Below are 57,671 nucleotides of genomic sequence, written 5' to 3'. Positions count from 1 at the left end.
GCGAGCTGGGGAATGTCCTCCCGTCTTTGTGATAGTGGCGGCAAGTGCACGCGGATCACGTTGAGGCGATGGAACAAGTCCTCTCTAAAGCCACCTTTTTGTACTAATAATTCAAGATCTTGGTGGGTCGCCGCTATGATACGCACATCGACTTGTACCGCATTATGACCTCCGACGCGGTAGAATTGGCCATCGGCGAGCACTCTGAGTAACCGTGTTTGTACGTCTAACGGCATATCGCCGATTTCATCTAAAAAGAGCGTGCCACCGTTTGCTTGTTCGAAGCGACCTTGGCGCACATTGGCTGCGCCAGTGAAGGCACCTTTTTCGTGGCCGAATAGCTCAGATTCGATTAAATCCTTAGGGATCGCTGCCATGTTCAGCGCGATAAACGGCTTATCTTTACGTGGGCTGTGCTTGTGTAACGCGCCAGCCACTAACTCTTTTCCCGTACCCGATTGACCATTGATCAGCACGCTGATCGATGAGCGTGAAAGTCTGCCTATGGCGCGAAACACTTCCTGCATCGCTGGCGCTTCACCTATGATTTCGGGCGTTTTGACTTGGGCTTCCTGCGCGGGTGCAGGGCTCTGTTCAGTGGCATGGGTAAGTGCGCGCTCAACCAGAGAGATAGCCTCATCGATGTCGAAGGGTTTAGGCAGATACTCAAATGCGCCCGCTTGATAGGCACTCACTGCACTGTCTAAGTCTGAGTGCGCTGTCATAATGATCACGGGAATATGGGGATAATGCACCTGCAATCGTTCGAGCAGGCTTAAACCATCCGTGCCGGGCATACGGATGTCCGACACTATCACGTGCGGTTGCGATATTTCTAATGCCTGCCACAGGGATTCGGCGGCGGCAAAGCTGGCGGTGCTGAGCTTAGCACCTTGCAGTGCCTTTTCGAGTACCCAGCGTATCGAGCTGTCATCGTCGAGGATCCACACTTGTTCACTAATTCGCATCTTGCTTCCTCATACGGTAGGGGTAGGTACTCTCGAAATTATTTAGCGCATAAAATCGGTAATGAAATGATAAATTCTGTGTGCCCAGCGCTGGAGAGGCAATCGATCCTTCCCGAGTGTAAACGGGCAATATTATGGGCAATCGAGAGGCCTAAACCTGAACCTTGCTCACGGCTTGTCACCATGGGATAAAATAATGTGTCCATTAGCTCAGGCGGTATACCGGGGCCGTTGTCGATAATCGATAGGGTTAACACTAGCTTGTGGCGCTGTGAACCTATGGTGACTTGGTGTTGAGTGCGAGTGCGGATCAAAATCTCGCCCCCCGTATGCTCAAGTGCTTGCACCGCATTTTGTAAAATGTTCAGCACAGCTTGCTGCATTTGGTCCGGATCCATCTCGATATCGGGAATGGATGGATCGTAATCCCGTTTGAGCTGGATGTTAGCGGGCAGCGCCATTTCAACTAACTTATAGACCTTTTGCACCACTTGATGGATGTTGTGCAGACTGTGCTGTGTCGGCCTTTGCGGGCCGAGCAGACGGTCCACTAAATTACGCAGCCGATCGGCCTGCTCTATGATGAGCGTAGTGAATTCCTTCAGCGCCGGATCATCCAGCTCCCGCGATAATAGCTGCGCCGCACCGCGAAGGCCGCCTAAAGGATTCTTGATTTCATGGGCTAAGTTGCGCACCAAAAACTGCGCCGCTTGTTGCTGTGCATCTTGACTCAGTTGCTGATGAATGCGTCTTTGTTGGTCGACTTGGCGCAGTTCGAGCAGGCTGAGCTCTGCCTCATCATCGAGGGGAATAAGGGTTAAATCAACGGTATGATGTTGGCCATCGAGCGTGACTAGTGCTGCCGTATTGACCGTTAAGCCTTGGCCGGCTGTTACTGCATCCATTAATAGCTTGGCGTCGACACCGAGGATTTGATAATGCTCAGGCAAAGTTTGTTCTACGAGTCTATGGCTACCAACACCTAATAATTGCTCTGCTGCTGCGTTGGCATAACAAGGCTTGAGATCCTTATCTATGACAAGTACAGCGGTAACTAAATGATTGAGCAGTGTCTCTTTATCCATCGACCATTCCTAGAAATAGGGTTGCACCACTATGGTGCACCAATCTGGTGCAAGCTGCAACTTGTCTTCATCAAACGGTTTAGTCAGGAGGAGTTAATCTAACTTCATGTATTTAAAGTTTTTATACTAACTTTTACTATACAAATAGTGACATTAACGCTTAGCTGCTTGATGAAGAAATATCTTTCTTGGTGAACTTGATGCAAAGACTTTGCCGTTTTGAGTCAAAGCGTCAACGACTAAGGTATGTTCACCTCTGTCGATGTTTTTGAGTTTAAAGGTACCGCCAATTTGCGGTTGACCGACGGGGTTGCCATCGAGCTTGAGGGCCATCAAATACTGACTTTTTAGCTCTGGGGTGATAGTCGCAACGACGTCGAAATCGCCATTGTTATCTCTGACGGTTTCCTCTTCGGTCGGAGAGGTAATATTGACTTGATATTGAATAGATTCAATTGCTTGAACTGAGCTGTTTAAGTCTGTTTTGGGCAGAGGAAGGGCAATTTGATTTAAGGTCTTATCTTTTAGCTCAACGACTTGGGCATTTGGCTGCGGCTCATCGGAGTAATGGACTTTGCCATCCTTATCGACCCATTTATAAACAGTCGCTTGCGCTAACATGCTAAATAGCACTAAGCCGATGAGTGTGAGTGAACGCATGCTAAAGTCCCTGTAGCCTTGAGATAGAGTTAATCAAGATTAGTCTCTTTTACATCAAAAATCATGGTGTTTGTTGCACTAAGTGGTTAAGGATGTCATCACAGAGAAGGTATAAAGTCGACAGAAAATGGGGCGGCAGAAACAGGGGTTAGTTAAAGTTGGTTAAGCTCGGGCACTAACATGTGCCCGAATTCTATCCATCAATTACAGGCTTGCATCGAGTTGTTTCTCGATCTCACTCGCTTTGACCCAAGCGGCATGTTGGGATAATTGAGTGGCATAGCGTTCAATGTGTTCAAATTTCGCGAGATCGCCACTGTTCGCCAGTAGTTCTACAACAAAGGACATCATGATATCCGCACCCGTGAGCTTGTCTGCAACAAGATAGGTTTTATCGGCCAACATATCATTGAAGTAATGGCTTATCTTACTGACTTCTATCGCCGCATAACCTTCAAGGAAATTGGTTTTACAACCGTCCTTTTGCACGAACATACGCAGTAACAAAGGCAGCATGGCTGAGCTTTCGGCAAAGTGTAGCCATTGCAGATAACTGACATAGTCTGCGCTGTCTCTGGCGGGGGCTAAGGTATCCGCCGCATATTTTTCAATAAGATATTCGGTGATCGCACCCGATTCTGCTATCACTTGACCGTCCATTTCGATAACGGGTGATTTACCTAACGGATGAATTTGCTTAAGTTCGGGTGGCGCGAGAAAAGTCTGGCTATCACGTTGATAACTCTTAATTTCATAGGGTTGACCTAGCTCCTCTAGCAACCAGATGATACGTTTAGAGCGTGATTTATTGAGATGGTGCAAGGTGATCATGGGCTTTCCTTTGGACAGTGAGAGTACATTTTGGCTGTCGCACTATTATGGTGCGACAGCTCTTTTTAACGTATTTAGCACACTTGTGCGCCTGTCTTTGTTCATTTCAAGCTGAGCGTCGCGTATTTATCGCTTAGCCTCTCGCGTTCAATTGCGCAACTATGGTTTCGGCTACGGCTTCGGATGATCCCGGATTTTGGCCTGTGATCAAATGGCCATCTGCGACGACAAAGCTTGTCCAGTCATCGCCTTTGACATAATTGCCACCATTTTTCTGCAGCATGTCTTCAACCAAAAATGGCACGACATGAGTGAGTTGCACGGCTTCTTCTTCAGAGTTGCTGAAACCGGTAACCCGCTTGCCGCTGACCAATGGCTTGCCATCACTGGTTTTAGGGTGCAGCAATGCAGCAGGCGCATGACATACGAGCCCTAGGGGTTTATTGGCTTGATAAAACTGTTCAATCAAGACGATAGAATGTTTATCTTCGGCAAGATCCCACAGTGGACCGTGGCCGCCCGGATAAAAAACCGCATCATAATCGGCTGCGTTGATTTCACTTAAGCGAGTGGTATTCGCTAGCAGTGCTTGAGCCTCAGGATCTTTGCTAAAGCGTGCAGTAGCTTCGGTCTGAAAGTCTGGCTCATCACTTTTTGGATCGAGTGGTGGTTGACCGCCCAGTGGTGAGGCTAAGGTAATGTCAAAACCTTTATCTTTAAAAACATAAAAAGGTGAGGCGAATTCTTCTAGCCAAAAGCCGGTTTTTAAACCGGTATCACCGAGTTTATCATGCGACGTGAGTACCATTAATATATTCATACCTTTACCTAAGTTGCTCACATCAATATGTGTGAGCTTTGGGTTTAGTTCATTTGACGTTATAGGGCTAAGGTCAAAATGTCACGGCTCATGGCTGGGTCAATATTGCCATGTTCGCCAAGTGCCACCATGCCGTGCAGTTCAAGCTGTTTCACTACAGTATCAACGTGGCTGGCATCGAGATCATAGGCAGATAAATGTGTCGGTATGCCCATGGCTTCGAAGAAAGCCTTGGTTTTTGCGATAGCGGCGTCGATACGCTCGTCATCTGTACCTGTGTTGATGTGCCACACACGGTCGGCGTACTGGAGTAGCTTTTCGCGTTTAGCCTCTTTTGTACATTGCAACAGGGCAGGCAGTACGATTGCCAATGTACGCGCATGGTCGATATCGTAAAGTGCAGTTAGTTCATGGCCAATCATATGGGTTGCCCAGTCGTGGGGAACACCGACGCCAATCGTGCCGTTGAGTGCCATAGTGGCAACCCACATTAAGTTCGCGCGAATGTCGTAATCTTCGGGTTGAACTAGCACTTGTGGACCAAGCTCAATCAAGGTTTGTAAAAGACCTTCGGCAAATCTGTCCTGCACGGCGGCGTTAACTGGGTAAGTGAGGTATTGCTCTGTGATATGTACAAAAGCATCGACAACACCGTTGGCCACTTGGCGCTCTGGCAGGGTGAAGGTTTTGGTCGGATCGAGTATTGAGAATTGTGGATAAACCAAATCATTACGGAATGGCAGTTTAGCCTGTAGTGATTTACGGGTCACTACGCTGGCGTTGTTCATTTCGGAACCGGTCGCAGGTAAGGTTAACACTGAGCCAAAAGGCATAGCTTGAGTCACATTGGCGCCCCAGCTAGTGAGAATGTCCCAAGGTTCACCTTCGAATACCGCTGCAGCGGCAACAAATTTAGTGCCATCGATAACCGAACCACCGCCAACCGCGAGGAGGAAGTCGATATTCTGCTCACGTACTTGGGCGACGGCTTTCATTAAGGTTTCATAGGTTGGGTTTGGCTCAATGCCATCGAACTCGACAACGAAACGATTACCCAATGATTGTTTAACTTCGTCTAACGTGCCTGTTTTTCTAGCACTGCTGCCGCCAAAGAGGATCATCACTTTAGCATCGCTCGGTACTAGAGAATCAATTTCGGTGATAGTGTCTTTACCAAAACGGATTCGGGTCGGGTTGTAATAGTTAAAATTTAGCATGGATGATGTTATTCCTATTATTACTTTAAATGAGCAGCGTTAATTGAGCTGCATTAATTAATCGCCCGTTAAATTAGTAGACCAGTCGTCTAATTTTGGGGCGTGAAAATGTATTCTTTAAAAATCTGGGCTGATCGATATCAGCAAATATTAGTTTTGAGTCGGTATTAGGTTAAAGGGCCGTTTTAGGCGTTAAAATGGATTCAGTCGTTACGAGTGCACGTTCGAGTGCCGCAGGGCTGTGGCCCAACTTGTTCATTAAGCTGGCGCCTAACCACATGTGATACAACATTTCAGCGGTTGATTGCGGATCTTGCTGGGCGATTGATCTATCGGTTATGCCCACTTGAACACAAGTCGTTAACCTCTCTATGATGCCGGCGGAGCCTTTAAGTAAGGCAACACGCATGGCTTCTGATAAATCGGCCACTTCGGCGCTGAGCTTAACGACTAGACACTTTTGATCTACGCAGCCATCGGCTTGTACGTGCAACCATTGTTGCCAGTATTGCATCAAGCGTTGATGGCCTGTCAGTGTTGAGTCATTGAATAATGCGTCTAAATCTAATTGATATTTTTCAAAATAATCAGTAATAAGCGCTTCACCAAATTGTTCTTTGGATTTGAAGTAGTGATAAAACGAGCCTTTTGGCACTTCGGCCGCCTGCAGCAGTAGGGATAAGCCGACGCTGGAGAAGCCTTTGCGTACGATCAGCTTGTAGCCGATGTCGAGAATATGCTGGCGAGTGGATTGAGTTTCAATTTTCATGGGGTTTAGGATAAATCAAATTAGACCGGTCGTCTAGTGTTGTTTTTTTCGGCGATATCAACGCATTCGATTTAGTATGCTTTGCATTGTGACTTTTGCGCTGCCTTGAGCCAAGTTAATAAAATTGCCAAATTGATAAATGTTAGACGGATAAGGCATTCTGATGGTGAAATGGTGAAATGGTTCGGTAGGACAACATACTCACAGTGCTGAGATAAACCGTCACTGTGAGCGTTCGATTAACGATTGATATGAAATATTAATCGCACTGTCACTTAATCGAGATGACTAGAGATAGCTACAGCAATATTCGGCAATGGCTGTGTTACGAATTTTAAAGCTAACATTTGCAGCCAGCTCAAATTGAGTGCCCTCTCTAAACTCCTGCCATACAGAGCTCTCCGGTAACAACACCTCAAAACGGCCACTGGTGACTTCCATTATTTCGCCTTGGGAGGTTGAGAACTCATATTCCCCTGGTAATACAACACCTAAGGTCTGCTTGCTGCCATCGGCAAAAAATACGCTACGGCTAGCCACTTTGCCATCAAAGTAGATGTTGGCTTTTTTAGATACTGACACTTGCTCGAGTAAACTCATTATTAATCCTCTATAAATTGGCTTGAGATGAATTTATATGCATATTTAATAAATTTCAATGCATCATTTGTCGCATGGATGTGCGCATTCAATATAAGTTGATGCTAACGTTCGGTTTATTGCTTATTTCCCACTATATCATTTTGTTTGAAATGGTCGGTATGGCTTGGCTGTCATTTAAAGTTATTAATCATTTTTCTACTTAAAAATAATGAGTTGTCGGAATTTTAGTGAACTTTTGATGAAAATAGTCGGCACCGCTTTGTTTAGCTGAGATTCTTCTCCTATAGTTTTAAGGCAGGTTTGATTCTGCAAAGATTGAAGGAATGGAATTCGACGCGCGACAAGGAGTCTCACCATGGGTTTTACTCGTAAAATTCAGCTTATCAGTTTATTGATTGTCCTATTACCCCTCATATTTGCCACCGCAATAGTGACTTACATTGCTCGGGATGAATTGTTTGCCGAGGCTCAGTCTCGTTTAGTGGCAGTGCGTGAGATCAAGCAACGGCAGATTGTTGGCATGTTTCAGGACTTTTCCGATAACCTGCAGGCCGTCAGCGCCGTAATTGCCAGCCAAAAAAGCCTCGATACTCTTACTGACATAGATCAAACCTTGCAGTCATTAAATAAATCCCTCGGTTTTTATGACCTATTTATTATTAGTGACGATGGCACCGTTTTATATACAGTGGCGAAGGAGTCTGATTTCGGCACCAATTTGCGTACTGGACCCTTCCATGATTCGGGATTAGCACAGTTATTCAATAAGGCATTGGGATCGGCGGGCACAGTATTACTACAAGATTTTTCCGCATACGCGCCTTCAAATGGTCAACCTGCGGCATTTATTGGCCAGTCGATTCAGTTCAATCAGCAAAGATTGGTGGTGGCGGCTCAAGTATCAATCGATCGCATCAACAGAGTTATGCAAATTCGTGAGGGTATGGGGCAAAGTGGTGAAACTTATCTTATTGGCCCAAATAATCGTATGCGTTCCGATTCTTTTCTCGATCCCATTAATCGCACTGTTACGGCTTCGTTTGCGGGAACGGTAGCTCAGAATGGTGTTGATACGCTGGCGGTAAAGGAGGCGCTGGCTGGTAAATCGGGTGTGATGCAAGTGAATGACTATAACAATAATCCCGTTTTATCCGCTTATTCTCCTGTCGTTGAGCTCGGTTTACGTTGGGGTTTGATGGCTGAAATTGATGTGAGTGAAATAGCAGCTCCCGCCTACCGTATGATGTTTATCGGCTTATCTGTTTGTGCAGCAGCCTTAGTGTTGGCGTTCGCTGCCGCTAAGTTAGTTACAGGGTTTGTATTAAAGCCGCTCGGCGGTGAGCCTGAGGACATGTGTAACTTGACCAGTATGATCGCCTCTGGCGATTTAACTCATAATTTACCGCATGTTCAAACGGATAATCACCTGATGAGTTGGTTGGCGCGGATGCAAACTAAGCTCAAAGAAATCATCAGTCAGCTGGTGGGCGTTGGGCATGAACTTGAATCTGCCGCCGAACAAAACTCTGCCGCTATGACACAAGCCGATTGCAGTATTCAGATGCAGGCTAAAGAAACTGATATGTTGGCCACTGCAGTTGAAGAAATGAGTTATGCCGCAGCTGAAATCAGCACGAATACGATGAGATCCTCCGATGAAGTGTCCGCCTGTACCCATTCGAGTGAAATTCTTTCGCAAAACTTGGCTAGTACTCGTAAAAGCTTAAAAGTGACCTTGAGCAGTTTTGCAACTATTCATCAACAGGTGGGCAGTCTTGAGGCGGATAGTCAGAAAATCGGCTCAGTATTAGCTGTGATAAATGCGATTGCGGAACAAACTAATCTCTTGTCTCTTAATGCGGCGATTGAAGCAGCGAGAGCTGGCGAGCATGGTCGTGGATTTGCTGTGGTTGCCGATGAGGTGCGTCAGTTAGCGGTGAAGGTTCAATTAGCAACTCAGGATATTGGGCAAGTGTTAAAAGGTATTCAGCAACAGTCAGGTGTGCTGGCGTTGCATAGTGTGACTTGTTCCACTGAAGCCTCTAAAACCGCAGAAGATGCGGATGGAATGCAGACCGCGGTGGATGATATTGCTTTGCGCTTAGAAACCTTAAAGGCATTAATGATTCAAACCGCAACCGCTGCGGAAGAACAAACAACGGTTTCGGCGACGATTGCGCAGGGGATTGCTGGCTTAAGCGTGGCGGCGGAGGAAAATAGTGCGGCTATCAGCCAAGTAGCAGCGAGTACGCGGAGTCTGTTGGGGTTAGCAAATCAGCTTGGTTTAACAACGGCACAGTTTAAGGTGTAGATATTTTTCGCTGCATTTACAGTGTTCTCACCTTAGTTGGTGCTGTAAATGTGACTGAGCTGGATGTTACACATCCGCCAGAAATGGATTTCTGGCGGATATTTTTATCAGGACTTCAGTTGGTTATCCCATGAGTGAGCATTAACGTTTACGCCAAATTGTCATTTCTGAGATGGAATGTTGGAATTTACGTTTAGTCTCGCGGATCACGAAGGGAATTTCCTTCACTGCGACCAGCTCAAATTGGCCGATCAAGGTTTCGGTCAAACCATCTAAGGTGGTGAAGTTCTCTCCTTTGACTTTAACGCCACCTAACCATTTATCCTTGGGCGTATAATCTTCAAGCCAAGTGTATGGCGAGGCAATCACAAGGTATCCACCTTGATTAATCCGCTGGGCAATACTGGTTAAAAAGTGTTTAGGCTCGTTCAACCTGTCGATAAGATTTGAGGCATAAACCAAATCATAACCTGTGTAGATGGGCTTTAAATTACAGGCATCACCTTGCATAAAGTTGACCTTTTTCGCCTCAAGCTCATATCCCAGTTTTACGAGACTCGCACTCTTAAATTCCTGTAAGTCGCCTTCGGTGCGTATGGTGTAACGTTTTTCACCTTGTTCTGTCAGTGCATAGGCCTGTTGAATAAAGCGCGCCGAGAAGTCGATACCATCAACATGACCAAACACTTTTGCCAGCTCGAAACTCGCTCGACCAACGGAGCAACCGATATCGAGGGCTTTAGCTGTATGAGTCAATTGAATTTCACTCAGCGCTTGCTGCACACCATTGACGCAGAAGTTAGCCACCCCGAAATATTCGGCGCCATAGTGGAATTCAAGGTATTGGGAAATCAGTTCATCCGTTTCGTACACATTGACCTCGGCCATTTGAGCTGGATTTTGGGTGGATTCCACATAGCGAAAGCCCGCGTGTTGATAAAAATGTCGACGAAACGCATAGCGTGATGAAGCAATTGCCTCATTACCTGTAGAGATCCACGAGCCGCCTTTGATGAGATTATGTTTGCCATCGAAGGTTGGGGTGGAGAAATCATCGTAAAGTGGGTGTACGGCGAAGCCGTCAAAACCGTCGATTGCGGTTTCTGTCCATTGCCAAACATTACCGACAATATCGAAAAAGCCATTATGTTCGAAGCGATTCACTGGGCAAGAAGAGGCGTAATAAGCCAAAGCAATATTGCCCGGCATTTCGTGCCAATCGGGCGCATCGGCGGGCACATTCTCGCGTAAGATGTACCACTCAGCTTCAGTTAATAGACGTATATTGCTTTGCTTTTGTTCGGCTTTCCAATTGCAGAAAGCCTTAGCTTCGAGCTGATTCACTTCAACAGGCCAGTTTAATGGCAGCGGGATTTCTTCCGCTAAGTTACGTTGCCACCATTTATCTTGTCTTAAGCGCCAAAAACGCGGCATTTGTGCTTGGGTATAGGCAAGCCAAGCTTGGCCTTCTTCATTCCAAAATTGGGGTGAGCGATAGCCGCCAGCTTCGACGAATGCGAGATACTCTTGATTCGAGACTAAGAATTTAGCCGCCTTAAAGTCGTTAACGTTAAATATTTTATGGCCGTATTCATTGTCCCAACCGTAGGTTTGGTCTTGTTCAGTTTTGCCTAAGGTCACTTTTTGCCCTTTTACAGCCAATAAACTGTTGGTCTCGGCAGGGGCTGTGTCATGGCATGCAGGCCAGAGGTGGTTGGGCGCGACATATTCCAGCGGCAGTTGGCGGATGATCACCGATGAGGTTTCTAAATGAATACGCTCATGTTCAATGCCCATCAAAATGATCCAAGCTGGACTATTTTGAGTGATTGGTAACGCTAGAGGCATTTCATCGATAACACGATTGATGACAGCATTAACTTGTTGGCGATAGCTTCGCACCTCTGCTACATCCGGCCACGGATAATGTTGTTCGTTCAAATCATCCCAAGACATCTCATCGACACCAATGGCGAACATGGATTCGAAGTTGTCGTTTACTCGTTCATCGAGAAATTTACCGAGTTTGAGTTTGTTGATATAGAAAGTGGCCGTATGGCCAAAGTAAAAGATTAACGGATGGCGCAGCGGCTCGGCTTTGAGGTAATAGGCGCTATCTTCTTGGATCAAATCATACAGAGACTCGTATAAAGCCCATGTCTGATTAAAGTATTGCTTAAGCTCTTGACGCTTTCCGGCCTCAGTTTCACCAATGAGCTTAAGGGTTTGAGGGGGTTGCGTTATGGGCTTATCCATAGACAAGTAAACTCCGTATTTATCGGCCTGCGGTGCAAGCATGGGAAGATTAATCTATCGTGTGTGACTCTATACGCGATTACTGAGCTCAGGATCACTTTGTCAGCTTAATGTGTCGGTTTGAGGCAAAGTGTTTTACAAACTAACAGAAAGACCAATTGAGTCCAACATCAGTGCTGGAGCTTAAAGCATCTCAGGTATGACCCTCTGGTTTGGGATTATCTTACAAAGAAAGTGATGCGCTCAATTTAGTGATGCTACTCCTTACAGGGATTAAAATTATTTTATCCCTGAAGAGTATTTTCTCTGTCGGGGTTAAGGCAGAATGATCCCGTCCGTAAAATTATTATGCAGGATATAACGGGATGACAATTAACGCATTATGGATACCCGCCTGGTATGAGCTTGATCCGTCGATCGTAGTGGGTGTGACTGAGGAGTTTGTTTTTCACAAGACTGCCGCAAACGAGGCGTTAAAGTTTTACAGCGGTGCAAAGGAAAACGATGCCGTTAAGGCAATCGGAACTATTTCGGCCATTAAGCACAATGTCTTGGGGGACATTGAAAGTGTCGATGCGCAGGGGCTCGATTATACGCTTGTGTTGCAAGATGGACGGCGTTTGTTAGTCAACGCAGAGGAAAATCCTGGCTTGGTTTATGAGTGGGTTGATGACAGTTGGCAGCCTTCAGATATGGTCATTACAGATTGGACATTAACAGTACAATTTGCGTCTTTATCACCATTGACGCCAATAAAGTAATTGAAGGTTTATCGTGAGTAACTAGATGGCAAAGTGCAGTTAGCGCTCGGGATCCGAGGTTGACTGCACTTTTACTTGTTCAGCCAGTTGTTGGTATTCTTGTTTGATTTCTGCAATATAAACATCGTGAAAATTCAATTCATTAAATTCTTCTATACAGAGCTGATAACGGCGTAGCTGCTCAGATTTTTCTTCGGCGGTATCCCATATTTCCATTAGCATAGCGTTTGATTCCATTCATAAATTTAATATATGTATCCAGCATGCATTTTAACTATGTCTACTGATAATTAATCGAGTCGGCTTCAAAATGGTTACGCTTCATTTTGTCCTGAGACGTTATCTTTTCTATAAATCGATTTTAAACAAAGTGTTAGAGTTAATGGTTATGTTATACCGTATGAGTGTACAACTGTTTTCCTCATCTTCTTCGGGACAAATGCTTACATCAAGGCGCTGCCATATCCTTATAGTGTTTCTATCTTGATGATTGGATTGTGCCTGTGAGCATTTTGCTCTAGATTGATATTTCTTTGTTTTTATCTTCTGGCCTTGATGCTTTTTTGCCCTTTGGAGCCGTGTAATGGCTAATATTCTGTTAGTTGCCAATCTCAACTGTGATCGGATCTTACTGCTTGATAAACCTTTAAAAACGGGTGGACGTTTCCATTATCAAGATGGCGGCCAAAGGCTCGGCGGTGGTGGGGCAAATACCGGATTAGGTTTAGTCTGGGCAGGGCATAGTGTCGCGCTGGTGAGTCAAGTGGGCCGTGATGACATGGGGGATTGGCTCATTGCAGAAGCCAGTACGCAAGGTCTCGATTGTCGTTTAGTGCAGCGCCGCGCCGGCAATACATGCGAAATGCTGCTTGTAATGACGCCAGATGGCGAGCGCACCATTATTCGGCCACAAAGACCCATATTTGAATTATCTGTACCGCCGAAATGGCAGCCATGGGACGCGCTGTATTTTAATACTTCCGCAGAAGGCTCTGTCAGCTGGGCAAAAACAGCTCTAGAACATTGTCTTGTGGTCGCGCAATTAGCCAAGGACGACAGACAGAGACCTTGTCATATTTTATTGGCCTCCATGAGTGATATTCAGGGGCGTTGTGATGGCGCATCTTGGGAATATGGCAAAAGCATTGGCGGCGATTGTCTGCGTTACTTTATTGTCACCGATGGTATCAATGGGGCTAAGGTTTACACGCACGATCAAGTGCAGCATGTTGCTGCTATCCCTGCCACAGTTGTTGATACCACTGGCGCGGGTGATGCCTATGCGGCAGGGTTGATCCACAGTCTCTGCATCGGCCAGTCGATTACTGAGGCCATGGCAGAAGGGGCGATTTGGGCGGCATTTGCGGTGGCAACTGATAGTTCTATTCCGGGTGAGGCACTAAAACAGTATTTAGAGGCGAAGCAAATCGCATGAAAATCTGCGGGCGAGCAGTTTGAGTCATCTTTTTGTCATACGTCCTTGCTAGAGTATGTCTTGTGGCGCATAGCTTGTCCCTTAACGTTTTCTTGTACTTTTCTCCCATTTATTGGTTAGTATGTTTTTTGCCTCGTTTCCCCAACGAGGCATTTTTTTGCTCAAAATAAAGTTATTCCATCGTAGAACGCCAATACGACAGAAATCTTGTGCGGCCATGGCGCAATTGCGTTAACATTTATTCAACTAAAATAGTTATCGTTAAATTAAAATAATAAGCCACTCAAGGTGTTCTGTAGTCTTTGGAGTTGAGAATGGGCAATAACGCTTGGAATGATAAAAATAAATTTATTTGGCTTCTGTCTGTTTTGCTTTTGGTCGCCTTTTTAGTGACCAGCGGTATCAGTTACAAAGTGGCTCATGATTCACTGAGCCAGCAAATAGAGAGCAATACCTTACCGCTCACAAGTGACAATATTTATTCAGAAATTCAACAGGATTTGTTACGACCCATCTTTATTTCATCCTTGATGGCGCAGGATACCTTTGTTCGGGATTGGACCTTAAGTCATGAGCAAGAGCCCGAAAAACTCATTCGTTACCTTAAGGAAATCCAAGAGAAATACGGTACAGTCACTAGCTTTTTTGTGTCTGAGAAAAGTCGAAATTATTACCATTCCACGGGCATTTTAAAACAAATTCAAGATGTAGAGCCTGACGATGCTTGGTATTTTCGAGTGCGCTCTTTACCCGAATCTGAACATTATGAGGTCAATATTGATGCCGATACGGCTGACCGCAGTAAGACAACCGTATTTGTTAACTATAAAGTTTTTGATTTTGAAGGAAAATTCATTGGTGTTACCGGTGTGGGGTTGGCGGTTGAAAAGGTTAAAGCCTTAATTGAGTTATATCAAAAGCGTTATAACCGCCGAGTGTTCTTTACCGATCGGCAAGGTAATGTCACTTTGCATGGCGATCAATATGACGGTACGGATTCGCTGCAAACGAACGTAGGGCTTGATAATTTGGCTACGCGTATTTTAACCAGCCCAAGTGCCGCCTTCAGCTATCAGAAAAACGGGAAAACGGTTTATCTCAATAGTCGCTTAGTTCCTGAGTTTAAGTGGTATTTGATTGTTGAGCAGGAGGATGCGCCACAAGAGCGGGAACTGTTAAATACGTTTTGGGGTAATTTGGCGTTAAGCCTAATGGTGACCCTAGGTATTTTATTCATCTCCAACATGACCTTAGGTCGTTATCAGCGCAAACTAGAAATTATGGCGTCTACCGATAAGCTCACTGGCGCCGCTAACCGTCAGGTATTTGATGAGTACTTTAGGCAGGCGTTAGATAAAGCTAAGCTGACACAATCGCCGATTTCAATACTCTTGCTGGATATCGATCACTTTAAAAAAGTGAACGACAGTTATGGGCATGGGATTGGTGACTTAGTATTAAAAACCATGACTAATATGCTGCGTGGTTTACTACAACAACAGGATATTTTATGTCGCTGGGGCGGTGAGGAGTTTTTAATTTTACTCCCTGAAATGGATTTATCTCGAGCGGCAGAACTGGCAGAACAGATCCGTGACCTCATTTCCCAGCGGGAAATTAAAGTGAATGGATTACACATTTCTATTACTGCCAGTATTGGTGTTGCTGAGCATCAAGTGCAAGAGCCCGCAGAGGACCTTATCAAACGTGCCGATCTGGCCTTGTATCAGGCAAAAGAAGCGGGCCGAAATCAAGTGGTGTTAAATCATTCATAGACTCTACTCGGTTCTTCTTGGCAGCAATGTTTAGTCTACCTTTGTGGGTTATGGCGCGGGTTGATTGTGTTATTGGCGTATCGCGGTTTACACTCTGACAGTAATGCGCGATAGGTCATTGATTTGGAGTTGCTGATGTCAAAGTTGTTGATTAATAAATTGTCTGGATTGTACTTAGGAACCCATCTTCAAGAAATGTCCGGAGTTGCTACGGGGATTGATGGTAAGCAAGCGGCTCAACAACTGTTAGTGCATATCGACCATGTTGAAGGGGACGCGCAGGCCGATCCAAAACACCATGGCGGCCTTGATCGCGTCCTACATCATTTCCCCCGCGAGCACTACGGCCAATATCGTCGTTGGGACTTAATTACCCAACTCGAAGATGCGCCCAGCATGGGAGAGAACATTAGCACAGTTGGACTGAACGAAACTCAAGTCAATATTGGCGATATCTTGCAAATTGGCGCAGTAAAAGTGCAAGTGACTCAGCCGCGTTCACCTTGTTTTAAATTGAATCTGCAATTTGGCCACAGAGAATTCGCCCTCGCTATGCAGCAAAGCCAATTATGTGGTTGGTTTTATAGAATCTTAACCCCAGGGATTATTCAGTTAAACGATAGGATTGAATTAGTTGAGCGTCGTACTGATATCAGTGTTGCCGAGGCCATGTCACTCTATTTCTCGCCAACGTTTAATGCCAGTGCCTATGATCGTTTAGCTTCCTGCGAGGGATTAGCGCTGAGTTGGGTTAATAGCCTACAACGCCGCTTAGCATTACAGACAGTAGAAGATTGGCAAATGCGCTTATATGGACCGAGTGGTAAATAAGGCTTTATATTCAAATGATAAAACAGGGATGACCTATGATTGAACCCGTTACAAAAAGTGATAAAGATTTTGGCTTACTGGTATACGCCTCAAGTTTTATTGGATACTTAGTGCCGTTGGGCTCTATTCTTGGTCCTTTGATCATTTGGCTGATGAAGCGTGAAGAGTCCGCATTTGTTGATCAATGTGGCCGTAGTTGCTTGAACTTTAAATTGAGCCTGTTGATTTATGTGATCATCAGTGGCGTATTAGCTTTGGTCGGAATAGGTTTCATCTTTTTAGCCATACTCGGCATATTCGATTTGGTGTGCACTGTGCTGGCGATTATTAAGGCCAGCGAGGGTAAGGTATATAAATACCCATTAACGATTAAATTTATTGCTATGGATTAATTGCCTCTGTGAGTTAAAGAAAAACGCCTTAGATGGAAACATCTAAGGCGTTTTTTATGGCGTAAGTTTTAAGGTTTTACACCTTAAACTTGGCCACTAAGGTATCTAAGCGGTGTGACAGTTGATTCAAGGCTAAACTTGCCTGTGCCGCCGCTTGTGCAGTATTGGCAGTACGTTGAGTAATGTCATTGATTTCAGTGACGTTACGGTTGATGTCCTCCACCACTGTGGATTGTTCTTCCGTTGCCGCAGCAACTTGGATGTTCATGTCGCTGATAAGACCAATGCGATCGCTAATGCCAATTAACGATTTGCTGGCTTCATCGACGGCCACAACGCCTTCGTGGGAGCGGGTACGACTCTGGGCCATTGCATTAACCGCGCGGCTGGCTTCCGATTGCAGCTTGTCGATCATGCCTTGCACTTCATTGGTCGATGCTGCTGTGCGTGAGGCTAAGTTACGCACTTCATCGGCTACGACAGCAAATCCGCGTCCAGCTTCGCCGGCACGTGCTGCTTCAATGGCCGCGTTAAGTGCTAACAAGTTAGTCTGCTCAGAGATAGCGCGGATCACATCTAAAATACCACCGATGGATTTAGTGTGGGTCGCGAGGGACTCAATCACTTCACCCACTTGGCCAACGTCTTTTGACAATTGGTTAATGGTATCGCGGGCACGGGTTACCACAACTTGCCCGCTGCTGGCTTCAGTATCTGCATCTCTGGCGGCAACCGCAGCTTGGGCGGCATTACTGGCAATTTCGTTAACCGTCGCGCCCATTTCATTAATGGCCGTTACCACCATCATAGTGCGATCTTTCTGCTCGTGGCTGTCTTCTAAGGTTTGCTGTGCCTGATTCGACACATCCTTAGCCGAGAAACCGAGCTGTTCGCTGGTTTGTGCCACTTCGATGACCGAATCTTGGATCTTGCTGATAAAGCTGTTAAATCCCTTGGCGAGTTGCGCAATTTCATCTTCACCATTGACAGGTAAGCGTTGGCGTAAGTCACCTTCACCTTCGCCTATGTCGTGGAACATGGCGGCAACTTGGGCGATTGGACGACTCACTGAACCTGCCACTACGATGGCGAGTACAATAAAGCCCGCTGCAATTATTAGCGTCCAGATTAAGATCTGATAAGCCGCTTCGGTTAATAGTGCGAATACTTCGGCCTCTGGCACCTGTGCGACTAAGTACCAATCCATAGATGCGATATAACTACTGGCAACCAGCATGTTTTCGCCATTGATTTTGGTATTGATCAGATTGAAATCACTGCGGTTTAATAATGAGCTTGAACTCGCATCCTTGTATAAGTTGCTTAGGCTGCTCTTACCAATTTGGCTCGTATCTGGGTGGAGTTTTACCTCACCTTTAGCATCCACTAAGTAGACTAAACCAGTTTCTTCAATCTTAAACGAGCTCAGCAAACGCACCATGTCATCGAGTGATTTAGCGAGCCCGACTAAGCCGCGGCCATTGGGTTGTTGGTAGTTAATGAAGAGTTTGACTTCGCCGTTGGCCTCAGTAAATACGTTCAACATACGTTCTTGGCCACTGTCTCGGTAACCAAAAAACCAGCCATCCTGCGCAGGAGTGAGCACTCGCAGAAAACCATCCTGAGTGTAGTAGGCGGCAGTTTGTCTATCAGCGTAGGAAGCTTGCGCTAGCTTATACTGACGAGTGATGTCTTTGAGTTGGGCTACGACTTGGGGTTCTTGGGCCTGTGGTCTACCGTCTTCGAGCCATTGCAGTAACATGCGGGTACTGGCCAATTGTTCTGCAGCATTCATCAAAGTGGAAATGTCGAGATCGATCTTATTGCGAATTTGCATCATTAAGCTCGGTAATTCCGAACCTAACATCCTTTGTTGTACGACATTTTTCGCGCTACGTTGGCTTAATACGCCGACGAGTATGGTCGACAACAGTACTGCAAATGTCACTGTTAACAGAATTTTCTGCTTAATGGTGAGGTTATTAAATATCATAAATATCAATATGCCTGTGTTGGACTATTTTGAGTTATCGGTCAACGCACTCTTGTACGGTAAAAGATTATCGGACAGAAATGTTAAAAGTTAACCTTAGTCTAGGCCGGTTGCCGAATAAAACAGCGTATAGAACACTTATTTGGCCTAACCTGTTGGTCTTGCTGTAGATCTAATTATGTAGAGTATAGATGGAAATGAGATGGTGATTGAAAACGAACTCTTTTTTGTGTGGCAATTGTGGCCAATGTCGCGAGTAAGGGCAAGCAAAAAAAGTGAACTATTCGTGTAAAAGGTGAAAAAAAGGCGCTCCATTGAGCGCCATTATTTACATTTATCATCCAAATGTTACATGTTGGGGTAGTTTGGACCACCACCGCCTTCCGGTGTAACCCAAGTGATGTTTTGGCTCGGATCTTTAATGTCGCAGGTTTTGCAATGAATGCAGTTTTGCGCATTGATTACAAACTTGGGTTGACCCGCCTCTTCGACGATTTCATACACGCCTGCTGGGCAGTAACGCTGTGCTGGCTCATTAAACTGAGTCAAGTTAATGCCCAGTGGAATGCTGCTGTCCTTGAGACGTAAATGGCAGGGCTGATCTTCCTCATGATAAGTGCTCGACAGATACACTGAGGACAGTTTATCAAAGCTAAGCTTGCCATCGGGTTTTGGATAATCAATCTTGCTGTAAGCGCTCACAGGTGCCATTTGCGCATAGTCTGGGTGCTCATCACGCAGTGTGATAGGGAACTTTCCGCCAAACCAGTTTTGATCTATATAGTTGAATGCGCCGCCTAAATAGGTACCAAATTTGTGCATTGCTGGACCAAAGTTGCGGGATTTATGCAATTCTTCGTATAGCCAGCTTTCTTCAAGGTGGGTTTGGTAACAGTCGAGATCTTTACCGCCTTCAACCCCTGCCATCATGGCTTTACCTAAGGTTTCTGCTGCAACAATCCCGCTCTTCATCGCAGTGTGAGTGCCTTTGATTTTAGCAAAGTTCAACGTACCCGCGTTGCAGCCTATGATAAGACCGCCAGGAAAACTCATCTTAGGTAGCGAGTTTAAGCCGCCTTTAGTAATCGCGCGGGCGCCATAACTAAGGCGTTCGCCACCCGTTAAATACTTAGCAATCACAGGGTGGGTTTTATAGCGCTGGAATTCGTCAAATGGGCTCAGATGCGGATTTTTGTAGTTCAAATCAATAATAAGGCCGACCGCAATTTGGTTATCTTCCATGTGATAAAGGAAGCCGCCACCCGATGCGCCCTCGGTTAATGGCCAGCCACCTGTGTGAACGACTTTGCCTTGTTCGTGTTGCTCGGCGGGGACTTTCCAAATTTCTTTGAAGCCTAAACCATAATGCTGTGGTGTTTTACCATTATCTAAATGGTATTTTTCGATAAGTTGCTTGCCTAAGTGGCCGCGGCAACCCTCGGAAAAAACGGTATATTTAGCATGCAACTCCATGCCTGGCATAAAGCTGTCTTTGGGTTCGCCATCGGCACCCACTCCCATATCGCCAATTAAAATACCTTTAACGCTGTTATCGGCGTTAAATAGCAGTTCGCTGGCGGCAAAGCCGGGGAATATTTCGACACCGAGTTCTTCTGCGCGATTGGCAAGCCAGCGGGACAGATTACCGACGCTGATAATAAAATTGCCGTCGTTGTGCATGGTTTTTGGCACAAAAGCATTAGGCATGACTCGGCCGTCGGTGGCTGAGCTGAGTAGGTAGATTTCGTCGTGGGTGACAGCGGTTTTTATTGGGGCATCTTTTTCACGCCAGTCGCTGAATAGCTCGTCTAGCACTTTTGTCTCGAACACTGCGCCTGACAGAATATGCGCGCCCACTTCTGAGCCTTTTTCTACCACACAGACGGTAATTTCTTTACCTGAATCCTGTGATATTTGCATTAATCGACATGCCGTGGCCAAGCCAGCTGGACCAGCACCGACGATAACAACATCGAATTCCATTGATTCGCGTTCCATCAGTTCACCTCTTCCTTCACGTTTCCCCGATTTTTATCGAGTGTTGTAGTTTGTAAACGGGCGTTTTATTGCTTGTACCACCTTACCTGAAAATAAGATAAGGTCACAGTGGATTACGCTGCTGTTTAGTCTAATTCAATACAAATCTTTAGGTGAGGACTGTCACAGATTATTCACGCTAGCGTGATCTAGGTTAATAAATACCTGTTTAGGGGTATAGCTAGTGAGTACTTTCGGCCTATAATCACCGACGACGGTTCTCCGAGCTTGCCTACCTAAGTCGAAAGATATGGAGGTGTAGCCGTGGTAATAATGCCACCGGGGTGGGATAAGAAATGCTCTCACCTCCCACACTTGGAAAGGTGATCATGTCTCAATTACAAGACAGCTTTGGTCGAAAATTTCACTATTTACGGATGTCAGTCACTGACGTTTGTAACTTCAAATGCAGTTACTGCCTCCCTGATGGTTATCATCCAGAAGGTAAACCAAAATTTTTATCTCTCAATGAGATAGAAAACTTAGTCTCTGCATTTAGCCAAGTCGGCACCCAAAAAATCCGCATTACAGGCGGTGAACCTACCCTGCGTAAAGACTTTACCGACATCATACGTGTCGTTGCCGATAACCCGCGCATTCAAACCATAGCAACGACCACTAATGGCTATCGACTCGAAAAGCATGCTAAAGAATGGTTCGATGCTGGCTTACGTCGTATCAATGTGTCCGTGGATAGTTTAGAACCCAAAATGTTTTACCAGATCACCGGCGAAAATAAGTTTGATGAAGTGATGCGGGGGATTGATGCCGCCTTGTCGGCAGGTTTCGAGCGAGTAAAAATCAACGCCGTACTGCTTAAAGGTTTAAACGATAAAGATTTGCCACGTTTTTTACACTGGATTAAACACACGCCAATCGACCTGCGTTTTATCGAGCTGATGGAAACGGGTCTTGGTCGTGAGTATTTTGAAGCCCATCACCTAGCGGGCGCCGACATCAAAGCACAGTTACTGGCAGATGGCTGGCAATTAGATACGCCAAGCGCCTCCGATGGTCCAGCCCAAAATTTCAGCCGCAGCGATTATCAGGGCCGTATCGGCTTGATCATGCCCTATGCCAATAATTTTTGTGCTACCTGTAACCGTTTACGGGTATCTGCTAAGGGTAAATTGCACTTGTGCCTCTTTACGGAATCCGGTGTCGATTTACGTGATCTGCTACAGCATTCTAACCAGCAAGCGGAATTAATTGAGCGTCTGCACGGTCAATTAGCCCAGAAGAAAGAAACCCATTACTTGCATCAAGGCATCACAGGTGTCACTCAGCATCTTGCCTCTATTGGCGGCTAGACCTGGTTTTAGGTCTGTTGCCATAGCCAATTTAGCGCGAGTATAAGCTCAATTTCCCTTGTACCCTGTTTTGACCTCAATTAAAGGATCGCTCCGATGAGCAATGTATTTACTCATATTAATGCCGATGGCAATGCCCATATGGTCGATGTAACTGAAAAGGCCGTGACCGAGCGCGAAGCCCGTGCTGAAGCTTTTATCGAGATGGCGAGCACGACACTCGAGATGATCATGAGTGGCAGCCACCACAAGGGAGATGTGTTTGCGACCGCGCGTATTGCGGGCATTCAAGCTGCGAAAAAAACCTCAGATCTTATCCCTCTCTGCCATCCGCTGATGCTAACGAAAGTTGAAGTTGATTTAGAGGCACAACCTGAACATAACCGCGTGCGTATTACTAGCCTGTGCAAGTTATCCGGCAAAACGGGCGTAGAAATGGAAGCGTTAACTGCGGCTTCAGTGGCGGCGTTAACTATCTATGACATGTGCAAGGCTGTGCAAAAAGATATGGTGATCTCCCAAGTCCGTCTGTTGGAAAAGCGTGGCGGCAAGTCGGGACATTTTAAGGTTTAGCGTATCAAAAACGAGAGAAGACTATGATTAACGTGTTGTTTTTTGCTCAAGTTCGAGAATTGTTGGGCACAGCTAAATTAAGTTTAGAGGCGAGCGAGCAGACTCAAACTGCCGAAGCATTACGGGCAACGCTGGCGGCCACCGACGACAAATGGGCCAAAGTATTAACCTCTGACAAATTGCTGGTGGCGGTAAATCAGACCATTAGTCAATGGGATACGCCTGTAAACGATGGTGATGAAGTCGCCTTTTTCCCACCGGTTACAGGAGGTTAATATGCGTTTATTACCCGCAGTTCGAGTGCAAGAGGTCGATTTTAGTGTTTCTGACGAATATCGCCAGCTAGCTCAAGATGATAGCGATGGTGCCGTAGTCACTTTTGTCGGCAAAGTGCGTGATTTTAACGATGGCGCCGCGGTGACAGATTTAACCTTAGAGCACTATCCGGGCATGACCGAAGCCGTGTTAGAACAAATCGTTGCCGAGGCGCGTAGCCGTTGGCCGCTTAATAAAGTGACGGTTATTCACCGTGTCGGTACTATGGCTCTGGGTGAGCAGATTGTGTTTATCGGCGTAACCAGCGCCCATCGCAAGGCCGCTTTTGCTGCCTGTGAATTCTTAATCGACTTTTTAAAAACCAAAGCGCCATTCTGGAAATTAGAAGCGGGCGAGCAAGGTAAAAGTTGGGTTGAAGCGAAAGATGCCGATGAACAGGCGGCTAAGCTATGGCAACACAAAGACTAGTCGCGTGACAGAGATACTCGTAGTCGCAACGCAGCTTGCCAGTTTAAGACCCGCGCGAATATTGCACTAAGGTGACCCAATGCAGAGTTTGACCCGTTTCTTTCATACCTGTGTTTTTGCATTACTCTGGTGCTTGGCGGTCGTGCCATCGACGAGTCGCGCGGCGGATAATACAGCGATTCCCGCAATTGCCGCTGCCTCTGATTTACGTTTTGCCCTCGATGATATTAGCCAAAAATTTACCAATGAAACTGGGCTAAAAGTAAAAATATCCTATGGGTCATCGGGCAATTTTGCTACTCAAATCCAAAATGGTGCGCCCTATGAATTATTTTTATCTGCGGATGAAAAATATATTCAGCAATTGCATAGTGCTGGCGTTGCCCGCGATGCTGGCGTTCTTTATGCCCAAGGGCAACTCGCTATTGTTGTACCTAAAACAGGTCGTTTGTCCGTTGATCCTGAACTTAAGGGGTTAGCCGACGCACTCGCTGCAGGAAAAATTACCCGTTTTGCTATTGCTAATCCTGATCACGCTCCCTATGGCGAAAAGGCCAAAGAAGCATTGCAGTTTGTGCAGTTGTGGGATGCGATTCAAGCTAAATTGATCCTTGGGGAAAATGTGTCCCAAGCAGGGCAGTTTGCGATTAGTGGTTCAACCCAGGGCGGGATTATTGCGCTCTCTTTAGCTATGTCTCCTACTTTTGCCAAACATAGTGATTACGCCATAGTGCCAGCAAAAATGCATAGCCCACTGTTTCAGCGTATGGCATTAATGGCCAAGGCGGGTGAAACAGCTCAGCATTTTTACGATTATTTAAGAGCCGATAGTGCTCGTCGTGTTTTGGCCGATTATGGTTTTTCATTGCCAGAGCAACCATGATGGATTGGCAGGCACTTTGGTTATCGGTCAAGCTGAGTGGCATCACAGTTTTAGTGTTGATTCCTTTAGCTATTTTGGCTGGACGAGCATTAGCCTATCGTCAATTTGTCGGCAAATCTTGGGTCGAGGCGCTGATCATGGTGCCCTTAGTATTACCACCGACTGTGATTGGTTATTACTTGCTGGTGGGGCTTGGCAGTCAAAGTTGGCTCGGACAATGGATTGAGCAAGTCATGGGTCAGCAACTCGTGTTTCACTTTTCAGGTCTGGTTATCGCCTCTGTTTTAGTTAATATTCCCTTCGCTGTGCAGCCGATACAACGCGCCTTTGAAACTGTACCTAATGATGTTCGCGACGCAGCGGCTTGTTGCGGCATGAGTCGACTTAAAATTCTACTTAAAATTGAATTGCCTATGGTGTGGCCGGGTGTGCTAACGGCATTAGTTCTGTGCTTCTCCCATGTGCTTGGGGAGTTTGGCGTTGTGCTGATGATGGGCGGCAATATTGCTGGAGAGACTAAGACGATTTCGATTGCAATTTATGACAGTGTGCAATCATTCGATTTTAATGCCGCTGGCACTATGTCATTAGTCTTATTGCTGTTTGCCGTGACGGCGTTAGCACTAACAACCAGCCTATCGCGGCGTTTAGGAGGTCAGCGTGGCGCAAATCATCGCTGATCTGCAGTGTCAGATCCAAAATCATAAACACATTAAACTCAACGCCGATTTTCGCTGTAAAGCGGGTGAAGTACTTGCTGTGGTCGGGCCGTCTGGCGGTGGAAAAACCACACTGCTACGGATGATCGCTGGGTTGAATCATCCCGATACGGGACAAATCCACTTTGGCGATCGGCTTTGGTTTGATGATAAAGCGCGTATCGCCTTAAGCCCGCAGCAACGCCATATCGGTTATATGCCGCAGCATTTTGGGCTATTTCCGAATCTCACTGCCTTAGAAAATGTAGTCGCTGGGCTTGATCATATTCCCAAGGCGGAACGCATACCGCGCGCGAAAGATTGGCTCGAACGGGTCAATCTACAGGGATTACCCGATCGATTACCGGCGCATTTATCGGGCGGCCAGCGCCAGCGCGTTGCGCTTGCCAGAGCGCTTGCTCGCGAACCGTCGGTTTTGTTGCTGGATGAGCCTTTTTCTGCGGTGGACAGGGAAACTCGCGAGCGATTATACCTTGAGCTTGCGCGCCTCAAAGAGCAGTTACTCTGCCCAGTGATTATGGTCACCCATGACTTAAATGAAGCCTTACTGCTGGCTGATTCGATGATTTTGATCAGCCAAGGCAAGATGCTGCAGCAAGGTGCACCTTTCGAGGTGTTATCGCGGCCACGAAATGAAGCTGTGGCTAGGCAGATGGGGCTAAGAAATATTTTTGATGGTGAAGTGGTATTTCAAGACAGCATTAAAAATCTCACTTGGCTTAAATTTGGTGAGCAGCTAATTGCCTGCGACTATGGCAAAGAGCGCCCTGTGGGAAGTCGAGTCCGTTGGGTTATCCCCAATCAAGGTATTCGTTTTAATTCGATTTCCAAAGGGCGTTTATGCCGCAGTTTTAATAAATTAGATGTCACGATCGACGCTATGCTGGTGATGGGCGAATCCGTTCGGCTTATCTGCTACGTCACTGGCACCCCATTACAACTTAACACCGAAGTCTCGCTGCATTTTGCCCAAAAGCTTGCTCTTACTAAGGGGATGCAAACTACGGTGGCACTCAAATCCGAACAAATTCATATTTTGGAATAGCTTAGTCCACCATGATAACTCTGAGTAAACCAGCCACCATTTAGGTGCGATTTCGCATTATCGCGTCTAGCTCAGTTATCAATTGGGCTATTGTCGTTTGAAATTGAGCCAATTCCGCTTCAGCATTATTATTTCCCTGTTGCCTCATTTTTTCTTCGAGTATCCAAGCGTGCTCTGCTATTGATGTGAGCCCTAACATACTGATAGTTCCTGCACATCTATGGATCTTATCCGCAAGTTGAGGTGTTTTAAGTTGAATATCCTGAAGTGAGGTTTCGAGCTCAGTTTTAAACATTAATAGCATTTTGCTTAATGTCTCTTCCCGACCAAAGGCATCCTCTAATATTTTTATATCGATAAGTGCTGGTTTTGCAGACGGTAGCCATTTCAAAAGCATTTTATACAGCTCATCTAAGTGCAGTGGTTTTGCCAGTAAGTCATCCATCCCAACTGCCATGCACCTTTGCTTCTGCTCATTTAGCACGTTGGCCGTGAGTGCGATGATGGGAATATGTTGCCCCTCGATTTCCTGCGATCTCACTTGTTGGCAAAAAGTGTAGCCATCCATCACTGGCATGCGGCAATCGCATAACACTAAGTCATATTGAGTCTTTTGCATGAGGGCGAGCGCTTGGGCACCGTTATCTGCAATATCACATGTTAGGCGTAACTGTTTCAGCTGTCGCTGCACCAATATCTGATTAAGTTGATGATCTTCAACTAATAATATTTTGCATTCTGGCCAGTTAAACTTAAATTGAATATCCCTTTGCGGGGTTGAGACTATAGTATCAATCCACCCCATGTTGATGTAACACACATCCTTCACAGCTTGCGATGTTAAGGGATTTGCATTCAATAAACATTGCTCATTTTGGTATCTATAACCCAGTGCTTCATTAAAGTGAGTGCAGAGTATGTGTTGCCGATCATCCGAAGCATTATCAGTAAACAACAGGTCTGCATTGGTTTTATTCTCTGTTAATACAATGCCTAATGAAGCTAAATGCCAAGATAAAGTGTGACGTAGTTTTATATCGCCGATGGCGATATATGCTTTTAATCCCTGCAATTGTTCATCAAATTCATTCTGAGCCACCACAGGTAACCGAATGCGTAAACCAATAAATGTGCCTAAATGAGGGGCGCTATTCAGGATGATGTCGCCGCCCATCATTTCGGCGAGTGTATGGCTAATGGCAAGGCCCAAACCTGCACCACCATAGCTACGTGTTGTCGAGACATCAGCTTGCTCAAAAATATTGAATATTCGCGCTTGAGTCTCAGTGTTCATGCCGATACCCGTATCTTGTACGCCAATGAGCAGTAATTGTTGACCTTCTTGTTCGGCTTCAAGCTTGACTGAGACCTCAATAAACCCGCGTTCAGTGAATTTAATGGCGTTATTTACCCAATTGAATAGGATTTGCTTTATACGAAGACTGTCTCCTGTTACCCGTGCAGCTACGCCTTGGTCAACGTGTAAGTAGAGGCTTAAGCCTTTGGTGCGTAAATCATTCATGACCATATTAAGCGTACTATCGAGAACTTCACGCAATAGAATAGGGGTTGATTCTAAGCGCATTTTCCCCATGTCTATTTTAGAGAAATCGAGAATATTATTAATGATTTGGAGGATTTCTTCCGCGCCATTACTAATGATTTGTACCATTTGTTTTTGTTCTATACCAAGAGGGGTAAAGCTGAGTTGCTCTGCCATACCCACGAGTCCATTCATGGGCGTGCGGATCTCATGGCTCATGGCTGCGAGAAATTCAGCTTTTCTTTTAGTGGCTTGCTCGGCGTTTTCTTTTGCGATGGCCAGAGCATTTTCGACGATGCGCCGTTTATTGATTTCTTGCCTGAGTTTTAAATAGGCTATGGTTAAGCCGCCAATGAAAAGCAGTAAACCTATCGCAATCGGCAGTAGTGTTTTGAGTAAGGTGTGCCAAGAGATGCCTTCGCTGTAATTTACGGCTAGCCAAGTATTGCGGATCTGCTGTTTTTCTTTCTCACTCATACTGGAGAAAACACGGTTAATTAATGGGATAAGTGGCCAATAAGGTTCACGAACGGCAACAGCGAGTTCATCTTTATAAGGCGTTGGTGCCGCTACTCGTAATTCATCGTCAAATTTGTCGTCGATGAGCATAGTCACAACGGCCAAATTACCTATGTAAGCCGCTGCTTTGCCCTTTGCGACTAAGGTCAGACCTTCGTCGGGATTGGCTGAAACTACAACATCGATATTCGGATAGGCTTTTTTAATGCTTGGCAGCAGTAGATTATCTGTGATGACCACGCGTTGAAAGTTCAGTTCTGACAGCCCCGCGATTCGCGGACTGTTGCGGGCAGTGGCTATAACAATAGGGAAAGACGTAAACACTTCGCTCATGTGCCAGTCTGGATATTGTGCTTTCAATCGTGTTGGAATAATGGCGAGATCAATCTCATGATTAACGAGTGCGGTTTGGATTTCATCCCACGTTCTGGTTTTTTGTGCCGCATAATCAAGCCCTAGTTTTTCTCTGAATTGTTCAAGATAATCAGCAAGTAAACCAACCAAGATGCCTTTATTGTTAACCGAAGAGAATGGCATCCAATGACTTACAAATCCGACTCTGAGTGAAGGTAAACCTGCCAGCCATTCGCGTTCATTGGGTCTAAGTAGAAAATTACTGTGGCCTAAAAAATGAAGATCACCCATACCCAGCCAAGTTACTTCGAGAGCATTGCGCTCTTCTACACTCAGAGCCATTAAGGCGTTATCGAGTTGTGTTACAAGCAGGCTATTGTTCTTCGTGATCCCTAAATGTAAGTTTTCCATCATCAGGGGGGCTTGGGCAACGATAAGAAGTTCAGGGTGTGCACTAATGTATTGGTTAGCAACATGAAGATTACCGATATAGGCATCGGTCGTTTTATCAATGACGGAGGAAAGTGCTTGTTCTGTATTAGAAAATGTTACTTCTGTTACGGTTGGATAATGCAGTTTGACTAATTTCTCCGTCGAGAATCCTTTTTCAACGGCAATCCGAGCTTGGCCAAATTCACTCACATCGCGAAAAAATCGGCTGTCGTAACGAATAACGACAACAGTAGGGGAGGTGTAGTATGAGCGGCTAAACATAAGGCATTGAGTACGTTCAACAGTACGAAAAGCGTCAAGCAAGACATCGACTTCCCCATTGCAGCCAGCAGAATAAAGGCTCATCCAATTGGGATAAACCTTCCAGTCTATTTGGTAATTAAGATTTTTGGCGAGCAGTTGTATGAGTTCGACACTAAATCCCGTTGTTATCTGGTCATTAATTTGTTGAAAAGGTCCCCAGCCATTGGCGAGTACGCCTACTCTAATTGTTGTGGTTTTGGGCTGTTCGGCATGAGTGATAAAAGTCATGCATAGCAGGGATAAGCAACTGAAGATGCAAAGAAGTTGGTAACGCAATTTTTGAGTCGCACGCATCTCTATGACCAAAGTGTATTAAGTCTCGAAAAAAACACCGATGCCAAGTAGTATAGATAAGGCATCCATAAGTTCACATTATCACGAGGAGTTATATATGGCTTTTAAGATCATCCTTGCCGACGATCACCCTATTATACTCACTGGCGTGCGTAGTTTGATGGCTGAAATGCAGCCAAGTTGTGACATTGTTGCTGAAGCAAATAATGTTTCCGAATTATGGCGTACATTAGAACAACATGAATGTGACTTATTGATCACAGACTTTAGTATGCCTAATGATGACAATGTCGATGGTATGGCCATGATTAAACAGCTAAGACGAAAATATCCAAATTTACCCATAATAGTATTGACCCAAGTACATAATTTAGGTGTATTACAAGCGCTGTTACAGATTGGAATACAAGGCTTATTATTAAAAAAATCAGTCATTGCCGAATTAGAGAAAACAGTTAAAAAAGTATTATTAGGTTCTGTTTACATTGGCGAAACTGTCCGTGAATTATTAAATGAACAAGGTATTAATCAATATACCATCCCAGTTGAACTTTCACTGAAAGAAATAGAAGTGGTACGTTTACTGGCAAACGGCATGTCAGTGACTCAAGTTGCCAGCTATTTACACCGCAGTGTAAAAACCATAAGTACCCAAAAAACCAATGCGATGCAAAAACTCGGTTTAAAAAGTGACAGTGAATTGTTTCATTATGCACAGCAACAGGGATTATTTTAATGTTAAAATGGAGGGATTTCAGCCTCGAACATAATAGTTACATCCCCTTGGTAAGTGCTTCCTGGATATTTCATCATTTCAGTTAAGTTGGTTTTGTTAATTTCAAACAATAGCTTTCTTGCAACATTGATATATTCCCCATCTGTATTTGTAAAATGGTACTTTGATGTCGATAGCGGCACTGATTTTCCTATACCATTTATATAACTGATTTCTATATTTGTTTTGTGACTGTTTTTAATGTTTTTAAGTTGGCACTGGCCATTGTTTTGATATTGGCAATAACTCAATGAAACATCAAATGGTGCGCTAAACCAAAACTTAAACGGCAATTCAGCCTTTAAGTTGGGCGGTGTTTTTCCGCTGTTCATCCATGGTGCCCAGCCCTTAGGCGGTTGCAAGATTACTTTATTGCTGCCAGCAGGGAATTCTAACTTAAGTTGATGCGTGACCCTTAAGGTAAATTCTATGGTTACGTTTGAGTCTGAATAGGTTGCATCACCAAAGTCGAGATCTTTATTGCGTCCAAGGCTCAGGGTTATATTGCCTTTATAAGTACCATTTTCCATTTTTAAAGGATCGGGAGGTTGCAGTTTATAACCAATATAAATCCTTTGAAGGGTGACATTCTTTGATGATGTGAATTTCGGGTTAAATTTATTGTTGTAACAAATGCCTCCAGACTGTTGGTTAGCGTTTTTTATGTCATAAAAATAATCTAAAATGCTACTGCTTGCCCAGGTATTTAATCTGAAGTTGCAATCTCCTTGAACATAATATAACCAAAAATTATCGGTTTCTCCTGCTTCTTTTATTAAGTTCGGGGTTTGAGATGCTCCAATTTTCGTTAGTTTAAATTTCATTTTGTGTGTTTTACTACTCCCTTTTTTTGTCAGCTCTACAGTTTTTTCGCCAGTAAACTTTTGATAAGTAATAGCATGTTCTAGTTTTCCATCATTACTAATTAGTTTTGATGATATTGTCGTCTCTATTTTTATTGCTTGCTCATTTTCTAAAGATGCGGTGCCTTTACACCAGAAATCACCAGTCATATTTTCAGGAACTGAACATGGTGTAGTGTTAATAAACTTACTACCATTAATATCATAGGGCGCAGGTTTATATTCAGCAGTAACCTGAATGGTAGCTGCCTCTGTTAATGGGCTGAGTAGCAAATATCCCAACAATGCATATAAAGCGTAACGATAATTCACTTGGCTAGGTTCTCTGTTAATGTTTGTTGTGCCCATGTTTGGGCATTACAAGTGATATTGCCTAATAGCAATAGGTTCTGTTCACGTTTCACTCGGTGTAAATCGAGTTCAAGGTTGCACTCTTGTATACCTTGATACTCCACTTGCAAGCTCGGATGGTGTTCACTCATTTCGACGGCAAAAAAGCCATCGGCCTCACTCAAGCTGCGCCCCGCATGGTTGGCGATAAGCGCGCCTTTAAGCGGCAATCCCTGTTGATTCACTAAGCGGCCAATCACAGTGACAGTCTTCATGACTCTGATTTGTTGGTAACTGACGCCTCCCTTATTGAGGTGGTAGTGCAATACGCTCGGTTGGATGACTGAAGGTGCGTCATCGTAGTCCTGTATGGCGAGTTGTACGCTACCACTGCGATAGGCGGTCACTGGCACTAAGTTTCGCCCAGGCTTTAAGGTGACACTGCCACCGTGCTCATCTTCTGCTTGTAAAAGGATGTCTGGGGTATCAGCCATGACATCGATTATCATGCCCGCATCGTGGTTTTGGCTTTGGCCTGAGATACTGAGTTCACCTTGTTGCCCTAGTGCAAGCATACTATAGAGGTTGATACCGCCTGTGATGCCGCTGTTATAGGACGATGACTGTGCATAGGCATCCCCGCTAACAATATCGTTGCTAAAGCGGCTATTGGCGGTTGCACCAACACCATAGCTATCCGTGTTTAGCCCTATCCCTATGGTTTCAATGCCACGCCAGTCTAGTTGCTGTTGGAAATCAACATAGGCATGCTGTTCTTGCCCGCCAGAACGTGAAGTTCTGCTGCCTAAGCCACCACCCATTCGACGCGTTTGATCGCCTAAGTTCATACTGAAATAAAGTGCTCCGCCTTGGTTGCGCTGGCCTGAAGTGTTAATGCTGCTAGGACGATCGAACGCATTTAAACTCCAGCTCATTTGGCGTCCCCAGAGTTTGCCGCTGTACTGCCAACCTAAGTCAATGCCTTGACCTTGCTCGGATTGATGTGACAAATAGGCCGAAACAGAGTGACCATTTCCTAAGTTATGTTGCAGAGATGCACTCGTCTTTTTGGGATTAGAGTTCGTGATATCACTACTTTGCGATTGATTGAGCTGTTGCTGATGGCTGAGTACAAAGCTGCCGTGTCTATAGCTATAAACTGCTTGTAAATCAAAATCGCTGCCCTGTTGCTCATTTATCACCCAGTTACCAAAAAAGCGCAGTTGTTGGTTCCAGTCCCAATCAGCCGAAATGCTGTAGTGCCAACCTTTATCCATAAATTGAGCCGCGGCGCCAAGGATGATCGCCGGTGTTAATAAGTAGTTTGCGAGTACCCCCGTGCTGAGTCCGCGTCTGCTTTCATCATCCCAATTCGTTATATCTTGTAACTTTTCTCCAGCAAACAAGTTCACCCGAAAGGATTCTTCAGTGTTTTGCCATTGAGTGGGTTTGTTAATGATTTCTCGACGACGTTCAGTGACTTGGCCATCTTCTAGAATCCGAATTTCAACTTCATATATGCCAGATGGTAATACTTTAGTATCAATGGCTTGTAAGCCTGCGTTAATTTGTTGCGAGTTGATCAATTGTCCATTTTGGTAGATTTCTACCACACCTGCACGATTCGGAGTGACATAAATGGGTGTGGCACTGGCATAGGCTTGATCGACCAATAACTGATTAGAGTCACCCAACATCACCCCCATCACGGCTTGTGAGCTGCCGCTATAAATGATGGGCTGACGAACTAAACCTTGGGCATAAGGGGAGAAATACCCGAGTCGATAGAAGTGTCCTTCGTTTTGACGTTCTGTATACAACTGTTGAATAGTCGAGTTGAGTGTCTCTTCATTATTTTGAGTGACTTCACCTTCAAGTAGTGTGGTCCACTGGCCTAAACTTGCTTGTGCTTGCAAATTATAACGGCCTGCGTAATCGCTCTCATTGGATTGACTCCAATTGAGTTGTTGTCGAAATAGTGCGCCGTAGCTTCCCTGTTCAGGCAAGGCATAGTAGTGCGAGCTTGATGGCTGCTTTTCGATATTGGCCGTTAAAATAGATAATTGAGAGTTCTCCAAATTATATTCAATCGCTAATATGCCGCCCTGACAGCCTTTTGAGCACAAACCCAACTTATGTTTTTGGTTTAATTGCGCTATCCATAATTGTTGCTGACGTTCGTCAAGATCGCTTTCGCTCACGTCAACGAGTTTTAATAGTTGCACACTGGTATCGAGTCCTAACACTATTTCACCTTCGCCAAGCAATTTATTATCGATGGTGATTCTTACTGTTAATGGGGCATTAAAAAAATGCTCAGAAAATCCATCAGGCAAGTCTTGATATTGCTTTAGCAGCTTGAGTGAGTCTGATGGTGTGCTATTCGCTAAAGAGCAAGAGCTAAAGATTAGCGTTGCGATCAGAATAGTCAGGATCAAAGATGACAAGTGTGTTGCCTCATATCGAAAAAATGAAAAGCATGAGTCGTTAACTTGAAAATTAATAAAGCTCCCTTTGCGGGAGCTTTTTTGAAATTTAACTTAATAAATCTCTATGGTTTTTTAGGTGGTGTTTCAGATTCGAAAATCATATTGACCATGCCTTGGTAGTTACCTGCGACATAGCCGCTTGCTGGGACAGTTGGAATGATCTCTAGTCCAAGGGTTTTACCCGTTTTAGCATTGTCGACATCGACTAATTCTGTCGCAGATGTCTTCAGTTCAATACCGCCCACTTTAACTGTTAGTGCAATATTATCATTGCCACTGGCGATAATGGCTGGGTTTGATAAGTAACCCGTAATAGCACCAATGGTACTTTTCACTTCTAGTTGCTTATTTAATTGATCTAGCTTTTTTGTATGGACGTTATATGCTAACTTTTGCTGGCTGTTGATCCAGTTATCATTGCCTGTTGGTTGCACAAAAAAGTTCTCTGACGGAATTTGTGCAATCACAGTGACTTGATGTTCAATCTTTTCAGCCGCAAATGAGTTCATGGCCACTAATAAGGTTATTGGGGCCGCCTTCCATATTTTCATTACAGTCTCCTTTTAGGGATGCATTAGTTACCAATAACTATGCTTTTGGTTTTATCACCTTCAATCAATTGAAAGTGATAGCTTTCGTTACTATTTTTTACCAGTTGTTTTTTTGAACCGGGTAAGATATGCAATTTGGTCGCTGTGGAACACTCTTTGGTTTTTTTGTTACATGATTCAAAAAAATCTAAAATAATAGTCGTATTCCCGTTATTTTTTATTTCTGCGCTATTTGTGTCTTCCGTTATTTCAGTCGAGTATTTAGGTTCTTCTGGGGTGATAAATAAAAATGCCCCATAACCTGTTAGTATCTGTATTCCGGCAGTGAGTTCTTCACGCGTTTGTTCAGTTATTTTCTCATCAAATCCATCATTGTTTTTTGGCTGCACTGGTACAAAGCGAACTCTAAAGTAACGTTCTGTGTCTTTTTTATCTAAGAATAACAATCTCGTTGCTTGTACTCCCTTGGCTGGAATAATTAAGCGAGACGGGCTAGCTATCAAGGCGCGGTTTTCTGCGTCTTGTTCAGGTACTTCGTATGGCAGACCATTTTCATCATATTTTATTTCGTTAACCGATATTTTAATAAATGCGGTTGAATCGCCCATGTTCATTATTTTTTTCAAATAAGTGGTTTTATTGCTAGGCATGTAGTCAAATAAGGTGCCTATGCTTATTTCTGCCGCCGCATAAACTTGAGAGCTATAAAAAATAATACCAAACAGCGCTAAATATAATCGCATTATTATTGAGTTACCTTGTATTGAGTTGCCTTTATTTCATTTTTGGTTGATGTTGCTGTGGGTTAATGTTTGATTGGATCAATATTTTAGCTGTATTTTATATGGGTGATTTTTATGCGTTAATAGGAATAGTCCTATAATAAAGTGCAGTGATTTTTTGTTTTTAGGATTTATCTGATAGAAACGAGTGCCAATTTAGTTAAAAATAAGTCAGATATATTAATATTCTGTAGGTATCTATGCTGTCAGTTAAGCGTAAAAAAGTGAGTGAAGATATTGCAAGCTACATTATGTCTGATGTGGTTATGCCTTTTTATCAGCCTATTATCGGGGTTGATAAAACCGTTATAGGATATGAAGCACTTGCACGCCGTTGGGATGCCAAGCGTCATGCATATACAGGTATTGATTTTTTATTGTTAGATAAAAATGCTGCTTTGCATATTGATATATGGATGTTGAGGTCGATTATCAAAGACTTACCTCGATTAGCCGATCAAGGCGTTGGCATACTGTCCATTAATTTAAATCCCATGCCATACAGTGTGACTTACCAAAATTTATTACAAATGCTGTTGCTTCAAGCAAAAGTGCTGTGCATCAAAATTTGGTTTGAAGTGTTAGAACACACTTTATTAGATGATAAACAGCATGAATTGATTGAAATGTTACGGGCACGAGGAGCCAGCATCGTACTGGATGATTTTGGCACCCAAGAATGTAATTTCTTGCGTATGATGGTATTGCCCTATGATGTCATCAAGTTAGACCGTTCCCTTTTATTGCAAGCTTGTCGCTCTTCACATTCAATGCGTATGTTGACGAGCTTAGTTGAGTATTTACAGCGATTAGGAATGCAGGTTGTTTGTGAAGGTGTGGAGACTTTGACGCACATTGATGTGGCAACCTTATTGGGATGCGATTATCAACAGGGGTATGCCCATGCTATGCCTGCGCCGATTTCACACTGGGATAGTTAGGACGAATCACGCACTAGATGCAAATTAACTGAGGCTGTTTATTTTGTTTTTCGCTTACCGAGTAATCCAATCCAAAATGTCCCTTCCAATAGCATGCCTAAGATGATGAACACCAATGCACTGGTGGCGCTGCCATAGGCATAAGCGCTTAATGCTGCTATTAGTAACAAGCTTAAGCTTATCCATCGTATGACTGGTTTCATTTTCGCTCCGATTTAAAAATACCGTTACCTGACGCTAAGTTATCTGACTTTAGTCGAGGGAGATTTATTTGCCAATCCCACTTTTTAATGACACAGATAGACTAAAATACCCGCTAAAATTCAATCCTCTTGATTCTAAATGGCGAAATTGAGGGTTCTCACTGAAAATGTCATGTTTAAAAATCCTCAGATGATCAAAGCTTAATCTTGTTTCCATCGGTGTTTAAGCTGGTATTAGGTAGACTTTACACATTAGCCACAAAATGATTTAGTGTTTGGCTTATCAGCGATTTAGGTTCTGTTGACGTTGGATTTCAGATCAATTGATGGCCGAACCAGAATTAATGCTGACACAGTGTGATTCTATATCCAGTGGTAAATTGTGAGGGATTAGCTTGGAATTGCATACAGGCGCAATAGGTCCATCGACTTCTAACTGATTGTCTCATAAGATACAAACTTAGCTGATTTATATGGAGGGGCCATGAGACTATGGTTGCTAGGATTCATGTTGGTATCTGGTGTCGCAACGGCGGCTCAGAGCATGTATTCGATGTTTGCGGGTGGAGACTATGTACCGCCGTTGAGCGTTATGCAGCAGATTGAAAAAGGGTTCTCCGGTGTGATTGCCGAATTTCATATGGAAGAGCAAGAGGGTGAATTAGTCTATCAATTTGAGTTAATTAATCCTTTAGCAAACTCTATAACGCGGTTTGAATATCGTGCCCGTGATGGTAAGTTACTGAAACAAAAGGCGAGTAAAGTAAGTGCCGATGATCTGGGTGAGGTTGAGGCAACGCGTATGATCGCGGCAAAAGATCAAACCTTTTCAGGTCTAATCGTTAAGGCCACTAAAGATCATAAAGCCTTCTTAACCGAAGCAAAGTTAGACCACGACTTAGGTATCAGTTACTTAGAACTTAAGCTGCTAGACGATACGGGTAAGTTTAAGTTGGCCTTCGATGTCGAAAATTTACGACCGTTACCTTTACTCAAGTGGGATTGAAATATCTAAGTCAATCGAGTGCTTACACGAGTGCTTAAGATTGAGGAGCGCAACATACAGATGAAAATACTTTTAGTTGAAGATGATGCGACGACGATTGATTACATCGTCAAAGGATTTCTTGAGCAGGGCCACAATATCGAAACGGCGAGCGATGGCCACCAAGGTCTGTCACTCGCGACGAGTAGTCAGTACGATCTCGTGATCCTTGACCGCATGTTACCTCAGCTCGATGGCTTAAAATTGCTGGCCGCCTTAAGGGCAACGGGTAATCAAACACCAGTGCTGATTTTATCCGCTTTAGCGCACGTTGATGAGCGAGTAAAAGGCTTGCGGGCAGGTGGTGACGACTATATGACTAAGCCGTTTGCTTTCTCCGAGTTATTAGTCCGCGCTGAAAAACTGATGCACCGTGGGCAATCTGTGCCTGTGACAACTGATCTCGTTGTTGGTGGTTTGAAGATGGAGTTACTGACCCGTAATGTCACTTTAGACGGGCAGGAGTTGATGCTACAGCCGAAAGAGTTCCAGTTACTTAAGTATCTGATGGAACATGCTAATCAAGTTATTAGCCGCACCTTATTGTTCGAAGCAGTGTGGGATTATCACTTCGACCCGCGCACGAACGTCATCGATGTGCATATCGCAAAATTACGCCGTAAATTTGAAGAGTTAGGCCATGGCGAGCTTATCGAAACCGTGAGGGGAGCGGGTTATCGCTTACGACAAAGGCATTAAGCCTTACCAAAGCAGCGCCTGGCGCATCACAATCGTTTTTTCGACCTTAGTGATAGTGATCATCGGGGCGTTGCTATTTGCCCTTTATCGACAGTTGATTATTGAGCAGCAGTATCAAGTAACTCAATATTTAGAATCAGAGACCCAACGTTATCAGCAACTTGCCCTAACGGTTGATCGCCGTAGTTTTGCCGCTCAAATCCGCGCCGCCGATCCACAAACTGCCCTGATCGCTTGGCGTAATAGCTACGATATGGTCGGTGCTTTGAGCTTTATGCCCGAAGGCATGCCCATGCTGCCGCAAACGCGGGATTTTCCTATCTTAACCGGTGGCCCGGATAAGCTGCATATTCTTACCGGCGGTCTGGTGATGACCCGCTACGGCCCAGTATTGATTGCGACCCGTACCGATAACTTAGCGACGTTAATTGATAAGTTTATCAGTGCCGCCGCGACGGCCGTCATGCTTACCGTAGTGTTGACTTTAGCGCTCGGCTATCTATTTTCTAAGGCGATTTTACGTCGATTAGTGCAATACAACCGCTTGAGTGAACAGATTGAACGCGGTCATTATGACACCCGCTTACCCTTGAGTTGGCGTCAGGATGAGTTCGATATGTTGGCGCTGCAGTTTAATAATGTGCTAGATATTCTCGAAAATAACCTGATGGCAGTGCGTGGTGCGACCGATAATATCGCCCATGATTTACGTACTCCACTGTCACATATCCGTATTGGTATTGAAGAGTTGGCGAGTAAGCCGAGCAATGAGATTAGCGAAGGTTGCGCCATTTTGACCGAGGAGCTCGATCATTGTTTAGCGACGTTTGATGCCATGTTATCGCTCACGCGTATCGAAGAAGGTCAGCAGACACTCGATTTGCAGGAGTTAAGCCTAGCGCAACTGTGTACCGACTTATTGGATATGGCCGATGCTGTGGCTGAATCTAACGAGCAAACCTTGAGTTTATCGCTACTGATAGATCATAAGGTTTTTGGTGATAAATACTTATTATTCCAAGCCTTATATAATCTTGTCGATAATGCGATGAAGTATTCTGGCCAAGGTGCGCGGATTGAGATTATTCAGTCAGGCCCACAAATTCAGATCCGCGATAATGGCCCTGGTATTCCAGACGAGAGTAAAGAAAGAGTGTTCGAACGTTTAGTGCGCCTCGACCCTAGCCGGCATTTACAGGGTACTGGTTTAGGATTATCTATGGTCAAAGCGATTCTCTCACGGCACAATGCCAAAATTAATCTCACGGATAATCATCCTGGCTTAGTCGTCACTATTCAGTTTTAAGTCGATGATCCGCATTACAACGCCGAGTACTCCATGTATCGAATCATAGCCGATGAGGCTGATTTTATTGTTATTTCCAAATCAGCCAAAGTGCATTTCCACAGTCAGGATGGGACTGCAGGCGTGGTGGCGCAGGCTGAGCAAGATTTAGGGATTAAGCTTTTTGCTGTTCATCGACTCGATACGCCCACGTCCGGTCTGTTGATTCTGGCTAAGAGCGCGGTCGCCGCCAAGCAATTTACTGAGCTGTTTACTGCCCATAAAGTGCAGAAATATTACCTCGCCCTCGCGAAAGGCAAGCCGAAGAAGAAGCAAGGCTGGGTGATTGGTGACATGGCAAAGTCGCGTCGTAGCATGTTTAAGTTACTGCGGACTAAAGAGAATCCAGCGATTACGCAGTTTTTCTCTTTGAGTGTTTGCGAGGGATTGCGTTTATATTTGCTTAAACCCCACTCAGGTAAAACCCATCAATTAAGAGTCGCCTTGGCGAGCTTAGGTGTACCCATTTTAGGGGATGATTTATACGGCGGTGGGGCAGCGGATCGGTGTTATCTGCATGCATATTGTCTGCATTTTCGCTATGGTGATGACGTGACAGGTTGGCGTGATTACGCTTATCGGGATTTGCCGACTCAAGGTGAGCATTTTGACGCTGAAGGTGTCACTGAGGCGCTAGTTTCATGGCGTGAGCCCGAGACTTTGGCTTGGCCTGCGAAAGGAGATTAATCTTTGCAGCGTTATGTTGCGAAAGCCTAGCAAGCTTGGCAAATACGGTCTCGGCCCTCAGATTTTGCGCGGTACATAGCTTGGTCTGCTTGAATGAGTAGTTTGTCAGGTTGGCATCCTTGATAAATCGTGGCGTAACCTAAACTGGCATGGATTTTTATCGTAACACCTTGCCATATAAATGAATTATCCTTAAGTACTTGATGCAATTTCTCGGCGACGACTCTGGCCGCGGGAGCATCAGTTGCGGGTAAAATCACTAGAAACTCCTCTCCACCGTGACGACATAGGGCGTCATTTTCTCGCAATACCGATCCAAATAGTCTCGCCGCCGTCAGCAGGGCGAGATCGCCCGCATCGTGCCCGTATTGATCGTTTATGTCTTTAAAATGATCAAGATCCAATAAAATCATACTGTAAGGTACTTTATCCCGCAGCCAGCGTTGATGGATATTGTTTAAAAACTTATGCATAGCACGGCGATTCCACAGGCCTGTGAGTTGGTCCCGCTCCGCTAACATGCGGATTTTACTGACAAGCCGCGTCATGGCATTACCTATCATCACGATATTGATCAATAGGGCCAGAAAGACATAGAACCAAAGCACAGGTATGGCTTCTTGTGTGTGCATGGCGATAAACATCGGACTTTCTTCGGGAGAGAGTAAGGCGATAAAGATACGAATGATAAAAATACCGACCATGGCGACTAAAGGCATAACCATAGCGATGGCGACTCGATTACCCGTATCGCGTTTGATGGCCTGATAGTTATCCCGAGTTAACATGGCGAAAATGAGCGCGGCGCAGGCTGAGAATACGATGGCCAAAATGCGTTCGGAGCTGAAATTAGGTGGAACCAAGAGCATCACACCAGCGGTGAGTGCTAAAAGAATAAGATCCGATTTTACGCTGGGCTTGAGTCTGAAAAGCGCCTTTGTTCCCCAACGCGCTAGAATGAAGCCAAATAAAATCGCCATATCCGAGCAGAACCAAAAAAAGTAACTGGAGGCTTCGGTGCGTTGGCTGTTGAGTATGATGCCAAGGAGGACGAACAAGTTCGCCAGAGAAAAGCGCATACTGGCTTGAGTGGCAATTTTTAAAGGTTGTGCAATGAGTCCCCATGCGACGGCAGCCGTGCTAGTAAGCAGGCAAATAAACTTGATGAGTAATAGGGCTTGGGGATCAAATATCATTCTTTTACTTCATATTTTTCTTTAACTATAGATGCTTTTAGGGATTTTCGGTTGGAGTTTACTGGATATCTTAGTCTACTCTGGACGGATAATGGGTTTAATATCCTTTTTCATTTTAGGGAATGGTAAGGGCCTTCATTTAGGCTGCGGCTGGGATTATTTACGCCTTGCAAACTAAAAGGTTTGCAAATTCTGAGTCTTCCTGCGAAGTTAGATCTTGTTGATTTGCCTACAATCTCCGTTTTGAGGATGTTCTGTTATGGATACAAATAAACTACTTTTAGTCATTATTGCGATTTTATTGCCCCCAGTTGCTGTATTTTTGAAGGCGGGAGCGGGTAAAGATCTGCTAATAAACATTGTGTTATGTTTACTGTTCTGGTTCCCTGGTTTATTACACGCACTCTGGGTCGTGACCAAGGCATAATTTGCTTTCTTCCACACAATAAAAAAGCGCAATTTAATTGCGCTTTTTTATGTTTCAAAATGGGCCTTTCACTTAGAAAGCCAAGGTGTAGCCTATTGTTGCAGTACGTCCCATCCCTTTGAAATAACGATCATTTGTACCCATGGTTTGTGAGTAATAATTGAAATAATCCTTATTAAATAGATTTTGCAAACCTAGGCTCAGAGTGCCAGTGTAAAGCGGCATTGAGAAGGAAGCATCGACTGTCGTGTAGCCATCAAACTCTGCATACTTGTTGCCCGCCGCGTTTTTAAAATCGCGGTCCATGTAGTAATTGGCTTGAACGCGGGTCGACATTTCATTATCGAAGCTATGGGTCCAGAACAGGTTGATACGGTTTGGTGAAATATTTGCACCATCGAGATCGGTATCGACTTGGCTATCACCATTTGAATCGTATTCGCCCTGCTGGAAGGCGATATTCATGCCGAGATCATCATTGCTGGTAATGTAGGCGGTGACATTGGCTTCAATACCATCGATCACACTCTTTTCGCGCTTCACGTCGTAGAAACCATCACTATTTAAGGCCAAACGTGAACCAAAATCAGTGGCGGAACGATAGTAAGCTAGCTTAGCGCTTAAGTATTTACCTTGGTAATCGGCGCCGACTTCAACGTTATCTGTGACGATCGGTGTGAGCGCCAGTGAGCCATCTATGCTGGGATTGTCGCCGGGGAAGCTTTTACCATCACGCAGAATTCGGCCGATATCCGGCATGCCAAAACCTTGGTTATAGCTGGTATAAACGCGAATGTCAGGAGTGATTTTATAAGAGATACCGACGTTAAATAAGGTTTCATCGAAGGTGGCTGAACCGCCCGCAATTTGCTTATTGCCTGCACCCCATAGGGTTTTGTAGTCATCGACACTTAACTCGGCATGTTCGTAACGAACACCAGTCGATAAGGTTAAATTTTCAATTAAGTCATAATCTAACTGTAAGTAAGGTGCAACGTTGTCATAGGTACTTTCGGGAACCCATGAAAAGCCAGTTTTTACTAAGTCTTGCTCTGTGGTGTCGCGGAAAAGGTCGACACCGTAGGCCGCATCAATTCCTGATCCGGCAATATCCTTAGCGATCAAGGCGCTTTTTAAACCCCATTTAACCGAAGAGTTACGCGATTGCTCGTAGTACAAGTTTTCACCTTTACTGCCGACACCGCATTGGATGACTTGGTCGCTGCCTTCGAAGGATGGATCGTAGAAACTGTCGAAACAGCCGCCACCATAAACCGCTTTAAAATCTTGATTAAAGAGTTGTAGGCTAAGTTGCTGGCCACCAATGTTGGCGTGAGTGTAAGTCAAACTTGTGGTGGTCACTTGGTTGTTGGCGGCTTCCCATGGCTGAGTTTCTTTAACTGCACCTGTGGGTACACCATTGGGCTTGTCACCTGCAACGGGCATCCAATCGCCATTGTTGTCTGCATTATAATGGTTAACCATTAATTCAAGGCGAGACTCATCGAAGTTATGGCCAAGCTTAATGAAGAAGTCTTTACTCTGACTATCCATCGACTCGCCTTGAGTCGTGTCGACACCCACTACGTTATGATTGGCATCGTAATAGACGCCATTATTGCGGTAGCTAACCGAACCTATCATGTCGATAAATTCTGACTCGCCAGAAAACGCATAGCTAGCACCAAAGCTTAAGCCATTGGATTTCATTGAATCAGGCACTGTGACATCGAAACTAGCAACCTGTTCGCTGTCGCCTGTTGGCTTTTTAGTGATGTAGTTGATGATGCCGCCTTGGGCACCGAGACCGTGCATGGCATTGGCGCCGTGAATGATTTCGATGCGCTCAATCATGGCAGGATCTATAGTTTGTCCCTCTCTACCACCACTGCGAAGTGGGTTCGATTGAGGCACGCCGTCGATCATAATCAATGGCGGACGACCACGCAGGGTTTCACCTGTGTTACTCATCTTCTGGCGACTCGGTGAAAAGCTAGGCGCTAAGTTACCGATAATAGTCGATAAATCTTTAGTGGTGCGGAACTGTTCTTCTAATTGGGCGCGGTCGATGATAGTGACAGTATTGGGGATCGAGCTGGGAGATTTATCCATTCGACTTGCGGTGACAGTGATTTTTTCTATGTCTTTATTTTTGTTGTTTGGACTGTTGTCGGTGGCATCTTGGGCCGCAGCGGATTGGGTTAACGCTGCCAATACGGCTAAAGCAACAAACGAGGTTTTGAATGTCATATAACTTCCTGCTAAGGGCGAATGAGTTTGTTACACCGGCTCCCTTGGCATAGGTTAATATTCCATTAAATTGTATTGCAAATGATAACGATTTTTATTATTCGCGATTTTAGGGGAGGAATTACAGCTTGTCTAGTCACGCCATACAGGAAATTGCATGATTTGACGACAGTATGAATAAATTGCGACACAGCACTCGGTATCGAGAGGTTTTACCGTAAAGGACATACATATAGTGCGAGTTTATGTCGGTAAGGCATTACCTTGTTTGGCATTTGTCTTTGATTTAGGAGACCTATGCTTTAGTCGCAGGTTTGATTATTTGATTGGATCACGCGTTTGCTTTAGTGCTTTCGATTGTCTGGCGCGTTGATGGAAGGCTATAATCGCGCCCCTTTATACCGTATCTCGCATTGGTACTCTGATGAACCGTAAAAAGAAGATTAATCAAACCTTGAAGAGCAAGGCAAAAAAGGCCAATGCCAAACTGCAATCTAGCAATAAACCTAAATATATTGCGAAGGCAGAGAGAGAAGCATTAGCTGCGGCAGTTGAGCATGAAATCCCATCAAAAACCGCAGAACCTCAGCTTGATATTGGACTGCCAATAAGCTGATTAAAGTAAGTAGTTAAGCCTATAGTGCAGTTAAATACTCGATAGGATTTTGATAAAAGGCCTTTTTATAACCTTGGGTTGAAGTATCCATCAGCCAAGGTTTAGGCAATAAGCTCAAAATGGAATAGTGCAGATGGGGCGGTTTACCTTGTGCATTGCCCGTATCGCCGACAGTGCCCAAAGTGTCACCTTGGTAGGCAATCAATCCTGTGGCTGATTCAATTTGTGCTAAATGGGCAAAGTAGTGAATTTGCCATTTCGGACCTAAACCAACCACCACATTTCCTCCTTTGAAGAAGTCACCTCGATACAAGATCAGCATAGGCGTTGGCGCAATCACTGCGGTGTTTTTGGCGGCGAAAATATCTATCCCCTTGTGAACGCCCGATGGACCCCAAGGTTCATACCAAAAGGTTTGGCTGTTCCAATCTTTACTGCTGGCACCCTTTACTGGGATCGCGGGTGACTCAGGGATCAGATAACCACCAAGTAGCAGTAACGTCAGTGCTAATCCAACATATTTCAATTTCATTTTTTATCCTGCATTAAGTGTTTGCGTACCTTAAGTTTTAATGAAAATCGCTAAATTCCCGCCAACTTTCAGGATATTGCAAGCGCTCGGCTTCTGAAAGCGATAGCCAATAGGGGCGCCAAAAATAGCTGCACCAAAAGTCGATATTACCTTGAAGACTGCCGAGGGTATCGGGATCGATATTAGGAAAGCTTTCCCATGGATTGGGCGGGGTGGATTTGAATCTGATTAATGCTTCTAGCAAGGGTTTGTCATTGGTCACTAAGGTTATGCACACACCCGCAAAATCGTCATATTGGTTCAGTAATACGCAGGTCGCTTGGGTTGGATGTTCGATAAAACCGTTAAAGTTGACCGTTTGCTCGGGCAATGTGTTAAAGCCTGCCTGGCTAAGTAAAGTGTTTAAGGCCTCTTTCCCTTGGTAAGTCAGCAAGCAATGCAATTGATAAGCAAAAATATCTGCTCTGTCCATAGGTACAACGAGTGGATAGGTTTGTATGATTGGCAAGCTGATATTGGGCATCTGGGCTTGATGAAAAACAGTGTGTAACTCAGTTTGTGGCCTAGATTGCTTGAGGCTATTACTGTTGCGCGCAAAGCGTTGTTTAATCCAAGTTAATACTGACATTATTGTTATTTCTCAGTGAACTTTACTGGTGAATGGCGTATTTGCGGATTCTGCAATCGGGGATGCCGTGATTTCCGGAGCCTGCCATCTTAACCAACCTTTTACTCGAGGCGCATCAATATACCAGAGGCCGTTTTGTTGAATTAATGCCAACCGTTCGCGTGATGGGCCAAAGGGGCCGGGATTTTGCTGGGCAATTTCAATACTGCTATCGGTAACTGAGGCAATGATCGCAACGTGACCATAGGGGTTAAATATCCATGGAGAAAACACGAGTAGATCATCCTGCATAGGTTTGGTCTGACTCGCATTAGTGTATTGCCGCATAGCGCGTTTTTCATTCCACATGCCATCGCTTAACTTGTTATCAAAAAAGTCTCTAGCATGGCCTAAAGCGTCAGGCATTTTATGCTGGTAGCGTTGGTAAAAGTAGCGCTTAACAAATTCAACACATTGATATTGAATACCTAAGTTATAACCATCTATAGATAGGTTACGTCCTGAATGGGTATTAACTCCTCCGTTATAATAGATATTAACCCCGTTTAGAGTGTCGATGACTTCTCCTACTTGATGATGGGAATTAAAGTTAATCCGAGTTATCAGACTGTAGGCACAGTATATGAGCCCCATCAGTATCGCGAAAAAAGCTAATAGAATGGATAAGCGTCTAATCATCTTTAGTACGGCAAGCTAAAAAGAGTTGTTGAGTAAGATACTTATCTCACTTTCGGGCTGCGTATTTTATGTTCTGAAGAATATGGGCGTCTAGGGTATGGGTTTTATATTGGCACAGGTTAATACTTTTGGGTGATCTAAGGTTATCTAAAACAAAGGCCGCATCTGCGGCCTTTGTTATTTGTGGAGGTTAGAGTAAAGCGGTTGCGAGTAGATAACCGACAGCCGATGCTGTCGCTACACCGATAAAGCCTGGAATGATAAAGCTGTGGTTAATAATGAACTTACCTATTTTAGTCGTACCTGAACGGTCAAAGCCGATACAGGCCAGATCACTTGGATAGGTTGGTAGCACGAAATAACCGTAGCTTGCAGGGAGGAAGGCGATTAAGAGTTTTGGATCGACCCCTAAGGCGAGTCCCATAGGTGCGATTGCTGTGAGTGCTGCCGCTTGGCTATTAACAAGCTTAGAGATGAGAAACAGCACTAAGGCATAGGTCCAAGGCTGGCTTTGTACTACATGGGACAGGTTTTCCTGCAGTACATCCATATGGCTGATGAAGAAAGTATCGCTCATCCACGCCACACCAAATACTGAGAAAATTGCCACCATGCCCGCTTTAAAAACGGGACCGTTAGAGATGTTAGTCGGTTTGACCTTACAGGTCATCAGGATAAATGCACCTGCAATTAACATCATCATCTGGATCACTAAGTTCATCGAGAGTAAGGTCGACTTACCTTTAACGTCAAAGGCGGGACGTAATTCACTAAATGAACCTAACAGTACCACAGCAGCGATAGCGGTGAAGAAAATCCCCGTTGCCCAGTAAGCTTCCTTCGGATATTTTTGATTTAACAGGGTTTCGCTCTTGTCATAGATAAAGGCTCTTTGGACTGGATCTTTAATGCGTTCTTGAAATTCTTCATCTTTATCTAAATCTTTACCACGACGCAGACTCCAAAGTGCAGCAGCCATGACACCGCAAAGCGATGCTGGCACTGACACCATTAAAATTTCGAGCAGATTGTAAGCGCGGCCTACACCCTGTTGTGATGCCAGAATCGACACCATAGACACCACCGCTACCGACACGGGCGAAGCACAAATCGCCATTTGTGAGGCGACAGAGGCCACCGCCATTGGGCGCTCTGGGCGAATATTTTTCTTCAGCGCGATATCGGAAATAATCGGGAACATGGTGTAAACCACATGGCCAGTACCGCAAAGGAAGGTCAGGGTCCACGTGGTCAGCGGCGCTAGAATCGTGATGTATTGTGGATGACGGCGCAGTAAGCGCTCGGCATACTGCATCATCACATCTAATCCACCCGCGGTTTGCAATACGGCTGCACAGCCAATGACTGCAAGTATGGTTAGCATAACTTGCACTGGCGGTTGTCCCGGCGCTAAACCGAAAACAAAAATCAGTAAAAATAAGCCAATACCGCTGATGAGGCCTAATCCCATGCCGCCGTAGCGGGTACCTAGCAGTAGGCAGCTAAGCACTACTATAAATTCCATTAAAATCATCCGATTTACCTCTGCGGAACTTACCGCTTAGCTATTAGTTGAGTGATGAGTGTCTTCAGGAACATTCTGCGGAGTAAAAGTGTTTGAAAAATTGCGCTGGCGCATGGTGTAAATAAAAAATGGCATTAGTTTTTTCGGAAATTTGACCTAACGCTAGAAACACGTGGCGATAAGTTGCATTCTGGTTACGAGTTTTACGGATTGGGCTAACGCTTTGAGCTCACTCCGTTTAAAAGAACGATAACAATACTCAAGGATAAGCCCGTGAAACCTGCCACCTTTAATACCGAAGCCTTTGATGATTGGATCCGCAGCCGCTTTGTGGAACTCAATTCCGAGCTAGAACAGCTTTACTACCAACAAACAGATCGGGCCAATGTGCTCGATATCGGCGCAGAAGCTAAGTTGGCGCTGGAGAGCGAAGGGCGAGAGTTGATTAAGACCTTGCTCGATGAGGGGAATACTGATGAAGGTTTCGACAGTGCCTTCGATTTACTCGGCAATGTGGGCTTGTATATGGCGGCCTGTCGGCGCCATGAAATTACCGAGCCCTCGCGGGAAACGACATCGCCATTAGCTGAGGCTTCTGCGCTCGCCATGCATATTGGCGCTTCAATAGGCGTCACGCCGCGCTTTGCCACCGCACATTTAACTACTCACAATCGTGCCCACAATGGCATTTATAAGCGCTTTACCGATCTGAGCGCCGAAAAGCTGTTTGTGGATTACAACACTAAAGGCATTTTGGCCTATAAACGCGCCGCCGATGCGCTATTGAAGATCCAGCCTTTGGGCATTTCCCATCCCATCAGTCACGATTTACTGCGAGTCGCTAAACAGGCATTGCAAGATGTGATTGAGTCAAATACCCAATTATTTAATCGATTAGATACTGACCGTTTCTTTTACTGTGTTCGCCCTTACTACAAGCCTTATCGGGTGGGCTCAGTCATCTATCGCGGTGCCAATGCAGGGGATTTTGCGGGGATTAATGTCATCGATTTAACGCTAGGTCTTTGTTTCGCCAATGAAGCTTCCTACTCGCAAATGCTGGTGGACAAGTTTTTATACATGATGCCGGAGGATCAACAGATATTGCGCGAGTGCATGCGTCGGCCGAATTTGATGGATGACTTCCTGCAGGCAAAAGACTGCTCAACCCAAGATTGGTATCAAGAAAACTTGCGACTCTTTATTGAAGTTTGCGAATTACATGGCGAGACTGCGATTCAGCACCATAATGAGTTAGTGACTAAATATATTGCTGAGCCTTCGACAAGTATGGAGCAGCAGCATTTAGCCAAAGTCACCGCCAGTGGTCCGCCACTGCATGTGCTACTCGGCTCATTGGAGCGACTCAGAGACAGACGCGCCGCCGCTCAGCGCAGCGATATTCGGACTCGTTATTGTGATATTAAAAAACTAAAAGAGAGTTTGAGATAACACTATGTTTGAAGATTTTAAAAAGGACTTTTACCTAGCAGGTCCAGGATATCTATTAAACCATTCCGTTGGCCGGCCATTAAAATCGACCGAGCAGGTCTTTAAAGAAGCCTTTTTTGCGCCTTGGCAGGAGTCGGGGCGTGAACCTTGGGGCCAGTGGCTGGGTGTGATTGATGATTTTACCTTTGCTTTATCTAAACTATTTAACGGCCACCAAAAGGATTTTTGCCCTCAGGTCAATCTTTCCAGTGCGCTGACTAAAATTGTCATGTCCCTCGACAGATTGAACCGCGAACACGCCGTTGTGTTAATGAGTGAGATTGATTTTCCCAGCATGGGTTTTGCCCTTAAAAAAGCGCTGCCTGCCAGTTGCGAAGTACGCTTTATTCCTAAAGGGCTCGATATCACCGACCCTAATGTGTGGGATACGCATATCAGCCGCGATGTGGATCTGGTGTTTGTCAGCCATGCTTACTCGAATACGGGGCAGCAGGCGCCATTAGCCAATATTTTCACTATAGCCCGTGAGCGAGGTTGTTTGAGCTTAGTGGATGTAGCGCAATCGGCGGGGATTATTCCGCTGGATCTCGCGCTCCTACAACCCGACTTTTTAATCGGTTCGAGTGTGAAATGGCTCTGCGGCGGCCCTGGTGCTGCCTATCTTTGGGTTAATCCCGCCATATTGGAGAGTTGTCAGCCTAAAGATGTGGGTTGGTTTAGCCACGAGAATCCGTTCGAATTTGATATCCATGATTTTCGTTACCTGCATTCCGCACTGCGCTTTTGGGGAGGGACACCATCAATCGCGCCTTATGCCATTGCCACCCATAGCATTCATTATCTTGCTGGTTTAGGTACTCCGTTGCTGCGTAAATACAATCAGCAATTGATTGATGCTGTGGCGCAAGAGCTCGACCATGAGTTTGTGTCGCCGCGGGATACTGAAAAGCGCAGCGGCACGCTTATTCTGCAGTTTGGTAAACAGCAGCATCAAATGATGACGGCATTGGCGAACGCGAATATTAGTGTCGACGCCCGCAGTATGGGGATCCGGATTTCTCCGCATATTTATAACAATATGGCTGATATCAAGTTGTTACTTGATGTGATTAAAGCAAATCGCTAACTTAAATGATTTAAAATGGCTTGCTAGGCTAAGTTGTACCACGTAATTACAACTAACAAGGCACAACACTCTGGGAGGCAAACCGCGACATGGTCGTTCCCGTATGCCGGCGTTAATTCACCGCCACACGGGCAACTTGAGGTTATTTATTGGGTGCGATCATGCTTAAATCTTATAGTCATAGCGGCAGACCATGGGTCGCGGGGTGTGGAGCTTGGGATCGCTGGGCGTGATCGCTAAATCTGCAGGTAGCATAACAGTATCGATGATCAACGCACTGCTCATATCAACGAGTGTCAGCGGGATGGTAAAGAGCAGTAAGGGTGGGGCCGCTAACGCGGAGATCATCATACACTCCTCGCCATTATCAACAGCCGTTTGCACACTTGAGAAAGAGTGACCCCAAGTTGAATTTTCTCCCATCCTCGACGTTATCGTTGCACATCCCGTGAGAGAACAGCACACGACCAACCAAGTCAACCAACGCATAACCACTCCATTGTTTATATGTGAAAAACTGCATTGCTTCGGTATGATCTACTCACTTGATCAACTGAGAGCGTTAGTGATGTGGAACCAGATCAGGTTTCATTTGACGCCAACCTGTTCTGTTTCAACAGCTTGGCATTCTAACTATATGATTATATCTGTCAATTATTCATCAACAGAAACGAGATACAACCAAGCTCAATAACCTAGTTGTTAACGGCGACTCTTGTTTTGGATTGGTATTAAACATGGAGGTTTGTATGCCGTGCCCTTGCAGAACTCAGATGAGTTTTGAACATACTCTTTAAAATCAGTCTCCACTTCCCTCACTGGCCATCTAGCTACTTTTATTACTTTCCTTAAAACTGTTTCAGTAAATATTCGCTTGAGGGTAGGCCGAGAGCATATTATGTTGCTGATTTAAAATGGATGACTGGATTTACTGCCTGGCGATGGCCACGCTACAAGTAGAGTCTACCGAGAGGTAACAGGATGAACAATAAAGCAGCGTCGCCGCAGTCGGCGTCGACAGAGCAAGAGACACAACCGTTGGACGACAGCCGGTATGAAGACCTGCCGCGCAGTGAGTACCTGCAATTACCCCAAGAGGAGCAAGACCGGCTCAATAAGCTACGTCAGCAGCGGGTACGCGAGGCACCGACCGTGTATAGCATGGGGTGGCTCGTTGTCATTATTCCCTGCGGTATAATGGTGCTGATTGGCTTGGTGGCACACTGGTATGAGTCTGACCAATGGTATGGTTTTTTTTTCATGGCATTGATTTTTGCGCCATTTATCCGCTACCTCTGGTTGGCCGACAAACAGTACCATTATCGGCTCACCACCGAGGGTTTAGTTACTACCTATCATGACGCGATTCCGGATGCAGCCTACGCGGTAGTGCGGGGGCTGGCTTGGTTTGGGGGGGTGGTTTGTATTGTCGGGGTGGCTTTTTTAGGCCCAGCAGCGCTGATTGGTGCAGGCGGAATGGCTCTGGGGGCATTTTTCTTTACTGGTTTTAAAAATGTAGAAACCACCTCAATAAGTGCTATCAAGCGTGGACACCCCCATATGATAAAAGTGACCCACAAGAGGCCATATATATCGTGTGATACAGACAGGTTTTATTTCGGATATTATTCAAATCTCGACTGTTATTGTCATCCCGAAGATATGCATAAAGTGTTGTCGCTACTGATGAAGCAATTACCGGGGTCGGAACTCTTTTTATTGAAAAATGAACGAATAGTTGGCCTCTCTAAAGTTGGCACCCGTGACGGCGAACCAGTCCAATTGTCAGATTTTGCCCCTGAGAATCCCCTGCCCAGTTAACGTTTTTTCTCGCGCCTGTTACTGGCGCTAATTACGACCATTATCTGGATGCAGGCTAACAGACCTTTAGCGGCGAGGTCGTCAAGGGTGAGAAGACATTAAGTACGAGCCGTGTGGGTAGGTTAACGATGACCATGCAGTACTGTGGGCACAGCAAAGGAATAGCTATATGAATAAGAGAGCAGCGCCGCAGCAGTTGGCGTCGACAGAGCAAGAGACACAACCGTTGGACGACAGTCGGTATGAAGACCTGCCGCGCAGTGAGTTCCTGCAATTACCCCAAGAGGAGCAAGACCGGCTCAATAAGCTACGTCAGCAGCGGGTGCGTGAGGCGCCCACCCTCTATGAGTGGGATATTAAGGTAGCGACCGTGTATGCCATGGGGTGGCTCGTTGTCATTATTCCCTGCGGGATAATGGTGCTGATTGGCTTGGTGGCGTACTTGTATGAGTCTGACCAATGGTATGGTTTTTTTTTCATGGCACTGATTTTTGCGCCATTTATCCGCTACCTCTGGTTGGCCGACAAACAGTACCATTATCGGCTCACCACCGAGGGGTTAGTTACCACCTATCATGACGTTATACCGGATGCCGCCTACGCGGTAGTGCGGGGGCTGGCTTGGTTTGGGGTGGTGGTTTGTATTGTCGGGGTGGCCTTTTTAGGTCCCGCAGCGCTGATTGGTGCAGGTGGAATGGCTCTGGGGGCATTTTTCTTTACTGGTTTTAAAAATGTAGAAACCACCTCAATAAGTGCTATCAAGCGTGGACACCCCCATATGATAAAAGTGACCCACAAGAGGCCATATATATCGTGTGATACAGACAGGTTTTATTTCGGATATTATTCAAATCTCGACTGTTATTGTCATCCCGAAGATATGCATAAAGTGTTGTCGCTACTGATGAAGCAATTACCGGGGTCGGAACTCTTTTTATTGAAAAATGAACGAATAGTTGGCCTCTCTAAAGTTGGCACCCGTGACGGCGAACCAGTCCAATTGTCAGATTTTGCCCCTGAGAATCCCCTGCCCAGTTAACGTTTTTTCTCGCGCCTGTTACTGGCGCTAATTACGACCATTATCTGGATGCAGGCTAACAGACCTTTAGCGGCGAGGTCGTCAAGGGTGAGAAGACATTAAGTACGAGCCGTGTGGGTAGGTTAACGATGACCATGCAGTACTGTGGGCACAGCAAAGGAATAGCTATATGAATAAGAGAGCAGCGCCGCAGCAGTTGGCGTCGACAGAGCAAGAGACACAACCGTTGGACGACAGTCGGTATGAAGACCTGCCGCGCAGTGAGTACCTGCAATTACCCCAAGAGGAGCAAGACCGGCTCAATAAGCTGCGTCAGCAGCGGGTGCGTGAGGCGCCCACCCTCTATGAGTGGGATATTAAGGTAGCGACTGTGTATGGCATTGGGTGGATCATGGTCCTTATTCCGTGCGGGATTACGGCTCTAGTTGGGTTGGTGACATACTGGTATGGATTTGAGCAATGGTATTATTTTCTCATCATAGCGATGATTTTTGGGCCATTTATGCGCTACCTCTGGTTGGCTGACAAACAGTACAATTATCGGCTTACCACCGAGGGGTTAGTTACCACCTATCATGACGTTATACCGGATGCTGCCTACGCGGTAGTGCGGGGGCTGGCTTGGTTTGGGGTGGTGGTTTGTATTGTCGGGGTGGCCTTTTTAGGCCCGGCCGCCTTGGTCGGCGCGGGTGGTTTTGCTGTGATGGCATTTTTCTTCACCGGTTTTAAAAATATAGAGACTACTTACGAGAGTCCTATAAAAAATGGGCATCGTCATTTGATTAAGGTAACGCGGAATCGTCCATTTATTGCCTGCCAATCGGATGTACGAACAATGGGCTTACGCGCAAGCATTCGTCTTCATTGCCCATTGGATAAGATGCACACTATCTTGTCATTGCTAATGACGCAGTTACCTGATTCTGAAATCCGTGTATTTAAAAATGAGCGCGTGTTAGATGGCGTAACATTTGCGTCATTTGAGTCAGGCGAACCTGCCCAACTGGCAGATTTTACCCCTGACAATCCCCAGCCTAGTTGAATAAAGCTTGGACACTTAACAATAATGGCGCGGTAGTTAACTTCCGACTATATGGGTGGTTTTATGCCGCACCCTCGTATAGTTTAAATCGGTTTTTAACCATCTATCTCTATTGTTGCTGCTGTTGCCGCGGTGTCTGGCGTGCCTTCTATGAATGATAAAAGAGTGGTTGGCGATGATGCCTATTTAGAGAACAACGCGATGATTGAATCAGAATCAAAGTTGTATATACCTTCAAAATACAAAAAGCCCCGATAGCGTTGCTATCGAGGCTTTTATATTTTCTGTATCAATTACATAAAGCGAGCCGGTTGTATAGCGCTAGCCATTACAGGCTGTAGTACATTTCAAACTCAAGTGGGTGAGTTGTACGTGCTACGCGCTCAGCTTCTGCTGTTTTCAGTACGATATAAGATTGGATGAAATCTTCACTGAACACGCCGCCTTTTGTCAGGAACTCATGGTCAGCTTGCAGATTTTCAAGGGCGTTTTCTAATGACGTTGCCACTTGTGGGATTTCAGCCGCTTCTTCTGGAGGCAGATCGTACAGATCTTTGTCCATCGCTTCACCTGGGTGGATCTTGTTTTGGATACCGTCAAGACCCGCCATCAGCAGCGCTGCGAAACCTAAGTATGGGTTTGCATGTGGATCAGGGAAGCGTGCTTCGATACGACGGCCTTTAGGGCTTGGTACCACTGGAATACGGATTGATGCAGAGCGGTTACGGGCAGAGTAGGCCAACATAACAGGTGCTTCAAAGTGTGGCACTAAACGCTTGTAAGAGTTAGTGCTTGGGTTAGTGAAAGCGTTCAGCGCGCGAGCGTGCTTGATGATACCACCTATGTAGTACAGAGCCGTTTCACTTAAACCTGCGTATTTGTCGCCAGCGAACAAGTTAACACCGTCTTTCGCCAGAGATTGGTGAACGTGCATGCCGCTACCGTTGTCACCAACGATGGGTTTAGGCATGAAAGTCGCCGTCTTACCGTAAGCGTGTGCCATGTTGTGCACTACGTACTTCAGAATTTGGATTTCATCCGCTTTCTTAGTCAAGGTGTTGAAGCGAGTGGCGATTTCGTTTTGACCTGCAGTCGCCACTTCGTGGTGATGCGCTTCAACCACTTGGCCCATTTCTTCGAGCACTAAACACATAGCGCTACGTAGGTCTTGTGATGAGTCAACCGGTGCAACTGGGAAGTAACCGCCTTTAACAAATGGACGGTGACCTGTGTTGCCGCCTTCGTAGCTAGTGCCTGAGTTCCAAGCCGCTTCTTTAGCGTCGATCTTAACGAAACAACCTGACATGTCAGTACCGAAACGGACATCGTCAAATAGGAAGAATTCTGGTTCTGGTCCAATCAATACAGTATCAGCGATACCAGTAGAGATCAGGTAAGCTTCTGCTTTTTTAGCAATTGAGCGTGGGTCACGGTCGTAACCTGTCATGGTACCGGGTTCAAGAATGTCACAACGGATCAGCGCTGTGGTTTCTTCGGTGAAAGGATCCAGTACGAATGTCGTTGGATCTGGCATCAGTACCATGTCTGATTCGTTAATGCCCTTCCAACCTGCGATAGAAGAACCGTCAAACATTTTGCCGTCTTCGAAGAAATCAGCATCTACCTGATGAGAAGGAATAGATACGTGCTGCTCTTTACCTTTAGTGTCGGTAAAACGTAAATCAACGAACTTAACTTCTAATTCTTCAAGTTGCTTTAAAACTGATTCAACTGACATTCTCAAGCCTCCGGTAGGGTAAAGGGATGCCCCTTCTATAATCTTTTAACTCAAGTGATTTATCTTGAGCCAAACTTACGAGCTATAAAGCGATATCCATGCCAATAATTTAACTTACTGATTAACATGGTTTAAAATCTTTGTTGCACTTAATTGGATTCGCGTGTGCACCATAATAGTGCTTTTGTCTGTGGCATTTTGGTGCATTACTCCATTTTGGTGCGCACTGAATTGATTCATGCAAACCTTAAGCTGGGATGCACAGCGATAACATGCACCGCTTATATGGCACTGAGATGGCAATAACGCTTTGGCTTTCACTATCTCAGTAAGTACCGCCTCTGTGAAGCTCACACATACTTGCAGTACTGCACGAGACTATTTATCACCGCATAACCGCCGCATAATTGTCATAAAACCACGCTAGTCTGTCCAACTATGCCACGCATTATCAATCCAATAGTGGTTTATTATCATATTATTAGGAAAGAGTTCGTTCTCATGTGCGAAATGTCTTTGCTGTTCACAGGCCAAGTGAAATCAGTGATGCGTAAAAAGGTATCCCGTGACAATGAAGTGAGTCTTAATGCCATCGGGTGTAAACGCCAACATGAATGCTAGATTAAGTGTGCAGCAGAATTTATTGCAGTGTGTTGACGTGGTAATTTCTCTGTATCTAAGTCGATTTTGCTGATGCTTAAATCGACATTAGCAGTGCTAACATTGAATACGAAAAATAGCAAATTCAGCTGCTTAACTCGGATTTTTCCTACGAATATGGCAATTAAACAGAGCGTTAACTCTGGCTATAGAGGATTTCATTCAGTGGATGATTGGCGGAAATTACCCAAGGATTGGCGAATTGTTTTATAAGTGTTCAAAAATAATCCTGTGCGCCAAGGCCGCTCTGGAGTAGAATGGCACGCTTTTTATTGTGGTAGATCGAGCTCGATCACCATAACGAATTACTGAAATATCCCTATTTTTGTTTGATGGTAAGAGGTTTATCCGTGCTAGAGAATTTACGTAACATCGCCATTATTGCACACGTTGACCATGGCAAAACGACCCTGGTAGACAAGTTGCTGTCACAGTCAGGCACCCTTGCAACCCGAGGAGAAGCCACTGAGCGGGTGATGGACTCCAACGATCTTGAAAAGGAACGTGGGATCACGATTCTGGCAAAGAATACTGCCATCAAGTGGAACGACTACCGTATTAACATCGTTGATACCCCAGGCCACGCCGATTTCGGTGGTGAGGTTGAGCGTGTTCTGTCTATGGTTGACTCAGTATTATTGCTAGTTGATGCCGTTGACGGTCCAATGCCACAAACTCGCTTCGTAACGAAGAAAGCGTTTGCTCAAGGCCTAAAGCCAATCGTTGTTATCAACAAAATTGACCGTC

General features: G+C 45.2%; 53 protein-coding genes and 1 riboswitch (2 of these 54 cut by a window edge). Of the genes, 27 read left to right on the top strand and 26 right to left on the bottom strand.

Annotation, left to right across the window (positions count from 1 at the left end):
* The 8 genes from glnG to KO537_RS14590 form a co-directional block, all read right to left on the bottom strand.
* On the bottom strand, positions 1–968 hold the 5' portion of the coding sequence (gene glnG, locus KO537_RS14625; protein ID WP_131525139.1) for a nitrogen regulation protein NR(I). The gene continues 445 nt to the left of window position 1, outside the view; the window shows 968 of its 1,413 coding nt (coding positions 1–968); its start codon is at positions 966–968; the stop codon falls past the left edge of the window.
* A 38-nt stretch (positions 969–1,006) separates the two neighbouring features.
* Entirely contained in the window at positions 1,007–2,053 is a 1,047-nt protein-coding gene (gene glnL / locus KO537_RS14620; RefSeq protein WP_219234741.1) for a nitrogen regulation protein NR(II), read from the bottom strand.
* 153 nt (positions 2,054–2,206) lie between these two features.
* Complete coding sequence (locus KO537_RS14615; RefSeq protein WP_131525137.1) at positions 2,207–2,713, bottom strand: DUF4124 domain-containing protein; 507 nt, start codon at positions 2,711–2,713, stop codon at positions 2,207–2,209.
* 204 nt (positions 2,714–2,917) lie between these two features.
* Positions 2,918–3,544: a glutathione S-transferase gene (locus KO537_RS14610; protein WP_168826402.1), complete on the bottom strand. Its 627-nt coding sequence runs from the start codon at positions 3,542–3,544 to the stop codon at positions 2,918–2,920.
* A gap of 133 nt (positions 3,545–3,677) precedes the next feature.
* Entirely contained in the window at positions 3,678–4,364 is a 687-nt protein-coding gene (locus KO537_RS14605; protein WP_219234740.1) for a type 1 glutamine amidotransferase domain-containing protein, read from the bottom strand.
* Positions 4,365–4,423: 59 nt separating this feature from the next.
* Positions 4,424–5,581 (bottom strand): iron-containing alcohol dehydrogenase, encoded by a 1,158-nt coding sequence (locus tag KO537_RS14600; protein ID WP_173242662.1) that lies wholly within the window; start codon positions 5,579–5,581, stop codon positions 4,424–4,426.
* A 172-nt stretch (positions 5,582–5,753) separates the two neighbouring features.
* Positions 5,754–6,350, bottom strand: coding sequence for a TetR/AcrR family transcriptional regulator (locus KO537_RS14595; RefSeq protein ID WP_105251071.1), 597 nt, complete (start codon positions 6,348–6,350; stop codon positions 5,754–5,756).
* A gap of 288 nt (positions 6,351–6,638) precedes the next feature.
* Entirely contained in the window at positions 6,639–6,950 is a 312-nt protein-coding gene (locus KO537_RS14590) for a pyrimidine/purine nucleoside phosphorylase (RefSeq protein WP_173242664.1), read from the bottom strand.
* Positions 6,951–7,308: 358 nt separating this feature from the next.
* Here KO537_RS14590 and KO537_RS14585 point away from each other — a divergent pair, with 358 nt between their 5' ends.
* A complete protein-coding gene (locus tag KO537_RS14585) occupies positions 7,309–9,264 on the top strand; it encodes a methyl-accepting chemotaxis protein (RefSeq protein WP_105251072.1) in 1,956 nt (651 codons plus the stop codon).
* A 141-nt stretch (positions 9,265–9,405) separates the two neighbouring features.
* On the opposite strand, the gene ovoA is transcribed toward KO537_RS14585, so the two are convergent.
* Positions 9,406–11,520: a 5-histidylcysteine sulfoxide synthase gene (gene ovoA, locus KO537_RS14580; protein WP_219234739.1), complete on the bottom strand. Its 2,115-nt coding sequence runs from the start codon at positions 11,518–11,520 to the stop codon at positions 9,406–9,408.
* 365 nt (positions 11,521–11,885) lie between these two features.
* On the opposite strand from ovoA, the gene KO537_RS14575 reads away from it, so the two are divergent.
* A complete protein-coding gene (locus KO537_RS14575; protein WP_219234738.1) occupies positions 11,886–12,281 on the top strand; it encodes a hypothetical protein in 396 nt (131 codons plus the stop codon).
* A 39-nt stretch (positions 12,282–12,320) separates the two neighbouring features.
* Here KO537_RS14575 and KO537_RS14570 read toward each other — a convergent pair whose 3' ends face one another.
* Positions 12,321–12,503, bottom strand: a complete 183-nt coding sequence (locus KO537_RS14570) for a hypothetical protein (protein WP_105251075.1) — start codon at positions 12,501–12,503, stop codon at positions 12,321–12,323.
* Between the two features lie 361 nt (positions 12,504–12,864).
* Here KO537_RS14570 and KO537_RS14565 point away from each other — a divergent pair, with 361 nt between their 5' ends.
* From KO537_RS14565 to KO537_RS14550, 4 genes are all read left to right on the top strand, one after another.
* The gene (locus KO537_RS14565; protein ID WP_131525131.1) at positions 12,865–13,716 is read left to right on the top strand and encodes a PfkB family carbohydrate kinase; all 852 of its coding nucleotides are present in this window, start codon (positions 12,865–12,867) and stop codon (positions 13,714–13,716) included.
* 314 nt (positions 13,717–14,030) lie between these two features.
* Entirely contained in the window at positions 14,031–15,491 is a 1,461-nt protein-coding gene (locus KO537_RS14560; RefSeq protein ID WP_105251077.1) for a diguanylate cyclase, read from the top strand.
* 135 nt (positions 15,492–15,626) lie between these two features.
* Positions 15,627–16,322, top strand: a complete 696-nt coding sequence (locus tag KO537_RS14555; RefSeq protein WP_198572493.1) for an MOSC domain-containing protein — start codon at positions 15,627–15,629, stop codon at positions 16,320–16,322.
* Between the two features lie 35 nt (positions 16,323–16,357).
* Positions 16,358–16,714, top strand: a complete 357-nt coding sequence (locus KO537_RS14550) for a DUF4870 domain-containing protein (protein WP_219234737.1) — start codon at positions 16,358–16,360, stop codon at positions 16,712–16,714.
* 76 nt (positions 16,715–16,790) lie between these two features.
* Here KO537_RS14550 and KO537_RS14545 read toward each other — a convergent pair whose 3' ends face one another.
* Together KO537_RS14545 and KO537_RS14540 are read right to left on the bottom strand one after the other, a co-directional pair.
* Positions 16,791–18,707: a methyl-accepting chemotaxis protein gene (locus KO537_RS14545; protein WP_219234736.1), complete on the bottom strand. Its 1,917-nt coding sequence runs from the start codon at positions 18,705–18,707 to the stop codon at positions 16,791–16,793.
* 348 nt (positions 18,708–19,055) lie between these two features.
* Positions 19,056–20,705, bottom strand: coding sequence for an electron transfer flavoprotein-ubiquinone oxidoreductase (locus KO537_RS14540; RefSeq protein ID WP_105251081.1), 1,650 nt, complete (start codon positions 20,703–20,705; stop codon positions 19,056–19,058).
* Between the two features lie 247 nt (positions 20,706–20,952).
* A riboswitch (molybdenum cofactor riboswitch) is annotated at positions 20,953–21,086 on the top strand.
* On the opposite strand from KO537_RS14540, the gene moaA reads away from it, so the two are divergent.
* From moaA to KO537_RS14505, 7 genes are all read left to right on the top strand, one after another.
* Complete coding sequence (gene moaA / locus KO537_RS14535; protein WP_219234735.1) at positions 21,074–22,054, top strand: GTP 3',8-cyclase MoaA; 981 nt, start codon at positions 21,074–21,076, stop codon at positions 22,052–22,054. Its footprint overlaps the riboswitch before it by 13 nt.
* A gap of 96 nt (positions 22,055–22,150) precedes the next feature.
* Positions 22,151–22,627, top strand: a complete 477-nt coding sequence (moaC, locus tag KO537_RS14530; RefSeq protein ID WP_006079755.1) for a cyclic pyranopterin monophosphate synthase MoaC — start codon at positions 22,151–22,153, stop codon at positions 22,625–22,627.
* Between the two features lie 23 nt (positions 22,628–22,650).
* Complete coding sequence (gene moaD, locus KO537_RS14525; RefSeq protein WP_006079756.1) at positions 22,651–22,902, top strand: molybdopterin synthase sulfur carrier subunit; 252 nt, start codon at positions 22,651–22,653, stop codon at positions 22,900–22,902.
* 1 nt (position 22,903) lies between these two features.
* Positions 22,904–23,371: a molybdopterin synthase catalytic subunit MoaE gene (moaE, locus tag KO537_RS14520; protein WP_105251085.1), complete on the top strand. Its 468-nt coding sequence runs from the start codon at positions 22,904–22,906 to the stop codon at positions 23,369–23,371.
* Positions 23,372–23,450: 79 nt separating this feature from the next.
* Positions 23,451–24,254, top strand: a complete 804-nt coding sequence (gene modA, locus KO537_RS14515; protein ID WP_173242680.1) for a molybdate ABC transporter substrate-binding protein — start codon at positions 23,451–23,453, stop codon at positions 24,252–24,254.
* Complete coding sequence (gene modB / locus KO537_RS14510; protein ID WP_105251087.1) at positions 24,254–24,934, top strand: molybdate ABC transporter permease subunit; 681 nt, start codon at positions 24,254–24,256, stop codon at positions 24,932–24,934. The genes modA and modB overlap by 1 nt, the downstream gene beginning before the upstream one ends.
* The gene (locus KO537_RS14505) at positions 24,915–26,018 is read left to right on the top strand and encodes an ABC transporter ATP-binding protein (protein ID WP_219234734.1); all 1,104 of its coding nucleotides are present in this window, start codon (positions 24,915–24,917) and stop codon (positions 26,016–26,018) included. The genes modB and KO537_RS14505 overlap by 20 nt, the downstream gene beginning before the upstream one ends.
* A 40-nt stretch (positions 26,019–26,058) precedes the next feature.
* Here the strand turns inward: KO537_RS14505 and KO537_RS14500 are convergent, their stop codons facing one another.
* On the bottom strand, positions 26,059–29,418 hold the full coding sequence (locus KO537_RS14500) for a transporter substrate-binding domain-containing protein (protein WP_251071109.1): 3,360 nt from the start codon (positions 29,416–29,418) through the stop codon (positions 26,059–26,061).
* A gap of 163 nt (positions 29,419–29,581) precedes the next feature.
* Between KO537_RS14500 and KO537_RS14495 the strand changes: the two genes are divergently transcribed.
* Entirely contained in the window at positions 29,582–30,220 is a 639-nt protein-coding gene (locus KO537_RS14495) for a response regulator transcription factor (RefSeq protein ID WP_168826430.1), read from the top strand.
* Positions 30,221–30,222: 2 nt separating this feature from the next.
* Here the strand turns inward: KO537_RS14495 and KO537_RS14490 are convergent, their stop codons facing one another.
* From KO537_RS14490 to KO537_RS14475, 4 genes are all read right to left on the bottom strand, one after another.
* Positions 30,223–31,470, bottom strand: coding sequence for a hypothetical protein (locus tag KO537_RS14490; protein ID WP_168826432.1), 1,248 nt, complete (start codon positions 31,468–31,470; stop codon positions 30,223–30,225).
* The gene (locus KO537_RS14485) at positions 31,431–33,899 is read right to left on the bottom strand and encodes a CS1-pili formation C-terminal domain-containing protein (protein ID WP_219234733.1); all 2,469 of its coding nucleotides are present in this window, start codon (positions 33,897–33,899) and stop codon (positions 31,431–31,433) included. Before KO537_RS14485 ends, KO537_RS14490 begins: the two co-directional genes overlap by 40 nt.
* A gap of 104 nt (positions 33,900–34,003) precedes the next feature.
* Positions 34,004–34,492 carry a CS1 type fimbrial major subunit gene (locus tag KO537_RS14480; RefSeq protein WP_219234732.1) on the bottom strand — a complete coding sequence of 163 codons (489 nt, stop codon included), beginning with the start codon at positions 34,490–34,492 and terminating at the stop codon, positions 34,004–34,006.
* A gap of 23 nt (positions 34,493–34,515) precedes the next feature.
* A complete protein-coding gene (locus KO537_RS14475) occupies positions 34,516–35,235 on the bottom strand; it encodes a hypothetical protein (RefSeq protein WP_219234731.1) in 720 nt (239 codons plus the stop codon).
* 239 nt (positions 35,236–35,474) lie between these two features.
* On the opposite strand from KO537_RS14475, the gene KO537_RS14470 reads away from it, so the two are divergent.
* A complete protein-coding gene (locus KO537_RS14470) occupies positions 35,475–36,215 on the top strand; it encodes an EAL domain-containing protein (protein WP_219234730.1) in 741 nt (246 codons plus the stop codon).
* Between the two features lie 38 nt (positions 36,216–36,253).
* Here KO537_RS14470 and KO537_RS14465 read toward each other — a convergent pair whose 3' ends face one another.
* Complete coding sequence (locus KO537_RS14465) at positions 36,254–36,418, bottom strand: hypothetical protein (RefSeq protein ID WP_105251095.1); 165 nt, start codon at positions 36,416–36,418, stop codon at positions 36,254–36,256.
* 484 nt (positions 36,419–36,902) lie between these two features.
* Here KO537_RS14465 and KO537_RS14460 point away from each other — a divergent pair, with 484 nt between their 5' ends.
* Genes KO537_RS14460 through KO537_RS14445 form a run of 4 tightly spaced genes read left to right on the top strand, consistent with a single transcriptional unit; the run spans position 36,903 to position 40,194 of the window.
* Entirely contained in the window at positions 36,903–37,424 is a 522-nt protein-coding gene (locus KO537_RS14460; protein ID WP_113941345.1) for a hypothetical protein, read from the top strand.
* A gap of 60 nt (positions 37,425–37,484) precedes the next feature.
* Positions 37,485–38,162: a response regulator transcription factor gene (locus tag KO537_RS14455; protein WP_006079763.1), complete on the top strand. Its 678-nt coding sequence runs from the start codon at positions 37,485–37,487 to the stop codon at positions 38,160–38,162.
* A 49-nt stretch (positions 38,163–38,211) separates the two neighbouring features.
* The gene (locus KO537_RS14450) at positions 38,212–39,468 is read left to right on the top strand and encodes a HAMP domain-containing histidine kinase (RefSeq protein ID WP_219234729.1); all 1,257 of its coding nucleotides are present in this window, start codon (positions 38,212–38,214) and stop codon (positions 39,466–39,468) included.
* Positions 39,469–39,501: 33 nt separating this feature from the next.
* Positions 39,502–40,194: a TIGR01621 family pseudouridine synthase gene (locus tag KO537_RS14445; RefSeq protein ID WP_219234728.1), complete on the top strand. Its 693-nt coding sequence runs from the start codon at positions 39,502–39,504 to the stop codon at positions 40,192–40,194.
* Positions 40,195–40,220: 26 nt separating this feature from the next.
* On the opposite strand, the gene KO537_RS14440 is transcribed toward KO537_RS14445, so the two are convergent.
* Positions 40,221–41,390 (bottom strand): GGDEF domain-containing protein, encoded by a 1,170-nt coding sequence (locus KO537_RS14440; protein WP_219234727.1) that lies wholly within the window; start codon positions 41,388–41,390, stop codon positions 40,221–40,223.
* Between the two features lie 259 nt (positions 41,391–41,649).
* On the opposite strand from KO537_RS14440, the gene KO537_RS14435 reads away from it, so the two are divergent.
* The gene (locus KO537_RS14435) at positions 41,650–41,817 is read left to right on the top strand and encodes a YqaE/Pmp3 family membrane protein (RefSeq protein WP_006079767.1); all 168 of its coding nucleotides are present in this window, start codon (positions 41,650–41,652) and stop codon (positions 41,815–41,817) included.
* A 72-nt stretch (positions 41,818–41,889) separates the two neighbouring features.
* Here KO537_RS14435 and KO537_RS14430 read toward each other — a convergent pair whose 3' ends face one another.
* A complete protein-coding gene (locus KO537_RS14430; protein WP_219234726.1) occupies positions 41,890–44,067 on the bottom strand; it encodes a TonB-dependent receptor in 2,178 nt (725 codons plus the stop codon).
* Between the two features lie 424 nt (positions 44,068–44,491).
* Between KO537_RS14430 and KO537_RS14425 the strand changes: the two genes are divergently transcribed.
* Positions 44,492–44,683, top strand: coding sequence for a DUF2986 domain-containing protein (locus KO537_RS14425; protein ID WP_219234725.1), 192 nt, complete (start codon positions 44,492–44,494; stop codon positions 44,681–44,683).
* A 19-nt stretch (positions 44,684–44,702) separates the two neighbouring features.
* On the opposite strand, the gene KO537_RS14420 is transcribed toward KO537_RS14425, so the two are convergent.
* From KO537_RS14420 to KO537_RS14405, 4 genes are all read right to left on the bottom strand, one after another.
* Entirely contained in the window at positions 44,703–45,215 is a 513-nt protein-coding gene (locus KO537_RS14420) for a M23 family metallopeptidase (protein WP_168826445.1), read from the bottom strand.
* Positions 45,216–45,252: 37 nt separating this feature from the next.
* Entirely contained in the window at positions 45,253–45,843 is a 591-nt protein-coding gene (locus KO537_RS14415) for a hypothetical protein (RefSeq protein ID WP_173242704.1), read from the bottom strand.
* Between the two features lie 12 nt (positions 45,844–45,855).
* A complete protein-coding gene (locus tag KO537_RS14410) occupies positions 45,856–46,521 on the bottom strand; it encodes a CHAP domain-containing protein (RefSeq protein WP_173242706.1) in 666 nt (221 codons plus the stop codon).
* A 190-nt stretch (positions 46,522–46,711) separates the two neighbouring features.
* Entirely contained in the window at positions 46,712–48,055 is a 1,344-nt protein-coding gene (locus KO537_RS14405) for an anaerobic C4-dicarboxylate transporter (protein ID WP_105251110.1), read from the bottom strand.
* Between the two features lie 264 nt (positions 48,056–48,319).
* On the opposite strand from KO537_RS14405, the gene KO537_RS14400 reads away from it, so the two are divergent.
* Positions 48,320–49,498, top strand: coding sequence for a monodechloroaminopyrrolnitrin synthase PrnB family protein (locus tag KO537_RS14400; RefSeq protein ID WP_105251111.1), 1,179 nt, complete (start codon positions 48,320–48,322; stop codon positions 49,496–49,498).
* 4 nt (positions 49,499–49,502) lie between these two features.
* Positions 49,503–50,624, top strand: coding sequence for an aminotransferase class V-fold PLP-dependent enzyme (locus KO537_RS14395; protein ID WP_173242708.1), 1,122 nt, complete (start codon positions 49,503–49,505; stop codon positions 50,622–50,624).
* 165 nt (positions 50,625–50,789) lie between these two features.
* Here the strand turns inward: KO537_RS14395 and KO537_RS23170 are convergent, their stop codons facing one another.
* Entirely contained in the window at positions 50,790–51,047 is a 258-nt protein-coding gene (locus KO537_RS23170; RefSeq protein ID WP_263140905.1) for a YceK/YidQ family lipoprotein, read from the bottom strand.
* A gap of 558 nt (positions 51,048–51,605) precedes the next feature.
* Here KO537_RS23170 and KO537_RS14385 point away from each other — a divergent pair.
* The 3 genes from KO537_RS14385 (at position 51,606) to KO537_RS14375 (ending at position 54,526) form a co-directional block, all read left to right on the top strand.
* Positions 51,606–52,445 carry a hypothetical protein gene (locus KO537_RS14385; RefSeq protein WP_219234724.1) on the top strand — a complete coding sequence of 280 codons (840 nt, stop codon included), beginning with the start codon at positions 51,606–51,608 and terminating at the stop codon, positions 52,443–52,445.
* A gap of 169 nt (positions 52,446–52,614) precedes the next feature.
* Positions 52,615–53,484 (top strand): hypothetical protein, encoded by an 870-nt coding sequence (locus tag KO537_RS14380; RefSeq protein WP_219234723.1) that lies wholly within the window; start codon positions 52,615–52,617, stop codon positions 53,482–53,484.
* Positions 53,485–53,653: 169 nt separating this feature from the next.
* Complete coding sequence (locus KO537_RS14375; protein WP_219234722.1) at positions 53,654–54,526, top strand: hypothetical protein; 873 nt, start codon at positions 53,654–53,656, stop codon at positions 54,524–54,526.
* Between the two features lie 328 nt (positions 54,527–54,854).
* On the opposite strand, the gene glnA is transcribed toward KO537_RS14375, so the two are convergent.
* Positions 54,855–56,264 (bottom strand): glutamate--ammonia ligase, encoded by a 1,410-nt coding sequence (glnA, locus tag KO537_RS14370; protein WP_113941334.1) that lies wholly within the window; start codon positions 56,262–56,264, stop codon positions 54,855–54,857.
* Positions 56,265–57,274: 1,010 nt separating this feature from the next.
* On the opposite strand from glnA, the gene typA reads away from it, so the two are divergent.
* Positions 57,275–57,671, top strand: the 5' portion of a protein-coding gene (gene typA / locus KO537_RS14365) for a translational GTPase TypA (protein ID WP_105251119.1). Its footprint extends 1,415 nt past the window's final position; the window shows 397 of its 1,812 coding nt (coding positions 1–397); the start codon lies at positions 57,275–57,277; the stop codon falls past the right edge of the window.

It is taken from the genome of Shewanella sp. NKUCC01_JLK, from assembly GCF_019345615.1.
GTDB lineage: Bacteria > Pseudomonadota > Gammaproteobacteria > Enterobacterales > Shewanellaceae > Shewanella > Shewanella oncorhynchi.
This window is presented reverse-complemented; position numbering and strand designations above follow the sequence as displayed.

Coding starts and splice junctions, on each gene's coding strand:
- KO537_RS14550 (WP_219234737.1), top strand. CDS start 16,358: ATGATTGAACCCGTTACAAAAAGTGATAAAGATTTTGGCTTACTGGTA.
- KO537_RS14560 (WP_105251077.1), top strand. CDS start 14,031: ATGGGCAATAACGCTTGGAATGATAAAAATAAATTTATTTGGCTTCTG.
- KO537_RS14500 (WP_251071109.1), bottom strand. CDS start 29,418: ATGACTTTTATCACTCATGCCGAACAGCCCAAAACCACAACAATTAGA.
- KO537_RS14590 (WP_173242664.1), bottom strand. CDS start 6,950: ATGAGTTTACTCGAGCAAGTGTCAGTATCTAAAAAAGCCAACATCTAC.
- glnL (WP_219234741.1), bottom strand. CDS start 2,053: ATGGATAAAGAGACACTGCTCAATCATTTAGTTACCGCTGTACTTGTC.
- KO537_RS14600 (WP_173242662.1), bottom strand. CDS start 5,581: ATGCTAAATTTTAACTATTACAACCCGACCCGAATCCGTTTTGGTAAA.
- KO537_RS14410 (WP_173242706.1), bottom strand. CDS start 46,521: ATGATTAGACGCTTATCCATTCTATTAGCTTTTTTCGCGATACTGATG.
- KO537_RS14490 (WP_168826432.1), bottom strand. CDS start 31,470: ATGGGCACAACAAACATTAACAGAGAACCTAGCCAAGTGAATTATCGT.
- KO537_RS14470 (WP_219234730.1), top strand. CDS start 35,475: ATGCTGTCAGTTAAGCGTAAAAAAGTGAGTGAAGATATTGCAAGCTAC.
- KO537_RS14555 (WP_198572493.1), top strand. CDS start 15,627: ATGTCAAAGTTGTTGATTAATAAATTGTCTGGATTGTACTTAGGAACC.
- KO537_RS14595 (WP_105251071.1), bottom strand. CDS start 6,350: ATGAAAATTGAAACTCAATCCACTCGCCAGCATATTCTCGACATCGGC.
- KO537_RS14610 (WP_168826402.1), bottom strand. CDS start 3,544: ATGATCACCTTGCACCATCTCAATAAATCACGCTCTAAACGTATCATC.
- KO537_RS14430 (WP_219234726.1), bottom strand. CDS start 44,067: ATGACATTCAAAACCTCGTTTGTTGCTTTAGCCGTATTGGCAGCGTTA.
- KO537_RS23170 (WP_263140905.1), bottom strand. CDS start 51,047: ATGGGAGAAAATTCAACTTGGGGTCACTCTTTCTCAAGTGTGCAAACG.
- KO537_RS14415 (WP_173242704.1), bottom strand. CDS start 45,843: ATGTCAGTATTAACTTGGATTAAACAACGCTTTGCGCGCAACAGTAAT.
- ovoA (WP_219234739.1), bottom strand. CDS start 11,520: ATGGATAAGCCCATAACGCAACCCCCTCAAACCCTTAAGCTCATTGGT.
- KO537_RS14615 (WP_131525137.1), bottom strand. CDS start 2,713: ATGCGTTCACTCACACTCATCGGCTTAGTGCTATTTAGCATGTTAGCG.
- moaD (WP_006079756.1), top strand. CDS start 22,651: ATGATTAACGTGTTGTTTTTTGCTCAAGTTCGAGAATTGTTGGGCACA.
- KO537_RS14540 (WP_105251081.1), bottom strand. CDS start 20,705: ATGGAACGCGAATCAATGGAATTCGATGTTGTTATCGTCGGTGCTGGT.
- KO537_RS14465 (WP_105251095.1), bottom strand. CDS start 36,418: ATGAAACCAGTCATACGATGGATAAGCTTAAGCTTGTTACTAATAGCA.
- KO537_RS14495 (WP_168826430.1), top strand. CDS start 29,582: ATGGCTTTTAAGATCATCCTTGCCGACGATCACCCTATTATACTCACT.
- moaE (WP_105251085.1), top strand. CDS start 22,904: ATGCGTTTATTACCCGCAGTTCGAGTGCAAGAGGTCGATTTTAGTGTT.
- KO537_RS14570 (WP_105251075.1), bottom strand. CDS start 12,503: ATGCTAATGGAAATATGGGATACCGCCGAAGAAAAATCTGAGCAGCTA.
- KO537_RS14405 (WP_105251110.1), bottom strand. CDS start 48,055: ATGATTTTAATGGAATTTATAGTAGTGCTTAGCTGCCTACTGCTAGGT.
- KO537_RS14445 (WP_219234728.1), top strand. CDS start 39,502: ATGTATCGAATCATAGCCGATGAGGCTGATTTTATTGTTATTTCCAAA.
- modB (WP_105251087.1), top strand. CDS start 24,254: ATGGATTGGCAGGCACTTTGGTTATCGGTCAAGCTGAGTGGCATCACA.
- KO537_RS14605 (WP_219234740.1), bottom strand. CDS start 4,364: ATGAATATATTAATGGTACTCACGTCGCATGATAAACTCGGTGATACC.
- KO537_RS14575 (WP_219234738.1), top strand. CDS start 11,886: ATGACAATTAACGCATTATGGATACCCGCCTGGTATGAGCTTGATCCG.
- moaC (WP_006079755.1), top strand. CDS start 22,151: ATGAGCAATGTATTTACTCATATTAATGCCGATGGCAATGCCCATATG.
- KO537_RS14480 (WP_219234732.1), bottom strand. CDS start 34,492: ATGAAAATATGGAAGGCGGCCCCAATAACCTTATTAGTGGCCATGAAC.
- KO537_RS14380 (WP_219234723.1), top strand. CDS start 52,615: ATGAATAAGAGAGCAGCGCCGCAGCAGTTGGCGTCGACAGAGCAAGAG.
- KO537_RS14440 (WP_219234727.1), bottom strand. CDS start 41,390: ATGATATTTGATCCCCAAGCCCTATTACTCATCAAGTTTATTTGCCTG.
- KO537_RS14375 (WP_219234722.1), top strand. CDS start 53,654: ATGAATAAGAGAGCAGCGCCGCAGCAGTTGGCGTCGACAGAGCAAGAG.
- KO537_RS14425 (WP_219234725.1), top strand. CDS start 44,492: ATGAACCGTAAAAAGAAGATTAATCAAACCTTGAAGAGCAAGGCAAAA.
- KO537_RS14585 (WP_105251072.1), top strand. CDS start 7,309: ATGGGTTTTACTCGTAAAATTCAGCTTATCAGTTTATTGATTGTCCTA.
- KO537_RS14475 (WP_219234731.1), bottom strand. CDS start 35,235: ATGCGATTATATTTAGCGCTGTTTGGTATTATTTTTTATAGCTCTCAA.
- KO537_RS14455 (WP_006079763.1), top strand. CDS start 37,485: ATGAAAATACTTTTAGTTGAAGATGATGCGACGACGATTGATTACATC.
- moaA (WP_219234735.1), top strand. CDS start 21,074: ATGTCTCAATTACAAGACAGCTTTGGTCGAAAATTTCACTATTTACGG.
- KO537_RS14435 (WP_006079767.1), top strand. CDS start 41,650: ATGGATACAAATAAACTACTTTTAGTCATTATTGCGATTTTATTGCCC.
- glnA (WP_113941334.1), bottom strand. CDS start 56,264: ATGTCAGTTGAATCAGTTTTAAAGCAACTTGAAGAATTAGAAGTTAAG.
- KO537_RS14385 (WP_219234724.1), top strand. CDS start 51,606: ATGAACAATAAAGCAGCGTCGCCGCAGTCGGCGTCGACAGAGCAAGAG.
- KO537_RS14565 (WP_131525131.1), top strand. CDS start 12,865: ATGGCTAATATTCTGTTAGTTGCCAATCTCAACTGTGATCGGATCTTA.
- KO537_RS14460 (WP_113941345.1), top strand. CDS start 36,903: ATGAGACTATGGTTGCTAGGATTCATGTTGGTATCTGGTGTCGCAACG.
- KO537_RS14545 (WP_219234736.1), bottom strand. CDS start 18,707: ATGATATTTAATAACCTCACCATTAAGCAGAAAATTCTGTTAACAGTG.
- KO537_RS14395 (WP_173242708.1), top strand. CDS start 49,503: ATGTTTGAAGATTTTAAAAAGGACTTTTACCTAGCAGGTCCAGGATAT.
- KO537_RS14420 (WP_168826445.1), bottom strand. CDS start 45,215: ATGAAATTGAAATATGTTGGATTAGCACTGACGTTACTGCTACTTGGT.
- modA (WP_173242680.1), top strand. CDS start 23,451: ATGCAGAGTTTGACCCGTTTCTTTCATACCTGTGTTTTTGCATTACTC.